This is a genomic window from Syntrophorhabdaceae bacterium (genome assembly GCA_035541755.1).
Classification (GTDB): domain Bacteria; phylum Desulfobacterota; class Syntrophorhabdia; order Syntrophorhabdales; family Syntrophorhabdaceae; genus PNOF01.
In genome coordinates this window covers 1-50,846 of the sequence record DATKMQ010000152.1, presented here as the reverse complement: position 1 = coordinate 50,846, position 50,846 = coordinate 1, and the positions used below count along the sequence as shown (strand labels likewise).

General features: G+C 50.3%; 50 protein-coding genes and 1 tRNA gene. 23 read left to right on the top strand and 28 right to left on the bottom strand.

Annotation, left to right across the window (positions count from 1 at the left end):
* Positions 1-128: 128 nt before the first annotated feature.
* From VMT62_14920 to VMT62_14875, 10 genes are all read left to right on the top strand, one after another.
* Positions 129-1,376, top strand: coding sequence for a uroporphyrinogen decarboxylase family protein (locus VMT62_14920; GenBank protein HVN97719.1), 1,248 nt, complete (start codon positions 129-131; stop codon positions 1,374-1,376).
* A gap of 97 nt (positions 1,377-1,473) precedes the next feature.
* Entirely contained in the window at positions 1,474-2,499 is a 1,026-nt protein-coding gene (gene dctP, locus VMT62_14915) for a TRAP transporter substrate-binding protein DctP (protein ID HVN97718.1), read from the top strand.
* Between the two features lie 109 nt (positions 2,500-2,608).
* Positions 2,609-3,859 carry a uroporphyrinogen decarboxylase family protein gene (locus VMT62_14910; GenBank protein HVN97717.1) on the top strand — a complete coding sequence of 417 codons (1,251 nt, stop codon included), beginning with the start codon at positions 2,609-2,611 and terminating at the stop codon, positions 3,857-3,859.
* Between the two features lie 78 nt (positions 3,860-3,937).
* Positions 3,938-4,978, top strand: coding sequence for a TRAP transporter substrate-binding protein DctP (dctP, locus tag VMT62_14905; GenBank protein HVN97716.1), 1,041 nt, complete (start codon positions 3,938-3,940; stop codon positions 4,976-4,978).
* A gap of 369 nt (positions 4,979-5,347) precedes the next feature.
* Complete coding sequence (locus VMT62_14900) at positions 5,348-8,506, top strand: sigma 54-interacting transcriptional regulator (protein HVN97715.1); 3,159 nt, start codon at positions 5,348-5,350, stop codon at positions 8,504-8,506.
* 318 nt (positions 8,507-8,824) lie between these two features.
* Positions 8,825-9,022, top strand: coding sequence for a hypothetical protein (locus tag VMT62_14895; protein HVN97714.1), 198 nt, complete (start codon positions 8,825-8,827; stop codon positions 9,020-9,022).
* Positions 9,023-9,055: 33 nt separating this feature from the next.
* Complete coding sequence (locus VMT62_14890) at positions 9,056-10,852, top strand: FAD-binding protein (GenBank protein HVN97713.1); 1,797 nt, start codon at positions 9,056-9,058, stop codon at positions 10,850-10,852.
* A gap of 27 nt (positions 10,853-10,879) precedes the next feature.
* Complete coding sequence (locus tag VMT62_14885; protein ID HVN97712.1) at positions 10,880-11,164, top strand: ferredoxin family protein; 285 nt, start codon at positions 10,880-10,882, stop codon at positions 11,162-11,164.
* Positions 11,165-11,245: 81 nt separating this feature from the next.
* Complete coding sequence (gene glmS, locus VMT62_14880) at positions 11,246-11,683, top strand: methylaspartate mutase subunit S (protein HVN97711.1); 438 nt, start codon at positions 11,246-11,248, stop codon at positions 11,681-11,683.
* Positions 11,683-13,125 (top strand): methylaspartate mutase subunit E, encoded by a 1,443-nt coding sequence (locus VMT62_14875; GenBank protein HVN97710.1) that lies wholly within the window; start codon positions 11,683-11,685, stop codon positions 13,123-13,125. The genes glmS (VMT62_14880) and VMT62_14875 overlap by 1 nt, the downstream gene beginning before the upstream one ends.
* Before the next feature lie 363 nt (positions 13,126-13,488).
* Here VMT62_14875 and VMT62_14870 read toward each other — a convergent pair.
* The 4 genes from VMT62_14870 to VMT62_14855 all read right to left on the bottom strand — a co-directional run bounded on the left by VMT62_14870 (position 13,489) and on the right by VMT62_14855 (position 16,056).
* Positions 13,489-13,565 (bottom strand) — tRNA-Met (locus VMT62_14870).
* Between the two features lie 181 nt (positions 13,566-13,746).
* Positions 13,747-14,886, bottom strand: a complete 1,140-nt coding sequence (locus VMT62_14865) for an anhydro-N-acetylmuramic acid kinase (protein ID HVN97709.1) — start codon at positions 14,884-14,886, stop codon at positions 13,747-13,749.
* Positions 14,879-15,340 (bottom strand): hypothetical protein, encoded by a 462-nt coding sequence (locus VMT62_14860; GenBank protein ID HVN97708.1) that lies wholly within the window; start codon positions 15,338-15,340, stop codon positions 14,879-14,881. The genes VMT62_14865 and VMT62_14860 overlap by 8 nt, the downstream gene beginning before the upstream one ends.
* A gap of 104 nt (positions 15,341-15,444) precedes the next feature.
* On the bottom strand, positions 15,445-16,056 hold the full coding sequence (locus VMT62_14855) for a site-2 protease family protein (GenBank protein HVN97707.1): 612 nt from the start codon (positions 16,054-16,056) through the stop codon (positions 15,445-15,447).
* Between the two features lie 181 nt (positions 16,057-16,237).
* Here VMT62_14855 and VMT62_14850 point away from each other — a divergent pair, with 181 nt between their 5' ends.
* Entirely contained in the window at positions 16,238-18,238 is a 2,001-nt protein-coding gene (locus VMT62_14850; protein HVN97706.1) for an HD domain-containing phosphohydrolase, read from the top strand.
* Between the two features lie 287 nt (positions 18,239-18,525).
* On the opposite strand, the gene VMT62_14845 is transcribed toward VMT62_14850, so the two are convergent.
* The 5 genes from VMT62_14845 to tatB form a co-directional block, all read right to left on the bottom strand.
* Positions 18,526-18,843: a cupin domain-containing protein gene (locus tag VMT62_14845; protein ID HVN97705.1), complete on the bottom strand. Its 318-nt coding sequence runs from the start codon at positions 18,841-18,843 to the stop codon at positions 18,526-18,528.
* Positions 18,844-18,999: 156 nt separating this feature from the next.
* The gene (gene glmS / locus VMT62_14840) at positions 19,000-20,820 is read right to left on the bottom strand and encodes a glutamine--fructose-6-phosphate transaminase (isomerizing) (protein HVN97704.1); all 1,821 of its coding nucleotides are present in this window, start codon (positions 20,818-20,820) and stop codon (positions 19,000-19,002) included.
* Complete coding sequence (glmU, locus tag VMT62_14835; protein ID HVN97703.1) at positions 20,808-22,169, bottom strand: bifunctional UDP-N-acetylglucosamine diphosphorylase/glucosamine-1-phosphate N-acetyltransferase GlmU; 1,362 nt, start codon at positions 22,167-22,169, stop codon at positions 20,808-20,810. The genes glmS (VMT62_14840) and glmU overlap by 13 nt, the downstream gene beginning before the upstream one ends.
* A complete protein-coding gene (gene tatC, locus VMT62_14830; GenBank protein HVN97702.1) occupies positions 22,156-22,908 on the bottom strand; it encodes a twin-arginine translocase subunit TatC in 753 nt (250 codons plus the stop codon). The genes glmU and tatC overlap by 14 nt, the downstream gene beginning before the upstream one ends.
* A 23-nt stretch (positions 22,909-22,931) precedes the next feature.
* Entirely contained in the window at positions 22,932-23,228 is a 297-nt protein-coding gene (tatB, locus tag VMT62_14825) for a Sec-independent protein translocase protein TatB (protein ID HVN97701.1), read from the bottom strand.
* Between the two features lie 185 nt (positions 23,229-23,413).
* On the opposite strand from tatB, the gene VMT62_14820 reads away from it, so the two are divergent.
* The 7 genes from VMT62_14820 (at position 23,414) to VMT62_14790 (ending at position 30,617) form a co-directional block, all read left to right on the top strand.
* A complete protein-coding gene (locus VMT62_14820) occupies positions 23,414-24,037 on the top strand; it encodes a methyltransferase domain-containing protein (GenBank protein ID HVN97700.1) in 624 nt (207 codons plus the stop codon).
* The gene (locus VMT62_14815) at positions 24,034-24,846 is read left to right on the top strand and encodes a nitrilase-related carbon-nitrogen hydrolase (GenBank protein ID HVN97699.1); all 813 of its coding nucleotides are present in this window, start codon (positions 24,034-24,036) and stop codon (positions 24,844-24,846) included. The genes VMT62_14820 and VMT62_14815 overlap by 4 nt, the downstream gene beginning before the upstream one ends.
* A 138-nt stretch (positions 24,847-24,984) precedes the next feature.
* Entirely contained in the window at positions 24,985-26,643 is a 1,659-nt protein-coding gene (gene argS, locus VMT62_14810) for an arginine--tRNA ligase (GenBank protein HVN97698.1), read from the top strand.
* A gap of 44 nt (positions 26,644-26,687) precedes the next feature.
* Complete coding sequence (lepB, locus tag VMT62_14805; protein ID HVN97697.1) at positions 26,688-27,311, top strand: signal peptidase I; 624 nt, start codon at positions 26,688-26,690, stop codon at positions 27,309-27,311.
* Between the two features lie 42 nt (positions 27,312-27,353).
* Positions 27,354-29,015, top strand: a complete 1,662-nt coding sequence (locus tag VMT62_14800) for a tetratricopeptide repeat protein (GenBank protein ID HVN97696.1) — start codon at positions 27,354-27,356, stop codon at positions 29,013-29,015.
* A 176-nt stretch (positions 29,016-29,191) separates the two neighbouring features.
* Complete coding sequence (locus tag VMT62_14795; GenBank protein HVN97695.1) at positions 29,192-29,575, top strand: hypothetical protein; 384 nt, start codon at positions 29,192-29,194, stop codon at positions 29,573-29,575.
* On the top strand, positions 29,547-30,617 hold the full coding sequence (locus tag VMT62_14790) for a DUF362 domain-containing protein (GenBank protein HVN97694.1): 1,071 nt from the start codon (positions 29,547-29,549) through the stop codon (positions 30,615-30,617). The genes VMT62_14795 and VMT62_14790 overlap by 29 nt, the downstream gene beginning before the upstream one ends.
* Positions 30,618-30,713: 96 nt before the next feature.
* Here the strand turns inward: VMT62_14790 and VMT62_14785 are convergent, their stop codons facing one another.
* The 10 genes from VMT62_14785 to VMT62_14740 form a co-directional block, all read right to left on the bottom strand.
* Complete coding sequence (locus VMT62_14785) at positions 30,714-31,211, bottom strand: Hsp20/alpha crystallin family protein (protein ID HVN97693.1); 498 nt, start codon at positions 31,209-31,211, stop codon at positions 30,714-30,716.
* Positions 31,212-31,240: 29 nt separating this feature from the next.
* Positions 31,241-31,645, bottom strand: a complete 405-nt coding sequence (locus VMT62_14780) for an Hsp20/alpha crystallin family protein (protein HVN97692.1) — start codon at positions 31,643-31,645, stop codon at positions 31,241-31,243.
* A gap of 17 nt (positions 31,646-31,662) precedes the next feature.
* Complete coding sequence (locus VMT62_14775) at positions 31,663-32,109, bottom strand: Hsp20/alpha crystallin family protein (protein ID HVN97691.1); 447 nt, start codon at positions 32,107-32,109, stop codon at positions 31,663-31,665.
* Between the two features lie 365 nt (positions 32,110-32,474).
* Complete coding sequence (locus tag VMT62_14770) at positions 32,475-32,726, bottom strand: DUF3343 domain-containing protein (GenBank protein HVN97690.1); 252 nt, start codon at positions 32,724-32,726, stop codon at positions 32,475-32,477.
* On the bottom strand, positions 32,713-33,852 hold the full coding sequence (locus tag VMT62_14765) for an aminotransferase class V-fold PLP-dependent enzyme (protein ID HVN97689.1): 1,140 nt from the start codon (positions 33,850-33,852) through the stop codon (positions 32,713-32,715). Before VMT62_14765 ends, VMT62_14770 begins: the two co-directional genes overlap by 14 nt.
* 29 nt (positions 33,853-33,881) lie before the next feature.
* A complete protein-coding gene (gene yedF, locus VMT62_14760; protein HVN97688.1) occupies positions 33,882-34,460 on the bottom strand; it encodes a sulfurtransferase-like selenium metabolism protein YedF in 579 nt (192 codons plus the stop codon).
* A gap of 244 nt (positions 34,461-34,704) precedes the next feature.
* Positions 34,705-35,691, bottom strand: coding sequence for an electron transfer flavoprotein subunit alpha/FixB family protein (locus VMT62_14755; GenBank protein HVN97687.1), 987 nt, complete (start codon positions 35,689-35,691; stop codon positions 34,705-34,707).
* Between the two features lie 15 nt (positions 35,692-35,706).
* Positions 35,707-36,504, bottom strand: coding sequence for an electron transfer flavoprotein subunit beta/FixA family protein (locus VMT62_14750; protein HVN97686.1), 798 nt, complete (start codon positions 36,502-36,504; stop codon positions 35,707-35,709).
* 20 nt (positions 36,505-36,524) lie between these two features.
* The gene (locus VMT62_14745; protein HVN97685.1) at positions 36,525-37,307 is read right to left on the bottom strand and encodes an enoyl-CoA hydratase-related protein; all 783 of its coding nucleotides are present in this window, start codon (positions 37,305-37,307) and stop codon (positions 36,525-36,527) included.
* A gap of 4 nt (positions 37,308-37,311) precedes the next feature.
* Positions 37,312-38,595, bottom strand: coding sequence for an acetyl-CoA C-acetyltransferase (locus tag VMT62_14740; protein ID HVN97684.1), 1,284 nt, complete (start codon positions 38,593-38,595; stop codon positions 37,312-37,314).
* Positions 38,596-38,850: 255 nt separating this feature from the next.
* Here VMT62_14740 and VMT62_14735 point away from each other — a divergent pair, with 255 nt between their 5' ends.
* Both VMT62_14735 and VMT62_14730 read left to right on the top strand, forming a co-directional pair.
* Entirely contained in the window at positions 38,851-39,966 is a 1,116-nt protein-coding gene (locus VMT62_14735; protein HVN97683.1) for a DegT/DnrJ/EryC1/StrS family aminotransferase, read from the top strand.
* A gap of 18 nt (positions 39,967-39,984) precedes the next feature.
* Entirely contained in the window at positions 39,985-41,355 is a 1,371-nt protein-coding gene (locus VMT62_14730; GenBank protein ID HVN97682.1) for an MATE family efflux transporter, read from the top strand.
* 140 nt (positions 41,356-41,495) lie between these two features.
* On the opposite strand, the gene VMT62_14725 is transcribed toward VMT62_14730, so the two are convergent.
* Entirely contained in the window at positions 41,496-42,428 is a 933-nt protein-coding gene (locus tag VMT62_14725; protein ID HVN97681.1) for a hypothetical protein, read from the bottom strand.
* Between VMT62_14725 and VMT62_14720 the strand changes: the two genes are divergently transcribed.
* Positions 42,427-42,675, top strand: a complete 249-nt coding sequence (locus VMT62_14720; protein ID HVN97680.1) for a hypothetical protein — start codon at positions 42,427-42,429, stop codon at positions 42,673-42,675. The two genes, VMT62_14725 and VMT62_14720, sit on opposite strands and share 2 nt — an antisense overlap.
* On the opposite strand, the gene VMT62_14715 is transcribed toward VMT62_14720, so the two are convergent.
* From VMT62_14715 to VMT62_14680, 8 genes are all read right to left on the bottom strand, one after another.
* Positions 42,648-42,983, bottom strand: coding sequence for a hypothetical protein (locus VMT62_14715; GenBank protein HVN97679.1), 336 nt, complete (start codon positions 42,981-42,983; stop codon positions 42,648-42,650). The two genes, VMT62_14720 and VMT62_14715, sit on opposite strands and share 28 nt — an antisense overlap.
* 34 nt (positions 42,984-43,017) lie before the next feature.
* Entirely contained in the window at positions 43,018-45,471 is a 2,454-nt protein-coding gene (locus VMT62_14710; GenBank protein ID HVN97678.1) for a pitrilysin family protein, read from the bottom strand.
* Between the two features lie 86 nt (positions 45,472-45,557).
* Positions 45,558-46,874 (bottom strand): M20/M25/M40 family metallo-hydrolase, encoded by a 1,317-nt coding sequence (locus tag VMT62_14705; GenBank protein ID HVN97677.1) that lies wholly within the window; start codon positions 46,872-46,874, stop codon positions 45,558-45,560.
* Entirely contained in the window at positions 46,864-48,273 is a 1,410-nt protein-coding gene (locus VMT62_14700; protein HVN97676.1) for a diguanylate cyclase, read from the bottom strand. Before VMT62_14700 ends, VMT62_14705 begins: the two co-directional genes overlap by 11 nt.
* A gap of 47 nt (positions 48,274-48,320) precedes the next feature.
* Entirely contained in the window at positions 48,321-48,539 is a 219-nt protein-coding gene (locus tag VMT62_14695) for a NifU family protein (protein HVN97675.1), read from the bottom strand.
* A 90-nt stretch (positions 48,540-48,629) separates the two neighbouring features.
* A complete protein-coding gene (locus tag VMT62_14690) occupies positions 48,630-49,079 on the bottom strand; it encodes an Hsp20/alpha crystallin family protein (GenBank protein ID HVN97674.1) in 450 nt (149 codons plus the stop codon).
* Between the two features lie 34 nt (positions 49,080-49,113).
* The gene (locus VMT62_14685; GenBank protein ID HVN97673.1) at positions 49,114-49,374 is read right to left on the bottom strand and encodes a hypothetical protein; all 261 of its coding nucleotides are present in this window, start codon (positions 49,372-49,374) and stop codon (positions 49,114-49,116) included.
* A gap of 197 nt (positions 49,375-49,571) precedes the next feature.
* Positions 49,572-49,853 carry a hypothetical protein gene (locus VMT62_14680; protein ID HVN97672.1) on the bottom strand — a complete coding sequence of 94 codons (282 nt, stop codon included), beginning with the start codon at positions 49,851-49,853 and terminating at the stop codon, positions 49,572-49,574.
* A gap of 163 nt (positions 49,854-50,016) precedes the next feature.
* Here VMT62_14680 and VMT62_14675 point away from each other — a divergent pair, with 163 nt between their 5' ends.
* Together VMT62_14675 and VMT62_14670 are read left to right on the top strand one after the other, a co-directional pair.
* Complete coding sequence (locus VMT62_14675) at positions 50,017-50,451, top strand: peptide chain release factor-like protein (GenBank protein ID HVN97671.1); 435 nt, start codon at positions 50,017-50,019, stop codon at positions 50,449-50,451.
* Positions 50,452-50,517: 66 nt separating this feature from the next.
* The coding region (locus VMT62_14670) for an adenylate/guanylate cyclase domain-containing protein (protein ID HVN97670.1) at positions 50,518-50,846 on the top strand (329 nt) is incomplete at its 3' end.

Below are 50,846 nucleotides of genomic sequence, written 5' to 3'. Positions count from 1 at the left end.
AAGATCAAGATCATGATCGGCGGCGGTCAGATCGATGAAGAGATCCGAAAGTATGTGAAGGCCGATGCCTATGGTAAGGATGCCATGGCCGCGGTAACGCTCTGTAACGGATGGATAGGAGGCTGACCGTGAAGGTACCAGATGCGCATTACGCGGAACGAGAGAAGCGGACGAATGACGCCATCGCCTTAAAGAAGCCTGATCGGGTTCCCATTATGGTTCTCTTCGGTTTCTTTCCGTGCAAGTATACCGGCATGACCATCGAAGAGGTCATGTATGACCCCGATAAGATGCTCAGTTCACAGCTTAAGACCCTTATGGATTTCGCGCCGGATATGGACATGAACCCGTACGGCACACGTTTTCTCGGACCGCTCCTCGATGCCCTCGATTTCAGGCAATTGAAATGGCCAGGCCACGGGGTGGAGAGTAACCTGTCGTATCAATTTGTTGAAGGCGAGTATATGTCAGCCGATGAGTACGACCACTTTCTTGTCGACCCCACCGATTTCATGTTCAGACGATACTGGCCCCGCATATGCGGCAGTCTAAAAGGATTTGAAAAACTGCCCCCTCTCCATAACATTATCTCTTACTATATGGGTCTTTCGACGGGCCTTTCGGCCTTCGTTTCTCCGGAAGTAGTCGAAGCCCTCGATGGATTGAAGAAAGCAGCGGAGAAATCACTGCAGGTCGCAACCTACGGTAGGGCGTACAACCAGAAGGCAAAGGACGCGGGATTCCCCATGCAGTTCGGTGGGTTGAGCCAGGCACCGTTTGATACCCTGGGTGACTTTTTTAGAGGTACAAAAGGACTCATGCTCGATATGTACAGAAGACCTGACAAAGTGATCGCAGCCTGCGAAAAGATCCTGATCTTCATGATCGAGATGGCTGTCAACGCTGCAAAGGCCTCCGGGAATCCAAGGATCTTCATCCCCATCCATAAAGGGCTTGACGGATTCATGTCGGAAGAGCAGTTCAAGAAGTTCTTCTGGCCGACCCTCAAGGAGTTGATGGTACGACTCATCAATGAGGGTTTAACGCCTTGTCCTCTCTGGGAGGGAGACTGCACTTCCCGTCTAAAGATCATCAAAGACATCCCCGAGGGAAAGACGTGCTACGCCTTCGAGGCGACGGACATCTTTAAAGCAAAAGAGGTGCTGGGTGATAGCATTTGTATTCGGGGTAACGTACCCCTCTCCATTCTCGCCACAGGCACACCTGAGGACGTAAAGAACCACTGCAAGAAGCTTATCGATATTGTGGGCCGGAACGGAGGATACATCATGGACTCTTCAACAGGTCTTGACGACGCGAAAGTCGAGAACGTAAGAGCTATGTTTGATTTTACGAAGGAATATGGTGCGTATTGAGGAGCGAACTCAGGCAAGTGCGAAGCGGCTTTAACCAATGCCTCTTCCGGACAGTCAAGACTTCACTGAGATTAATCACATAGGGAGGAGAAGAGTAATGAAAAAGATCAGCGTATTCATAATTGCTTTATCAATAATTGTTTTGATGACAACAGTTATGCCTTCCGGCGCTATAGCCCAGCAGAAAGTCATCGAGCTTACCTATGGCACGCCCTACGGTCCGGACCATATCTTCAGCAAAACAGATCAGAGATGGATGGCTAAGATAGAGAAGGAGACCAACGGACGGGTGAAGTTCAAACCATTCTGGGGTGGGGCCATCATTGGGGCTTCGGCAAATGCCATGGATGAGATGGTTAAAAACGTTGCTGACGTGGGGTTCATCTCTCCGGGTCAGGCAAAAACAGGGTACGACGTCTCCAAGGCACTGTTCCTTTTCTTTACAGGTGTAAACCCTGCGGATGAAAGGCGCATCTTCTTCGAGATGCTGAAGAGGTTCCCCGAGATTGAAGCCGAATATAAGGGGCTCAAGGTCATGGGATGGAGTTCGGGCACCCAGTATGATCTGTTGGCCCGCAAACCCGTGCGCAAGCTTGCCGACATGAAAGGCATGCGGGTCAAGACTCTCGGTGAAATCACCTCAGTACTCAAGGATCTGGGTGTAGAAGGAGTAAACTCGCCCATGACGGAAGTCTACGTGAGCATGCAGAAGGGCATCCTTGACGGGGCATTCGTCACCTACAATACACTCGACATTCTGCGATTAGCTGAAGTCGCCAAGTATTACACTATGCTCAATCTGGTAAGGCCCAGTACGGGCTCGCGCGTCATGAGCCTTGTTGCATGGAGCAAATTACCCCCTGACATCCAGAAGGTCTTTCAGAGCAACGTCGAATGGTTCTCTACAGAGTCGGACAACGACCAGATAAAGAGTGACATGGAGGGAAAGGAATTCGGCAAGAAGAACGGCGTAGAGTACATTACGCTCCCAAAGGAAGACATGGCAAAATTCTACAGCTTGATCCTGGACAAAGCCGCCAAAGAAGCAAAGAATCTCGATGCCAAGGGGCTTCCGGGTACAAAGATTCTCACCGAGGTGCAGAGACTCAGGGGAGGAAGGTAACGAGCCAGAAAGTTACTATTGCCTGAGACCACTGATTGAAGAATCAGCTACACTTTGTGCCTTGTAAACAGCGGGTGCGAAGAAAACAATAAGCGGGAGAAAAGACCATATGCACAAGACGCCTCAAGAGCTTTATGCCGAACGGGAAAAACGATACGCAGATGCTATCGCGCTCAGAACGCCTGACAGGGTGCCCATAGCTGTTTCCTTTGCATTCTTCCCCGCACGCTACTGCGGGTTTACCCATGCAGATATGATGTACGATCTTGACAAAGTTTGGGAAGCACAATTGAAGACGACCATCGATTTTGCGCCCGATATGGCTCAAAACCCATTCGGCTCCAGAGGTATCGGCCCTTTACTCGATATCCTCGATTTTCAACAGCTGAAGTGGCCGGGACGCCAGTTGCCTGCCGATGTTTCTTTCCAATTTGTGGAAGGTGAGTACATGAAGGCGGATGAGTACGATCATTTCCTTTCTGACACGAGTGATTTCATGGTGCGCAAGTACTGGCCCAGGCTCTGCGGAGAACTCAAGGCCTTCGAACAATTGCCGCCAATCCACACGATAATTAGCTATTATCTGGGCCTCGTGGGTTTTGGGGCATTCGGTATGCCGGAAGTTCAGAGCGCGCTTAAAACCCTCATGAAGGCGGGCGAGGAAATCATTAAGAGCCGTTCTTATGCTCAAAGATTCAATGAAAAGTTGAAAGAGGAAGGATTCCCATCCCTGGCAGGAGGAGGCACGCAAGCCCCCTTCGACACGCTGGGCGATTTCTTCCGTGGAACCAAGGGCCTTATGCTCGATATGTACAGGAGGCCTCAGTTGGTCGAGAAAGCCTGCGAAAAGTTATTGCCTTACATGCTGGAAATGGCCCTCGCTGGCGCGAAGAGATCTGGAAACACGAAGATTCTCATCCCTCTTCACAAAGGGCTTGACGGATTCATGTCTCTCGAACAATTCAAGCGTTTTTACTGGCCCACGTTCCGCGAACTCATGATCGGCATCATCAACGAGGGGCTCAATCCCTGCCCGTTCTGGGAGGGTGATTGTACCTCCCGGCTTGAGTTCATAAAAGATATTCCGCCAGCAAAGGCCTGCTACTCATTTGAGGCAACGGATATGACGAAGGCCAAAGATATCCTGGGAGATGGTATTTGCATAAAAGGCGGACTGCCCATCTCTGTCCTTGCTACAGGAACGCCTGAAGATGTGAAAGCCCACTGCAAGAAGCTTATCGATCATTGCGGAAGGGGAGGCGGTTTCATCATGGATGCTTCGACGGGCCTCGATGACGCTAAACCGGAGAACGTGAAGATGATGTTCGAATTTACAAAAGAATACAGTACTTACAGATAGAAAACATCCAATTTTGTGAGAACTCCGAAAGATTACGACGTCAACCGTCGTCGCGAAAAAAAGCAAAAGGAGAGTAAAATGAGAAAAGTTAGGAACACGATTGGGCTTCTTATGGCTGTCTGCCTCATAAGCGTTATTTTACCCTGCTTTGCGGCGGCCCAGCAGCAAAAGGTCATCGAACTAACCTACGGCACACCGTACGGTGTGGACCATCCTTTCAGTGTGGTGGACAGAAAATGGATGGCAAAGGTTGAAAAAGAGACCAATGGACGAGTGAAATTCAAACCCTATTGGGGCGGAGCGGTTATCGGCGGCAGGGATGCGGTTGAAGAGCTCACCCAGGGAGCCATTGACATGGCCTTTATCAACCCATCTACGTCCAAGAGCGGCTTTCAGATTCTTAGAGCAAGCTATCTCTTTTTCTATGGTGTGACAAACTTGGACGTGGGCGCCAAGATATGGAAAGAGATGCTCGCCAAATTTCCCGAGATTGAGCAAGAGTATAAAGACATGAAAGTGCTCTGTTGGGGTGGATCACTAAATCAGCTTATTACCAGAAAACCTGTCCGAAAGATAGACGACCTGAAGGGCATGAGGATCAAAGTCGTGGGGGACATTTCGAACGCGCTCAAGGAGCTGGGCGTAGAGGGTATTTCTATATCGAATGCCGAAATCTATGTGGGTTTGCAGAAGGGCATCTTTGACGGACTGATAGGTCCGACTGAAGGACTTGAGTCCTTGAAACTCGCCGATGTGGCAAAATATGTCACCATGATCAACTGGTACCGTACGCACGGAGGCATGAGGATGATGAATCTCAAGAAGTTCAACAGCCTGCCTCCCGACATCAGGAAAGTTTTCGAGAACAATATAGAGTACTATAGCCGGGAGACTGATGCGTATTTTACGTGGATGAACAGTCCACAGTCCATGGATGTAGCAAGAAAGCTCGGAGTTGAATTCATAACGCTCTCAAAGGAAGACATGGCTAAATTCTATGCGCCGATCAAGCCCATGGCCCTGAAAGAAGCCCAGGACCTTGACCTCAAAGGTCTTCCGGGCACTAAGATCTATAACGAAGCGCAGCGTCTCATAGCGCAATACAACGCTGCAAAATAGCGCAACCGTAAGCAACAACTTCTCTCAAAGAGAGGGGGAACTTACCTTTTCAGTCCCCCTCTCCCTCCACCTCAGAGCCTGCATCGAAATAGCGAAGACGGCATCCATCTGCACATTATTTGATTTGGTACAAACGGCAAGCCGTCTTGTCAATACTGTCATGCGCCACGTTTCTACTCCAATTTCCCTTTACTTCAATGGATCTCAACAGGTTGAGAACCTATTTTTTCGTCCCGAAGGCTTAAGCAAGGATACAGTGATATTTCACGGTAAATAACAATATTTCATTATTTACGCGATTTATTATGTTGACATGGCGCTGCTATTTTGATAACAAAGTGTGGTTACAGGACTCTTACGAGTACCCGCATGCAGAACGAACAGATTTCCTTGAGCCAGCAATCTCCCGAAGAAGACTTTTTGCTATCCATAGCTTCAATGTTTAAGGGTGAGTTCTCCTTGGACTGGATCGAAGAACTCACAGGGATGAAGGCGTCAAAGATACTCGATATGCTCGAGCGAGAGGTCCAGGGCGGACTGCTCGTCAGAATCAGGCCTGCCGTGTACGCTTTCAGAAACAGCGAAAGGCGTCTGGAACAATACAGCCGTCTCTCTACCGAAGAAAAAGAACGGTATCACCGTCAGATGGCAGCGATCTTCATCCGGGATCTTCACGACGACGACGCAAAAGCACTCGAGATTGCCGAACACCTTGCCTGTATTCCGAACGATGCGACCGAATGCCAGTGGATTATCAGAGCGGGAGAGATCTACGCTCAATCCCTTCGTTCGAATGAAGCTATGTCCTGTTTCACTCATGTGCTCGCACAGCTTGCCGACAAAGGGGGGGCAAACGAAGATTGGCTCTTTATCAAGGCCGCAATAGGGTATTCCAATGTGTATGGCGGCAGAACCAATATGGAACAATGCGTCGCCTTCCTGAAGGAAGCCAGGGAGCGGGTAAAATCGTTGGACAAACCGGCGTATGAAATACTTTTGGAGATGCACGTTGCAAAATATGAAAGGCTGACGTCCCACCTGAACGAAGCAGCCCAGCGTTTCGAACAAGCCATATCCCGGATCAAACATGCAGACGACCCGGAACTGGCAGCCCCTATCACCATGTTTCGCATCTATTTTCTTTTCTGGCAGGGCCAATTCCGGGAGGTCATCAAAGTTTATGAGAAATCCGTGCCCGACGTCGAAAAGTACCCGATAGGTCATTTCCCCATTGTCGCCGGCATGATGGTAGGCCACTGCTATGCCATGGTGGGCCAGACTACGCAGGGGCTCGGATTGCTCGACACGATTCGTGACCATTGCTTTCAGAAAGATAACCGTTATCTTGCAGCGCACGCCGACTCTTCCATTTCCATGGTGATGCTGCTCATAAACCGGGCTGAAGACGCCCTCCGATACATGAAGCTTGCCTTAAAAGAAGCGCAGGAGAGCGATAACACCTGGATTGAAAACCTCGTGACTCTTGAATTGGCGGTTGCTTATCGGCATATGGGTAACCACAGGGAATGCCTGCAGCATCTTCGAAAGTTCTTGAGGAACAGTTCGGTCCGGAAATCAAACCTTTTGCTCTACCCATATCTTATGGAGCTCGGCTGGGCTATGGAATGCGGGGAGCTGCCGAGAGTGCCCGGCGTATCGCTTGATCAGGAAATAGAACGGATGCTAAGCGTAAAGAATATATTTATGCGTGGCATCGCGTACCGGTATAAGGCGCTTCTCCAGAAATCCAAGGGATTAACGAGCCAGGAGATTGTCAATCTCTTTAATCAATCGGCCAAGTGCCTCCGCGAATCGGGCAACCAGATTGAACTGGCCAAAACATACTTTGAGTTGACCCGTTATTATTTGTCCATGGCAAACGACAAGAAGGCCAGGGCCGCCGTACAGCTCGCTTCAGAGATATTTTCCTCCACCAACGCCGATTGTATTCCCGATGATCTACGGGCGCTGGTACAGGGTCAAAATTACGAAAGGACTATTCTTACGGAGATCGTGAGCCTGACCCAAGAGGTCGGTGCGAGACACGGCGGAGGTAAGCTGCTCCAAAACATCGTTGCAACGGTAAACCGCATAACAGGGGCAGAGCGCGGTGCCCTGTTGCTTCTCGAGGAACAGAGGGAGGAACAGAAAAACGGCCCCATTTTGCGCCTTCGAGCCTCAAAAAACCTTACCATGGAACAGATATACGATCCAGCTTTTGCATCCTCAAGAAAGATGATTGAGAGGGTGATAACCTCAGGCACAGGTTCTATTTTTGAAACAGACGATGCTGATGGAGACCCCCTTTCCAAACAGTCAAACCCTCTTGTGCGGTCGAGTATCTGTGTGCCTCTCTTATTGGAAAAAAGGGTTATCGGAGTTCTTTATCATGAGAACCGGCTTCTCGGGAACGTCTTCAGAAACCAGGATCTAAATCTTCTCACCTTTTTCGCCGCCTTAGCGACCCTCTATCTTTACGGGGAAAGGGCCCATCAGGATCTGGACAAGATCCTGAGGAAAGAGAGACAGGAGAACTTTGCGGGACAAAAGGAATCGGTACTACCAGGCTACCACGAGAGTATTGTAGGAACAAGCCCTGCAATCCGGCATATTCTTGTGCAGGCGAACCACGTTGCAAAGAGTGACGCGGCGGTGCTGATACTGGGTGAAACAGGTGTGGGCAAGAATTTGCTTGCCGAAGCCGTTCATCGTCAGAGTTCCCGGGCCAATGGGCCTTTTGTTACTGTCCAATGCAGCGCGCTGACAGAGAGCCTTATTACGAGTGAACTTTTCGGCCACGAGAGAGGGGCTTTCACCGGAGCGACCAACCGGTATGTGGGGCGGATCGAAATGGCTGATAAGGGAACCCTGTTCATGGATGAGATCGGCGATCTATCGCTCGAAGTACAGGCACGGCTCCTCCGCGTCCTTCAAAGCAAAGAGTTCGAAAGAGTGGGAGGAGGAAAGGATGTACTTGTGTCCGACTTCAGACTCATCGCAGCAAGCAACCGGGACCTTCTTCAGGAGATCAAGGCAGGAAGGTTCCGCGAAGACCTTTATTACAGAATAAACGTATTCCCTCTCACCATACCGCCTTTACGGGAGAGAAGAGAAGATATTCCATTGCTTGTCCGTCATTTCCTCAAAGTCCATAACGCGAGCCTGGGCACGAATGTGCTCAATGTGAAGCAGGAAGTAATGGGGACCCTGATTCGCCATGACTGGCCGGGTAACGTGCGCGAACTGGAAAATGTCGTCCAGAGAGGTATCATATCGAGCACAGGATCCGATTTTCGGCTACCCCCCTTTGAGAACGCACCCACATTAGACGGGAAGAACGGCAACGCCAAAACCCTCAAAGAAAAGGAACGGGAGCATATCCTTGGTGCCCTTAGGGAAACCAGATGGAAGGTCTACGGACCCGGTGGAGCAGCTGAATTGCTCGACATAAACGCTTCAACATTGATATACCGCATGAAAAAACTCGACATCGTTAAGCCGGCAATATACAACAAACGTTCCGCCTAGATGGAGATAGGCCCTCGCCTAACAATCCGTAAGGCAATAAAGCCATAACCTACCATCAAATATGGTGATTAATTACGGTATTTAGGGATTTTCTACCAAAAGAACCTGGAACAAAACGCACCAAGAAGTCACTGGCCGCCCCACGTGAATCCCGCCTAAATCCTGAATCATAGAAGGTCTTGACCCCGAAACAACGGTTTTTCCGCATTATCTCAAGGCCACCGCTTGAGTGGTATCGTTTTTGCTTCTTTTAATAAAAAAGCAGCCTGAGAAAGAATGAGAAAGAAAAGGATTAACAAAAAAACCTGGAGGCAAACTATGGCAAAGAAAGAGAATTGCGAGTATTGCGGCAGGCCTATCAAGGGTGATCCGGAAATCAAAATCCTCAGAGGCAAAGAGCACGTTTATTGTTCGGATTTTTGTTTCAAATTGGATTTTTACGACGCGCCCAGACTCACCTACGAAAGGTTGCAAAACATGTACAACCTTCGATGCGTCAGCTTGAAACTCGATTGATCTCCATTAAAGAAAAAGGATAAGGAGGACACCATGGCGGCAACACTCGAACAATTATCAGACGGCGTCATCGAAACAGACTTCCTGATCATCGGTGGCGGCCTGGTAGGAAGCCTGGCTGCTATCCGGGCCAGGAAAAACAGCAAAGATTTGGATATTACCGTGATTGACAAAGCCACGATGGAATATAGCGGTGATGGAGTGGGACTCGATAATTTTAACCAGATTCCGCTTCATAAGGAGGATATGGGGAAAAAGGAAGCCAGCACAAATGATGTAAAGAAGGGAGCAATGGGGACCGAGCGGTACAAAGGTCTCAAGCAAGCCAAGCTGGCCGAGAAACAAGCGAAGAACACCTACGTGTCGGTGCCCCTCCTCGAAGAGATCGGCGTCAAGCTCCGCGAAGACGATGGTTCGCTTAAGGTGCTTCAGGGATACAGAAAAGGAACCGTATGGGGCCGCATCGAATATGACGAGCATGGAAAACCGTATGAACCTCTATTCGGGACTCTGTCGAGAGGCTCCGATCTTAAGATGAGACTGGGAACTGCGGTCCGCAAGGCGGGAGTGAGGATCCTCGATAGAACGATGGTGACGAGTATCGTAACGAACGACGGCAAAGCCATCGGAGCAACGGCTATCAACGTAAGAACCGGCAAGTTTCTCGTGTTCAAGGCCAAGACGCTCCTTCTGGCAACCGGAATGGCAGCAAGGCTCTATCCCTATCCATGGGCCCCCTACCCTAATAACCTCTTCTACACCCTGACGGCCCCAATGAACCACGGAGGAGGACATATATGTGCGTTAGACGCAGGTGCAAAACTCTGGAATATGGAGATCAATATCGTCTACAACGTATCCAAAGGAATAAACCACTCCAGCGGTGGCGGAGCCTGCAACTGGTATTTCAAGATGTACAACTCCAAAGGGGAGTATCTTGAGGATAAGTACCCCGACAGCAATGTCACCAAAATGGGCGGCATGATCCCCGGGGTAAATTTCCTCTTTTCACCCAACGTCCGGAACTCGGAGTATGCGAATGATGTTATTCTATCCGCAAAGAATGTAGCCACCGATGATGATGTAGCCGCGGTCTATTTTACGGCCGCAACAGAACCGACGAGGGCGCTCAAGTTCCACAAACTCGCCGGCGGTCTCACGAACGAACGGCCCGCCGAATGCGTGCCCGTACTGGTCGGTATAGGTATGCAGGCGAGCGGTGGTGTTTTCCGTGAAAACGAATACGCAGAGACCGGGGTAAAGAACCTGTTTGCAGGTGGAACCGTTTCTGGCGGCGGCTCGGCCGGTTCACACGGATTCACCTGGGCATGTCTGATCGCGGATCATGTCACGGAACTGGTGAAATGTGAAAAGCTGGAATCGTTTGGCCCGGAACAGTTACGGCAGGTGGAGTTGACGAGAAAGGCGGTCCTGTCCCCGCTGTCACAGCGATCTGAATACCGAGTGAATCCATTAGAGCTTGAAGACTATGTCAGAAATGTAAACTACAACTACGTGGGCATCAAAAGGGTTAAAGCAAAAATGGATCGCGCTATTGAATTGCTGAGATTCGCGTACCAGGGCGCAGTACCCTTGCTGTACGCGGGCAATCCGCACGAGCTAATGCGGGCTCTGGAGGTGAAAGACATCATACAAATATCAGAGCTGCATGCACAATTTGCTCTGAGGCGGACTGAAAGCCGTATGGTACCGGCCCATTACCGCGACGACTATCCGGAAATGGATCCCGCGTGGGACGACATGGTGGTCACGGCACAAAAGATAGCCGGTGAAATCAAGTACGATCGCGAAAGACTGAATAAAGAATAAAAGGGATGATCTGAAAGGAGGAAATACATGTACAAGACTGATGTCAATTATGGCCCAAGGATCGATTACGAACACTGCAACAGATGCGGTGTATGTTATCAACACTGTCCTATGGATATCTTCGGCTGGGATGAAGAAAAGCAATTGCCGGTCGTCGCCTATCCGGCTGAATGTTCCTTCTGCTGTTTTTGCGAGGTAATGTGCTCACAGGTAGCGATAGACGTACACCTCCCGCTTCACCATATGCTCGACTTCGGACTCGCCCCTACGGACCTGAAAAAGGAATACAAGGTGCTGGACGAGGACAGATGAGAGAGGCTTGGTCATATATCTGCCCGGCGGTGAAGTAGGGAAATCATTCCGGAGCCAGGGCCATTTGAAATCGAGGACCTCATGAACAATGACATTCAATCCAAAGGAACAATAGTGACAGGGGTGATAGGAGACGATGTCCATATCGTCGGCATAAGAATACTCGAGTATGCCCTGGGTAAAGCGGGATTCAAGGTCGTACCCCTGGGGTCTCAGGTATCGCAGACAGAGTTTGTTGAGGGTGCTATTGAAACAAATGCGGATGCAATCCTGATTTCTTCTCTCAGCGGCCACGCTGAAGCGCTTATACCCGGCCTGAGAGAGAAGTGCGTTGAGGCGGGACTCAACAAGGTCCTTCTGTATTTGGGCGGCTACCTACTCGTCGGCGAGGCGGCATGGACAGAGGCAGAAAAGAAGTTTGTGGATATGGGTATAGATCGAGTATATCCGCCCGGCACCATGCCTACAAAGGCCATCGCTGATCTTGAAGCGGATATTACAGCCAGAAGGAGCCGGTAATGGAAATCAGGAATAGAAAGCTGACCGATGAAGAATTCTTCAAAGAAAGAGAGGAGGTTCTCACACAGTGGCCCACGGGAAAAGATGTGGACCTTGATGAGGCGATCGCCTTTCACAGCAGTCTGCTTCCGGAGAAGAATTGGGTCTATAAAATGCGCTACGCCAGGGAGCATGGTGAGACGTACGCCATCACAGGCATGGGCAAGGCAACCATTGAGGAACAAATCGAACTCCTTACCTATGTGGAGCAGGAAGGACTTGCGGATATTCTCGGAACGTCGGTAGACAGTTTCTCGAGACAGCTGGATTTTACGGAAGCTGGTCGAAGGCTTGAAGAGAGCGTAAAGAGGGGAAAATCCGTCCTCAATGGTTTACCTCTCGTGAACCACGGGGTTTCGGGGTTCAGAAAAGTCGTTTCGGCAGTGAAATCGCCCCTATCGATGCGCTATGGGGCCGCAGATCCCAGACTCATAGATGAAATCGGTTTTGCAGGCGGCCACACCGCAGGTGCTGTGGATGCGTTGATGGATTTCTGGCATCATAATGCGAGAGTGGCCCTTGAAACATCCCTCCTGACACACCGTTACAGCCAGAGGCTGATAGGCTATTACGAGGAACACGGGGTGCCCATCTGCGCGTCCTGCCAGGGGCTATACGGCGCGGGCATTACTCCGAGCTTACAGATCTCTGCCATTCTGGTCCAGCTATTGATGATGGCTGAACAGGGCGTGAAGAACGTCCGATGTCACTTTGCCGCTCACGGCAATTTGGCGCAGGATGTGGCGACGGCCAGAACATTGCGGGAACTCTCTCGCGAATATCTGGATAAGTTCGGCTACAAAGGAATAGATGTCTTTGCTTCGGTGAGCTTTTCGCTTGTTCAGTATCCGTTGGAAGCCGGCTCTTCTTTTGCGGTCATATTTATGAACACCCTTATGGCTAAATTGTGCGAAGCGCAGGCAAACGACATCAGGACGGTTGCTGAGGCCAAAGGAATCCCAACAAAAGAAGACACCGCGTATTCTTTCCGCACGGCCAAGGCTATGGAGAATTTTCTCCAGAGTCAGAAGATAGAAGTAGACAGTGCCGCCCTTCGAATCGAAACTGAAGCGGTAAAGAGGGAGGCGAGATGTATCGTCGATAAAGTCCTTGAAATGGGAGAAGGAGACGTGATGATTGGTACGATAGCGGCGATAAAAAAGGGAATCCTTGACAATCCCTTCGCCACTAATTCCGCGAGCCCCTGCAAAGTCATGTCAATAAAGGACGCTCAGGGGGCGGTACGATACTTTGACACGGGAAATCTTCCCTTCACTCCGGAGATCATCAGGTTTCACAAGGAGAAGATTGCAGAAAGAGAAAGAATCAAGAACAAGAAGCTGGATTATGAAACGCTTGTCAATGACCTCATGGCGGTGAGCAAGGGTTTCCTGGTTGAGTGATCCTGCGCGATTATAGATCTACACCTCCATAAATTCTCCTGCACGGGCTCCTGATATTCGCAGGCGCCTGTCATTCGGTTGACAAGGGATTGATGATCAGAATGACTGTTGCGAGCTATGCGGCGTAAACGGTCATGCACGCTAAGGCGTACTCTCCTGGCGGAGTCTACGGTAAGGTCTATCCGGCCCCGCTCACGGATCGGCATTCTCAAGCATCACACCTAATTAATGCGCCGGGTCTTGCAGCATTCAAGAGATGTCACCTTCGCACGTCCACGCCGGTCAGCCCTTCGTGTCTAAGCTTGTATGTTCCGTGCAGTAAAAGAAAAGGACCTGCAAAATGCGCAGGTCCTTAATGTTGTTTGGTTGCGGGGACCGGATTTGAACCAGTGACCTTCGGGTTATGAGCCCGACGAGCTACCTGACTGCTCCACCCCGCTATTGGTTCGCATATCTTAAGGGAAACGGAGCGCAAAGTCAACATTAAATAAAGGGCGGGAAATCACTCGTGTGCGCAAACGTCATGAGGGAGATTGAGAATAGTATTTCAAAACCAAATTTATTCTCTTTCACTCACCGGATGGGGGAATGAGCTACCGTCAGAGGCGCCGTAGCGGAAGATCAAGGCAGCGTGATCTTTCCGAGAATAACGTTATGCGCCGCGCCGGTAGCGCGCGGAATGTTTCCCGGCCTGCGCTTAAGCGTTTCGTAACCGAGGATCGCAAAACTTACCGCCTCTTTTGCCTCTATGGGAATACCGTAATCAGCCACACTTCTCACGGAAACCCCGCGGAATAACTCTTCCAGAAGCATCATGAGAAATCGGTTCTTCACGCCGCCCCCGGTCACAATGATTTCATCCGGCGTAAAAGGTCTGATCGCGCGAAATATGCTGACGGCAGTCAAATGCGTGAGAGTACAGAGTATGTCTTTCGATTCTACGGTTCCATTTTTCTTCACAAGATCTCGCACGTACTCCGTTCCAAAAGTTTCTCTGCCGGTAGATTTGGGAGGAGCTTTCCGGAAGAAGGGGTGCGATAAGAGAGTCGCGAGAAGCTTCTTACTTAGCGTGCCGGACCTTGCAAAAGAGCCGTTTCTATCGTAGGGATATGTGCCCAGGCCAAAGAGTCTCACCGTCTCATCTATGAGGGCATTGCCGGGTCCGGTGTCGAAGGCAACGGTCTCGTCGCGTCCTTCGGACACGATGGTAACGTTAGCCATACCCCCGATATTCAACACGGCCCGTTTCCGTCCTTCCCTTCTAAAGAGCAGGTAGTCCGCGAGCGGCACGAGCGGTGCGCCCTGTCCGCCCGCTGCTATATCGCGTGCCCTGAAATCGGAAATAGTCAATATACCTGTTCGTTCTGCAATGACCGCCGCTTCACCGATTTGCAGGGTTGAACCGCCTCTTCGAGGGGCCGGCGGTATGTGGTATATGGTCTGTCCGTGGGAGGCGATCGCGTCAATCTCGCTTGAGGGCAGGCCCGCTTGCTTTAGGAGCGTCAGGGCCGCACGGGCAAAAACCTCTCCCAACACATAATTCAACCTGCATATACGTTCGGTATTGCCGTCAAATGCTTGCGCAATCTCCATTCTGAGATCTTTTCTATATGGGAGGTGAGTATGGCTTACAACGCGAATACGTAAATCGTGTGGGTCTGATCCCGTCTCAGGGTAAACTTCGACGAGCGCCGCGTCCGCACCATCATGAGACGTTCCGGACATGATCCCGATAATCTTGACTCTCTTTCTCTTACCCACCTGCGCCAAACCTGCTGGAAAGGCTGAAATTGTATGTCGGCAGGATCGATCCCTTGAAGAACAAGATAAAGAAAAGCAGGCCTATAACCGCTCCGAAAATCATGTGCCATTTCTTCAGGCGATCAAAATTGAGGATGAACTGGACTATTATCACGCCGCCGAAAGCGAGACAGAAATGGCAGAACGTCCAGTATCTCACCTGGAATCCGATGAGATAGAATTCGATACCGAGCGCCGCTGACGCAAGGAGCAACGCGGGCAGCGACCATCGGAAAAGATTGACAACCATGAAGGCTACCATGTACGAGGCGCCGATGTACTTGAGGTCTATGTTGAAGACCGATCCTCTCAAATATGAACAGGTACCGCTACAAAGATTGTAGAATATCACCACTCCGATGCCAATGAATGAAAGGGCTATGTTCAAGACTCGTTTAGTTGTGTCCTTCATCACGTAAGGCACGCCTCAAAAAAAGATTTGCCATAGTATACATCATGGCCCATTGCTCTTCAATGGGGGATTATGCGCGTGGGCGTCAGTGAAGCCGTTTAAGGGGCCTACGAAACGAGGAACCTTATGATATGAGCGAGAACGGTCTCAATCAAAATGATCGGCCTATTTAATGCGCCTATCAGGAGCAGGCCGATGAGGATAAACATGCCGTACGGTTCAATCTGCTGGAGCGTGTACTGGAACCGTCTCGTGGAAAAACCCATGAGGATTTTTGAGCCGTCAAGGGGTGGTATGGGAATGAGATTGAAAGAAGCAAGCATAATATTGATGCGCCCCATGTTGCTTAATCCTTCGAAGAGGTAGGGAGGTGCAAACTGCATGGCAAAGAAAGAGAAGAACGCCAGGATCAGGTTAGCCGTGATCCCTGCGGCCGAAACAAGGATAAGCCCCAACCTCTGCGGACGGAGATTGGCAAAGTTGACAGGCACCGGTTTAGCCCACCCGAAGCCGACAAGGAAGAGGGCCACGGTTCCTATGGGATCAAGATGCCGGCGCGGGTCAAGGCTCAATCGGCCAAGCCACTTTGCCGTGGGATCCCCCATTTTATAGGCAACCAAACCATGCGCCAGTTCATGGAAAATGATCGAGTAGAGAAGAGGGATAGCAAAGAGCACAAACGAGAGAGGGTCAGTGAAGAGTGATTGTATGAGGCCCATGAGGGATTCCGCTTAAATATCACACAAGTTTTGCTTAATTGCAATCTAAAACCACCGATAATCATCTATAAGTGCTATTTTTTGCTTTACAATATTACGATTGACAAAAACGTATGACCATGTTAAAAGGTAGAATTCATGAAGAAATCGAGTCTTTTCAGCGACGCAACGGTGATAGGACATGAGGCCTCCCAGTCCTGAAGAAGAAAATAGTGCGATACCCCCTCCAGAGGATCAGTGGCCCGATTTCAGGGTCGCGGAAGCCTTTGGCGTAGGAAGCGCGATTCGTTTTCGGAATTTTGTTATCCGGCACCTTGAGCTGGCTTTCGTACTGCTCATTGCTATTCTCGTTATAGCGGTTTTCTTTATACTTCCGTTCAAGTTTGCTTTTCTGAATCTCTTTTACCTCCCGGTGCTGCTTGCCGCGTACATCCTTGGAAAGCGAAAGGCCCTGTACGCATGTTTAAACATCATTCTCGTGGTGGTCGTCTCCGCTTTTATCAGGCCCGAATGGTTCGAGGTAGGCGGAAATGTTTTCAGCACCTTATTCATGATAATTATCTGGGGAGGATTTCTTGCACTCACGAGTGTCGGCATCGGATCGCTCCAGGAGAGACTCTCCAAAGGATTTGAGGAAACACGCCGCTTATATGAGGAGTTGAAAAGAAGCCGTGTTACCGAAGAGATGAAGGAGAAGGTCGAAAGAACCCTCTATGCCACCATGGATCCTGTTGTCGCAAAGCTCGCAACCGAAGGTAAACTCCGCATTGAGAAACGGGAGATCAGTATCATGTTCTGTGACCTCACGGAATTCACCACCTACTCCGACCAGAATCCTCCCGATATCGTACTCGACGAATTGAACAGATTCATCGGACACATCGAACCTGTAGTGGAATTGTTTCGTGGGCACATAGACAAGTATATGGGTGACGGGGTCATGGTCGAGTTCGGAGCGCCCATCGATTACGCTCAACACGCCCTGATGGCCGTTCTCGCAGGTCTGAAGATGCAGGAGAAGATGAAGGAGATAGGGCTCCCCTGGCGCTTAAGAATCGGTGTGGCAACGGGCTACACTATTGTGGGCATGATGGGGGTACACCGCCAGGCATACAGCGCAATAGGAGACCGCGTCAATGTAGCAAAACGTTTGGAAGAGATATGTCAACCCGAAAGGATCTATGTTGACGAGTTTACCTGCAAGCAAGTAGAACCTTTTGTTAATTTCGTGAAGTTGAGAAATATGGGTTATAGCCGGCAGGTTGATAAAACGTTGCTCGAACAACTGCGGGTGCTTGAAGCGAGGCTTGCCGAAGAAGGCGAGAGCGCAGATCTCCTGTACCAGACCGGTAAGATTCATTTTGGGTTACATGATGCCACGGCAGCTATTTCATGCTTTGAGCAGGCGCTCAATCTTGATCCGGAATCCACCGAGATACGCCTCGCCTACGCCGATGCTAACCTCAAACGGGACGAATTCGAGAAATTTCAACTTAAAGGTAAGCTCCATAAGATACCGGTCTTTGAAGTTAAGTCCATCAGAAGCCGGTGGCACGATTCGTCCGTTATACCGCCGTCAATATCAAGCCGGTACGCCGATATCGAAGCAAGTATTAAAGCTCCCTTTGATCTTGTTCTGTCTGTGGAGTCGCTCGACGGGTCCGTAGGCAGGGGACTTCTCGTGGGGATGCTCTCCTACGCGATAGCCGATCAGATGCAGCTCAATGAAGAGCTGAAGAATACGATACTGCAGGCGGGATTCTTGCAGGACATAGGCAAGGAGGCGATACCTCACCACATATTGAACCGCCCTGCAAGTCTCACGGAACAGGAGATAAAATATGTGGAGAAGTATGTTATAGAAAGTGTAGCGTCGCTTAAGCGTCTCGGCTACGTGAACGAATCGCTTCTCGAGATCGTCAAGCACCACCACGAAGCGTGGAATGGCAATGGATACCCCGATGGCTTGAGGGGCGAAGAAATACCCGTGGGCGCACGCATTACCGCTGTGGCCGAGGCGTACGGGGCCATGACCTCGTGGCGTCCCTATCGAGGTGCCTGGGACGTCAAGCTGGCGCTCAACGAAATTCGTAAAACATCTGACAAGGGGTACTACGATCCTCGCGTTGTCGATGCCGCTTTTCAGGTTCTCAGATTCCAAACACCTTCAACGGAATCGTAGACTGATAATAAAGTCATAGAACAGCAATCCATTCCATTTTTCTCTCACTTTGGCACGATAAGCTCTGCCGGCGCTTTTTTGTAAGACAAGCCATAAAAGTGCGCAAAGCACAGGTTTATGGTTATAAATGGTTAGTCCATCTTCTTGCTTCATTATTACGCGAGAAGGTGATTTCTTCTTACTGAAATCGCACGCCTGCTGTCTTCCGTCGATATGCGACTTCTGCCTGTGGATTGGGTCCATCGCGAAGAATCGAGGATAAAAGAAAGAGTAGAATTTCGTATAGACTACGCGCCAAGCGCCCTTGCCGTCCAGAGTCTCGTCTCGTAATCGTGCTCAAATGCCGGCGAATTGGCTGTCAGGTATTCCAGAACTTCGTTTCCGGTGTTTCTGATACCATGCCGCTTGTTAGATGGTATATAGACTGCGTTCCCTGCAGAGACTTCTCTCGTCTCTTCCTCTACGGTCATGAGACCCTTTCCCCTTATGATGTAATAGCATTGTTCGGGGGCGTGGACGTGCAGAGGTTGCTCCGAGCCAACAGGAATTTCGGAAACCTGCAAAGACAGATCCTGTGCCGTTGAGTTTAGGGGGCTAATTAGCATCCATGAAGTAAGAATTGGCAATTCGCCGGTATTCCTCGAATTGCTTCTATCAAAAACTTCCATTGATCCCCCAAGTTATCTGTTCTGAAACTGTGTTCTGTGTCTGTCTCCTTAAACCATAACGCCTAAGCTCACGTTGCGAGTAAACGCCCTGCCCTATTCAACGGTCACGCTTTTTGCCAGGTTACGCGGCTGATCCACGTCCGTACCCAGGAGATTAGCGATATAGTAGGCCAAAAGCTGGAGAGGCACCACGTTGAGAATAGGCTGTAACTCGTAAATCGTATCAGGCAGCACAAAGTAAGAGTCAACCCGTCTTTGCATCTCGTGCTCCTCTTTGTCTGTGAGGAGAACGATGCGCCCTCTCCTTGCAATGACTTCTTCCATGTTACTGCATGTCTTTTTGTACGTTTGGTCCACAGGAGAAACGAAGACCACGGGCATTTGCTCGTCTATTAAAGCAATGGGACCATGCTTCATTTCGCCGGCCGCATAGGCCTCGGCATGGATATAAGAGATTTCTTTGAGCTTGAGCGCGCCTTCGAGCACTGTGGGAAAGTGTATGCCCCTTCCCAGATAAAGAAAATCTTTACACGCCATGTATTTCCGGGCAGCTTCTTCAATCATAGGGGCCATTTCGAGAATCGTCTGCATTTTGTGGGGAATTCTCTTCATCTCGTGGATGTGATTTCTCATATCCTCAACGTCGAGGACCCCCAGCCTTTTTCCTATGTAAAGCATGAGCATGAAGATGACCGAGATCTGCGTGGTGAAAGCCTTGGTGGAGGCCACACCGATCTCGGGGCCCGCATGCGTGAAGATAACGCTGTCCGCGTCACGGGCAAGGGTGCTGCCGAGCACATTGCATATGGACAAGGTATAGGCGCCTTTCTTCTTGGCTTCTTTCATGGCCGCAATCGTATCCGCAGTCTCCCCCGATTGCGACACCACAATCATGAGATCGTTTGATGAAACGATAGGGTCTCTGTATCTGAATTCCGAGGCGATATCAGTCTCAACAGGTATCTTAAGATTCGACTCGAAAATGTGCTTTCCTATCATACAGGCATGGTACGACGTTCCGCACGCCACCATCCATATCTTACCGATCTTCTTCACATCCGGCAATTTGATCTCTTCGAAATCAATCTCGCCCTTCTCTTCCTTAATTCTTCCGAGCAGCGTTTCAGAAATGGCGCGAGGCTGCTCAAAAATCTCCTTGAGCATAAAGTGTTTGTATCCGCCTTTCTCGGCCATCGCATCAGACCATTGCACCTGATGGATCTTCCTTTCAACCTTCTCTCCGTCCGTATTCATCAATCGCAAAGAGTTGTCTTTGATGACGGCCATGTCGTTGTCTTCGAGAAAGATAAATCTGTTTGTCCTATTGATAATGGCAGGCGCATCACTGGCAATAAAGTACTCCCCCACTCCCACGCCTATAATGAGCGGGCTCTCTTTTTTCGCGGCCACGAGGATTCTTTCTTTTTCCTTTAAAATACCCAGAGCGTATGAGCCTTTGAGGTCTTTGAGCGCGGCGCACACAGCATCAAGGAAAGCTTTTCCCTGGTCCATATGATGGATGATGAGATGGGGGATGACTTCAGTGTCCGTATCCGACAAGAACTTGTGCCCTTCCCTCTTGAGCTCCTTTTTGAGCTCTATATAATTCTCGATGATGCCGTTATGTACTACTACCACATCACCCGCCTTGTGTGGATGTGCATTCTTTTCCGAGGGGGTTCCATGGGTGGCCCATCGCGTGTGCGCGAGGCCGAGCTTACCTCTGAACGTGCCATCGCATACGGTCTTTTTCAGCTCTTCAACTTTCCCCTTCTTGCGCTCTACCTTGATGTTTCCCTTGTCCCAGATCGCGATACCGGCAGAATCGTATCCTCTGTACTCGAGTCTTTTTAAAGCTTCAATGAGTATATCGCACGCTTCTTTGCCGCCCTCGTATCCGACTATTCCGCACATTTCTTCTTCCTCCCGTATCCCGCGATATGTTTCTGTTGAACCCGCGTGATTGCAAGTGCCCCCTCCGGGACATTTTTTGTAACGGTTGTGCCTGCACCGATGACGGCGCCCTTTCCTATGGTGACAGGGGCGACGAGTTCCGTATTGCTCCCTACGAAGACTTCATCTTCGATCACGGTCTTGTGTTTCTTTACGCCGTCATAGTTGCATGTTATGGTTCCTGCGCCGATATTAACTTTCTTTCCGATCGTCGAATCGCCAATATAGGTGAGATGACTCGCCTTTGATCCCTCGCCGATCACGGAATTTTTCACTTCCACGAAGTTCCCTATTTTGGCCCCTTTCTCTACAACTGACTTCGGTCTTAAGCGTGAAAAAGGACCCGCCTTGGCGCCGGCTTTGAGTTCAACGCCCTCCATTACCACAAATCCTTCTATCTCGACATCGTCATGAATGATCGAATCACGGATAATCACATTCGGTCCCACCGTCACCCGGTTGCCGATCGCAGTTTTTCCCGTGATATAACAATTGGGGAATATCATCACATCTCTCCCGATTTGAACATCATCCTCAATATAGACATTACTGTCCGCGAATGACACTCCGTTCTTGAGATGCCTTTCGAGAATTCGCATCCTCACCGTCATGTTGGCTTCCAAAAGCTCCTTGCGGGAATTCGTTCCGAGCACCTCAGAGGCGCTCAGATGGCGGTAGGCCCTGACCACTTCTCCTTTGCTGGCCGCGACCCCGCAAATGTCGGTCAGATAATGCTCGCCTTTCTTATTATCGGCGCCAATCTCGCGCACATAAGCCATGCACTTACCGGGGATCAGGCATATCCCGGTATTTATCTCCTTGATCTTTCGCTCCTCAGGCGATGCGTCGATCTCCTCTCTGATGTGGAGAATCCTGTCGCCATCAGAAATAATTCGTCCATAGCCGCTCGGGTCAGATACGAGTGTGGTCATGAAGGTAATCTGTTTATCCTTCTCATAGAATGACACGAACTCTTTGAGCGTTGACGGTTCCATGAGAGGAACATCACCGTAGAGCACAAGCACGTCATTGCCCGTGAGAAACTCTTCCGACGAAAGGAGCGCGTGCGCCGTTCCCCTTTGTTCTTTCTGCACGGCGCAAACAACAGGTTTGCCTGCGAGATGCGCTTCGACCTCTTCTCTGCCGTAACCCGTTACAACGATTATTGTTGCCGGTTCCAGTTTGGATGCCGTGTCAACCACGTAATCAATCATAGACCTTCCCATGATCTCGTGCATTACCTTCGGCTTGCTCGATACCATCCTCTCGCCTTTTCCGGCAGCCAGTATCACAACATCAAGAGCTTTCATTGAGAATCTCCTTCTTCCCGAAGAATCGAGCGATAAGAATGCTCACTTCGTAGAGACCCCAGAGGGGTAGCGCCACGAGCACGAGCCCGGCCGCATCGGAGGAAACCACTATGGCAGTGACAATGAATATGGCCAATATGGCGTATCTTCGTTTGGTCGTGAGCATTCGGTAATGAATGATGCCTGCCTTTGAAAGATAGTAGACCACAAGGGGCAGTTCGAATATTATCCCGAATACCGTAAGCATCTTCAGCGTGATAGCCATATATCCCTTGAGGTCCGGCATGGGAACAATGAACTCGGCGGAGTATCCGACGAAAAACTTGTACACAAAGGGCAGCACCAGAAAGTAGCAGAACGAAAGCCCGAGGAGGAAACAAAAACTGCCCCAGACAATAAAGGGATAGACGTACCGTTTCTCCTTCTCATAGAGTCCCGGTGAAACAAATTTCCAGAACTCGTAGAGCACAACGGGTAAAGCCAGAAAGACAGCACTCACGATGGCTATTTTGAAGTAGGTTATGAACGCCTCGGTGATGCCGGTAAATATAAAGAAGCTTTTCGGGGGCATCACTTTAACGAACGGCTCCATGAGAAACGCAAAAATCTTTTCCTTAAATCGGTAGGTGATTACAAATGCGATCCCCACGGCAATGACACAGACAAGTATCCTGTCTCTCAGCTCTTTCAGGTGAGATAGAAAAGGCTGTTTTTCATCCGCCTCGATCTGCTTCGTCATAGACCATCAACTCCGGGACGCCGTCAGGCTTTCCTGGGTTGCCCCGCTGACGCGTCATCGGTTTTCTCGGTTCTCCCGGAGGCCTTTTCGGTTTCCTGATCCGGCACTTTCTTATCCACTCCTTGCTCAGTCTCGTGCTCGGCCGAATCCGTCCTGGCCAACTCTTGATCGAGCGTCTCCTTCACGTCATCGGCCATCCGCTTGAACTCATTAAGCGCCTTCCCGAGTGAGCGCGCGAGTTCCGGCAGTCTGGAAGGGCCAACCACAAGCAACGCCACAATCAGAATAACGATGAGTTCGGGAAAACCTATGCCAAACATAACGCATAAAGTACCATAAAATAAGGATTTATAAAAGACAATTGTTGCTCTACGGGGCCTACACTATGATCCACTTCTGCATTACTGTCAAGGGTAAGGGCGCACACCAGGAACCCTTCGGATGAAGACGGGTTGGTTTTTCCTTGACATGCTTCGTTTTCATCTGGTAGGTTTGTCACATTCGCATGCAAAAAGAAGAAATAAAAAAGATTTATAGCAGATACTCTCCGGTCTACGACGTTATTTTTTCCAGGGCATTCTCTCCGCGAATAAAGTGTGGACTCGAAAAGATCGGCATTAAGAACGGTCAGAGAATTCTTGAAGTCGGTGTGGGAACCGGCCTCTCTCTGTCGTTGTATCCCAATTCGTGCAACGTGGTCGGCATAGATATAACACGGAAGATGCTCGAAAAGGCGCAACAGAAAAAAGAGAAAATGGGGCTTACACACGTGGACCTCATCGAAATGGATGCGGAGAACCTGACCTTCGAAGACGATAGCTTTGACCACGCGGTCATTCCTTTCGTGATCAGCGTGGTGCCGAGCCCCGAAAGGATGATGGCGGAGGTCAAAAGAGTAACAAAGACAAATGGGAAAATTATCATCGTTAACCACTTCAGCAGTGGCAATGCCTTTTTCTTCACGATAGAGAAGATGCTGGCCCCTCTCTTCATACGACTCGGATGGAAGTCAGGACTCACCCTGGATCTTCTCTCAAATCACTGCAACCTGTGTATCGAGGAGGTAACGAGGAAGCATTCTCTGGACCTCTGGTGGGTTGTTCACGTCACAAATAAGAAAGACACATGAAGATTTCCGGAATCCAATTCGCCTGTTCAGACGACAAAGAAAAGAATGTTGAAAAGGCATTGAAGATGTTGAGCGTCGCATTTTCCCAGGGCGCCAAGATCATCTGCTTTCAGGAATTGTTCAACCTCCCCTGGTTTCCGAAAGATCGTAACGCTCAAGTTTTTCAGATGGCTGAAGGTATCGACGGAGAGACGGTAACCATCTTCAGAAACAAAATCAAGGGGACCGATGCGGTACTTATCCTGCCCATGTTTGAAAAAGCAGATGGAAAGTATTTCAGCACCTCCGTGATCCTCCAGGCAGGGGAAGTGCTTGGGTGCTACAGAAAGATTCACGTAACGGACATTCCTCTCTGGGAAGAAAAATTTTATTTCTCTCCCGGGGACAGCGGCTTCCCTGTGTTTGAGACCCTGCACGGCAAGATCGGCATTCAGGCATCATGGGATAATTTCTATTTCGAAGGTACACGAATCTTGAGAATGAAAGGGGCCGACATCGTATTTGCGCCCACTTCCTGCGCGTTCAAATCACAACACATCTGGCAGACCGTGATTTCCGGCAATGCAATTTCGAACGGTGTGTACATCATGAGGGTGAACAGGGGCGGAAGCGAGGAACTCCAGGATTTCTACGGCATGAGCTTCTGTGTGGATGCGGAAGGCGAACTCATAGGAGGTCCCACCGGAAGAGCTGACAGCATTCTTCTTGCCGATATCAACTTTGAACAGTTGCATCGCGTCAGAAGAGAGTGGCCCATCCTAAAGGAAAGGAAACCTCAATTCTATAAGGAGATCCTGAGAGAAGACTGATGGTCCAGGAAAAGACCATATGCGTGGTATGCGCCTGGAGGCAGGACTGTCGCAAGAAGTTTCTCAGAGCCCAAGATGCCTCTCTGAAGTGCCCCGATTTCACAAAAGACGTTTCTATCAAAGAGGGAGTAGAACCTGATGTTGAGAAAGAAGATAGCACAGATCATCGTTGATGCCTGTGACGACTGCAGAAAACATGGTCTTGCGCTTGGACAGGACAGTATCGATCCTTTCGTCGAGATTCCGAGAGACTTGACGTTTGGCGACTATTCGACAAACATCGCATTCGTGCTGGCCCCTGTTCTCAAACAGAAACCTGAGCAGATCGCGCGCCTCCTTATCGATCACATAAAGCCCGGCTTGATCTGTGAGAAGGTGGAGATAGCAGGAAAGGGTTTTATCAATTTCTACGTCAAGGACCCTGTCTGGCTAGCGCTCTTAAAGGATATTTATGAGAAGGGGATAGCCGCGCTTTATCCTAACGTGGGCCACGGAAACAAAGTCCTCATTGAATTTGTGAGCGCCAATCCTACCGGACCACTTCATATCGGTCACGGACGCGGCGCCGTCGTCGGTGATGTCCTTGCCAATATATTGAGGACCGCGGGATATGATGTGGCCAAAGAGTACTACATAAACGATGCGGGAAAACAGATAAAGACGCTCGGGGAATCGACCTATCTGAGATGGCGCGAACTTGAGGGGGAAAGCGTATCCTATCCAAAGGAGTGCTATCAGGGAGACTACGTAAAAGACCTGGCTCGCGAATTGATCGAAACCAAGGCCCAGATACCGGCTGAAAAAGATAGAGCTGTTGAGTTCATGTCAAAGTTTTCGAGCGCAGAGATACTGACGGGGATCAAAAATGACCTCAAGGACTTCGGCGTTCTCTTCGATAATTACTACGAAGAAAGCACGCTCTTCGATAAAGGCATCGTCGATGACACGCTCAGTTACCTGAAAGATAAGGGCTACGCATACGAGAAAGACGGCGCCCTATGGTTTAAAACGAGCCTGTTTGAAAAAGATGAAGACAGGGTGCTCATCAAGTCGGACGGGGAGAAAACGTATTTTACATCCGACATAGCCTACCACCGCGACAAGCTCAACAGGTCTTTCGACATGCTTGTGGATATCTGGGGATCGGACCATCATGGATACATTCCCAGGCTTAAAGCTTCGATTGAGGCCTTAGGCAAAGACAAAGAAGCGCTCAAGGTGCTCCTTATCCAGTTCGTAACACTTTTGAAGGATGGGAAACCGGTAGGTATGTCAACACGATCCGGCGAATTCACCACGCTCGCCGAAGTGGTCAAGGATGTGGGCAAGGATGCCGCGAGGTTCTTCTTTCTGACGAGAAAATGCGACGCCCACCTCGAGTTTGATCTCGATCTTGCGAAAAAGACCACCAACGAAAATCCTGTCTACTATGTTCAGTACGCCCATGCACGCATCGAGAGCATTTTTCGGAATGCCGAGGATCAGGGCATCGGGAAAGACGCCCTGAGCAACGCCGATATAAGTCGTCTCACTTTAAGTGACGAAATAAACCTCGTGAAAGGCATACTCCATTTTCACAACGTGATAGATGGGAGTGCAAGAAGCCTGGAGCCCCATCGTGTTACCTTCTTTCTTATGGACCTTGTGGGTAAGTTCCATAGTTATTATAATAAGACGAGGGTCCTAGGCAACGCCGTCGAGATCACGGTGGCCAGACTGTGGTTGCTCTATATGCTGAAAGAGGTTATCCGGGAGGGCCTCACGATCCTCGGGGTATCGGCTCCGGAAAAGATGTAGTTCAGCCGCTTTCACGAAAAAGACCAAGAAGAAGAGGAACGGAAATGCAAAAGACAAAGAGCACGACGAGAGAATGGATCGAGTCGCTACTTATCGCGGCGCTGATTGCACTATTTGTAAGAAGCTTCATTATTCAGGCGTATAAGATCCCCTCGGGATCAATGGAGCCGACCCTTCTTGTGGGCGATCATTTGCTGGTAAACCGGTTAAGCTATGTGGTGAAGGTACCGTACTTCGATAACGTTTTGTTTACGCTCGGCCAGCCCAAACGCGGTGATGTGATCGTCTTCCGGTATCCCGAGAATACAAACATAGATTTCATCAAGAGGGTGATAGCAACGGAGGGCGAGACTGTAGAGGTGAGGGATAAGGTCGTATACATCAACGGACAGAAGATGTCTGACCCGTGGGGACATTTTCGCGATACTCCGCCTATTCCGCGGGAGTTCGCGCCGAAAGACAATTATGGTCCCTACAGGGTACCCAAGGATGCCTACTTTGCAATGGGCGACAACCGCGACAACAGCGCAGACAGCCGATTCTGGGGGCCCGTGAGAAAAGAGAACCTTGTCGGCAGGGCCCTTGTCATCTACTTTTCCTGGAATAGTGACACTAAGGATCCTTTTGAGTACATCCGCTGGTCGAGATTCGGGCGGTTGATCAGGTGACGGATGGATATTCAGGGCTGTTCCATGATAACATGTTCGCCGATGAGAAGAATCATTTTCTTATTGTTCATACTCATTGCGCCTCTGTCCCTCTATGGCAGCGATTATTCTGCGTCGATTACGGCCTACCTCGAGGGATATCGAAGCGAAGCAAAAGGGGATTTGGACGAGGCCCTGACGCATTACAAGGAGGCATTAAGGCTCAACCCGGAGTCCTCCGAGATTCGGACCGATATGGCCTTTCTCCATATAAAGAAGGGCGAACCGGATAAAGCAGAAGAGCTGCTTGAACAGGCACTTAAGCTTAATCCTTCTAATCGCAGCTCGCTCATGCTTCTCGCCGGGATCTATTCCTCGAAGGGCTTAACCTACAAAGCCAAGCCTCTTTATGAAAAATGCATCGAGCTCAACAAAGAAGATACGGAAGCATACATGTATCTCGGCGCCCTATACGCCTCAGAAAAAAAGTATGCCGATGCAGCGGGCATATATGAGAAGATACTTGCCTATGATGACGAGAATATCCTCGCGCTTTACTATGTGGGAAGGCTGAGCGCCGAATTGAAAGACAATGAGAAGGCCAAGAAGTACCTTCTCAAAGTGCTTGAGTTAAGACCAAATTTTGAGGCTGCCCTTCTTGATATGGGTGTGCTCTATGAAATCGAAGGCAATTATGACAAAGCCCTCGGGTACTACAGGAACCTTCTGGCTGTGGACCCGGCAAACAAGCAGGCCAGGTCACGGATTGCCGACATATTTATCAAACAGAAGGAGTACGATAAGGCGATTCACGCCTTTCAAGAACTCTCGGACATGGATCGGGAAAACGTGTCCATTCGCGTGAGGATCGGGCTTCTCTACCTGGAAGAAGAGCGATTCGATGACGCGATCAACGAGTTTTCTCTGATCCTTGCCGCGAAACCCGATAACAATCCCGTGCGCCTTTACCTGGCTATGTCCTGGAAGGAGAAAGGCGACCAAAAGAAGGCGCTCGAAGAATTCCTCAAAATTGACCCTAAATCGGAGGAATTTGTCACCGCTCTGAAGCAGGCAACCTTCATTTATATCAGATCGGGTTCGATAGACGAGGGCATCGCCACACTTCAGAGGTACTTGCCCGATTCCAGGCAAAAGAATGAAGTCTATATCCTTCTTTCCATGCTTTACGAAGAAAAGATGGATTATACCAAGGGTATAGAAGCACTGCAGGAAACTCTTAAAATGGATCCGAAGAACGTTGACGCCCTTTACCAGATGGGAATGCTCTACGAAAGAAAGGGCGACTCTGAAAAAGCGTTTGCCGTCATGGAAGACGTGCTAAAGACAGACTCGGAATACACGAATGCCCTCAATTTCATAGGCTACTCGTTGGCGGAGAAAGGGATCAAACTGGACGAAGCCGAGACCATGATCAAAAAGGCTTTGGCAAAAAGACCCGACGACGGGTATATACTGGACAGCCTCGGATGGGTGCATTACAAAAAGGGCAATTACCATGAGGCTCTCGGTGAGATTTTACGGGCCAATCAGCTCCTGCCGGACGATCCCACGATTGCCGAACATGTGGGCGACGTCTACAGAGCCATGAACGAATATAATCATGCCCTCACGTACTACAAGAAATCGGTAGACCTCGAAAAGGACGAAAACAAGAAAAAGCTCGTTCAGGAAAAGATAAAAGCGATCACCGAGATAAAACGGTGAAGCGGGCCCTAGCCTTCCGCCTTCTCCTTATTTTCCTTACTGTCTTTCTACACGGATGCGCCTTGTTTCAAAGCAGGACGGCACACATCCTCTGGCCTTCTACCATCGATTACATGGATGCAGTGTGCGAACTTACGGTCTCCTCCAGAGATTTTCGGTATTCAGGTGAAATGTCTTTGAAACTTGACTATCCCCAAACGTTTAAGGCGGAGGTTTACGGGCCCTTCGGGGACACCATCGTGTCCATCGCCAAACAGGATGGTCAGTTTTCCATGAAGACAGGCACTGAGGACGTGCAGGACGAAGAACGGTTTTGGGATATGTTTCACATATCTGTTGATGATTTTATTAATGATATTACCTTACGGGGGAACATGCAGCAAGACAGCACAGGGACATCGTTCATCCAGAGGACCTACTACAGGGTTCTCTACGAGCTTGACCGCCCGGAACCCACAATTCGTTGGATAAGCACTCAAGGTAATATCGTGATCAAGTTTTTGGAAGCCAACTTTGAGAAGGGGCGATCGGTTGGAAACCGTAGCAATAACCCCATGTGATTCTTACGATGATATAGAAGCGCTCAAGGGGATTCTAAACGCAAGTTTTCAAGAAATAGGATGGGATCCCCACGACGCTCGCGTACTTCTTAAACCAAATCTTTTGTCTGCCAAAACGCCGGAGAAAGCCGTTACCACCCATCCAGCGATTGTACGGGCAATCGCCGAATTGTTGAAAGATCATCTTTGCCATGTCTTTGTAGGCGACAGTCCCGGCTATGGATCGCAGGCTAAGGTGCTTGGTTCTTCAGGAGTTATGAATGTAATTAGATATCTTGGATTAGGTATTGCTGCATTCAACAATAATATTATTAAAGAATCATTAAATGGCATCTCTCCATATAGGAGGTTTCTGTTCGGCCAGGACCCTCAAGACTTTGACATGGTGGTCAACCTCCCTAAGCTTAAAACCCACACCATGATGGGGCTTACCCTGGGCGTGAAAAACACCTTCGGCTTCATCCATGCTTATGAGAAAGCCAAATGGCATCTCAGGGCAGGTCAGGACAGGGCTCTTTTTGCCTCAATCCTTATAGATATCCACCGACTAGTGAAACCTTCTATAACCGTTCTCGACGGCATTCTCGGTATGGACGGGGACGGTCCTTCGAGCGGCAGGCCGAGAAAGCTCGGAATGCTTGCTATGAGTAAAGACGCGTTTGCCCTGGACGAATCGATCGAGAACATACTCCCGCTTACTTATCCCACACCCACCACCTATCTCGCGAGGACCCACAATCTGATACCTGATTACCGGATTACCGGCCAGGCGCCTGCTTTGCGTGACTTTAAGATGCCGAAGACCATGAACACGGACTTTAACCTGCCCACACTCGCACGGCGGGTCTTAAAAGACATCTTCCTTAAGAAACCCAGGCTAGACAGTAAACTCTGCAAGGCCTGCATGATCTGTGTCCGGGTCTGTCCGGCCCATGCGCTCTTAACAAGGCCTGATGCAAAGGAACCGATCTTCGACTATCACCGGTGCATACGCTGCTACTGCTGTCAGGAAATGTGCCCCGAGGGCGCAGTTAAGGTATAAGAAACCGGCTGTTCGTGTGCCCGGCTTGTTTCGGGCTTGACTCAGAGACAGCCGGTTTGCCGACGTTACCGCCGGGGGCTCATACACCCCGCTTTCTTATAGTGCCTTGATGGGAATCCTCTTAGTCTCTTTAACCGCTTTGTCCGTCTTCGGGAGCACGATGGTCAGTACACCTTTGTTGTAGGTTGCTTCCACCTTGTCCGTATTTACCTCTATGGGCAAAGGTATGGTTCTGCTAAACGAACCGTAAGCCCGCTCCATCCTGTGATAGTCTTTGCCTTTTTCTTCTTTCTCCTCTTTCTTTTCGCCCCTAATAGTGAGAGAATCCTTGGTGAGAGAAAGGTCAATATCCTTTTCTTCAATGCCGGGAATCTCAGCTGAAACTCTGATCTCTTTGTCGGCGTCCACCACGTCGATCTTCGGTTGGAAGATACCGGAGAATCTCGCTATGGGCTCTGACTCCTCAACTCCTAAAAAGTTATCAAGAAGCTTATCCATCTCATTTCTCAATGCGAGAAACGGGTTCCAATCTTCCAAACGGGCCGGTACGGTCTTACCGGCTTTACCGCTTTGAGTAATAGCCCTTGCTGCCATGATAACACCTCCGTTGATCTTTGTTGTCCTTATGCAGCGGCTTTTACCGGGATTTTCTTTGTCTTTGCCGCTTCTGCCTTGGGCAGCGTGATTTTCAATACTCCGTTAGTCACCACGGCCTCTATCTTGCCTTTGTCAATATCACCGGAAAGCGTGAATGTTCTTTGGTAGTCACCGAGATTGTACTCCGCCCTGACCAGCCTCAAATCCCCGGGCACTTCCCAGTCTACCCTCCCATATATGCTTAAAACGTTGTTCTCAAGGGTAAGATCGATGGAACCTTCGTCTATTCCTGGCATGTCAGCAATGACTACGATGTCACTCTTTCGTTCTATGATGTCAACGTCCGGATTGAATACCCTCACCGCACGTGTCCGCTCGACCTTTTCTAACCCCTCGGATTCACTCTTTTGTACCTTGTCTTTCTCGGCCATATGCCACCTCCTCCGATTTACGCCGACTTTACATTGATCTTCTTGGGTTTTTCTGCCTCGGCCCTGGGGAGCCTGATTGTGAGCACGCCTTTGGAAAACCGCGCCTCGACTTTGTCGCCCTCAACAGTAAAGGGAAGTTCCAATGTTTTGGTGAACTGACCGTACCAGCGTTCCCTGCGATGATACGACTCGCCCTCTTTGGATTCCTCAGGTTCGCGTGACCCCCGTAAAGACAATGTCTTTCCCGTGACCGATATCTCCATGGTCTTTGCGTCAATACCGGGTATTTCCGTGGTCACGACGGCCAAGTCTTCCCCCGCCCAGATATTAACCGCCGGGAATTCACCGCTTGAAGGCGATGCGTATCTGGACAGGATCCGGTTCATCTCGTTTTCGATCCTTCGAAACTCAAACCACGGATCAAGACCTTGACCAAATGTTCCAAAACCTTCTGTCCACAACATAGCGTAACACCTCCTTTCCAACTATCTTTTCTTCAATCCTTACAAAAGAATATTTTCACTATGTGTCGTTTTGTCAAGCAGGAGACAGCTCTCACCCAACGGTTATAGGGGCATATCAACTGCCGGCACGAGTGGGGAGATACTCACGACGCCACCTCGCAGAGTACGTGTCAAAAGGAACATAAGCGTCGTTTACGGTTACGATCTTGTCGACCCATTTTCGGAGATCAAGTTCCTTGAGCAGGACGTGAACCGTCATACCTCGACGAGGTACAGCCTTTCAAGGAAGAACCGGCCGTCGCTAAGGCGAGGAAACCCTGAACGCGGCAAAAAGCCTTATCTCTACTTCCATGTCATCAGATTTGCTAAGATGGAGTGATGTCCACATAGGTGTTTCCATCAAAGAAGAAACACTTATGGATTTCAATACCTTTCATAGACTCCTTGACATCATTCACGTCACCGCCAAGCTGTATACACATGCCGCAGTCGGAACTCAAATTCCTCGGAACGGGCACGAGCTCATATGTCTTTCCTTGTTTTTTGAGAATCTTCTCCACCCTGAGCACGTCGTGGATTGTGTGGAATAAGAGGAAATATGTGTTACGCCCTACCAATGCGTCTTACTACCTCCAGAAAAAATTCGATCTCTTGATCAGACGTAAAATACCCGGGCGACACTCTTACGGTCCCGTGAGGGAAAGTGCCGATTGTCCTGTGCGTCATAGGCGCGCACTGGAGCCCGACCCGGGCAAAAATCTGCTCCTTATTCAGGATATAACCGATCTCTGATGGCAGATAATTGGCCACATTGAAGGAGACTGCGGGGGAAAAAGAGACCGAGGTAGCATCTTTTGGCCCGTAGAGGATAACCGATTCGATTTCAGAGAGTCCTTTTACGATCATTTCACGGAGATTGCTCTCCCTCTCAATAATCCTGCCAGGTCCGGTCTTCTCTATGAACGTGAGGCCTCCTAACAGTGAGGCTATGCCAGGCGTGTTGGGAGTGCCGCTCTCATATCGATCAGGCAGTACCAGGGGCTGCTCGATGGATTCGGATTTGCTGCCCGTCCCGCCGAACCTGAGCGGGGTCAGGTCAAACGGTCTTTTCATGTAGAGAGCGCCCATGCCCTGAATCGCAAAGAGCGACTTATGACAGGAAAAACAGAGTATATCGATGCCGTCTTTCTCCACATCGATGGGGTGGCAGCCGATAGTCTGACAGGCGTCGACGATAAGAGGCACGTCTCCTATTGCCGCCCTTACCTCTTGCACCGGCTGTACTGTCCCTACAACGTTTGATCCGTGAATGAGAATGACCGCCCTGGTGTTGCTCTTGATGAGCGATTTCATGTGATCCACGTCGAGAATGCCCTCTGGAGAACACCTGGCCATGGACACCTCCACCCGGCGTTCTTTTTCGAGGAAGCTAAGCGGTCGCATGACCGAGTTGTGCTCCATGGAGGTGGTAACCACGTGGTCGCCTTGCCTCAGAAGACCCAGGATGGCCAGGTTGAGCGACTCGGTGCCATTGTGTGTGAATATGAGTCGCTCTGAACTGTCCCCCCCGATGAAATGTGTCAGCTTTTCTCTTGCCTCAAAAATGATACGCGCCGCGTCGAGCGACAGTGCATGTCCGCTCCGCCCTGGGTTGCCCCCCACATGCTGTACGAAATTGTCAAGTGCAGTAATAGTCTCCTGGGGTTTGGGAAAAGACGTGGCAGCATTGTCAAGGTAAACCATTGAAAACTCCGTTTTGGGTGTCTAAACTCTTACGGTCTGATCACCTTTGTTGCTTCGGTGAACGAGGAAAGGATCTCAAACATATTGCTTATGCGCCCTACCGCAATTCTGTCTTTCAGTTTGAAAAAATCGAGACAGGTGCCGCACGAGAGGATTTCGGCACCCGCACATTCTATTTCCTTTAAGGTCTCTATATAATCCGATTCCTGCGATACCATTCTGACACCCGTATTGATGAAGATAATCCTCCAGGGCATATTTTTCAATTCCTTGATTGTCTTGAGAAATGCCCGCATAAGAATCCTGCCCAGTTCGTCGTTTCCTCTGCCCATAGTATCGCCGTCAACGTAAACAAGTAGTTTCTCTGCCTTCTCACCGGAAGCATCTTCAAGGGCTCGCTCCAACACACCCCTTATCCGGTACCTCTCGTTCTCTTGAGTGGTGGAAGTAGAATAACCCCTTGATATGAGAAATCGCTTCACGTTTTCACTGGAGGTCGTATTGTCGACGACTACTTCGATTTCCCGAGGAGCTTTGGTTTCCAGCGCCCTCTTGGTTTCGATAACAGGCATGGGGCAGACCATGCCGGTGAGATCCAAATATTCCATGTATCTATTTTAGAAAAAAATCTACTTGAGAGCAAATGAATTCTGTATATATGCCTTCTGCACTCATCGCGCCAGCCGGTGATGAATACGGAAGGGCTTTTCGTCCGGACCGTAAACTCAGCACGCACGGTTTTATCAAAACTCTGCCCGCATCTTAGGCCCGCGGCGTTCTACTCCCTCTTACAGGCAAACAAAACGGGGAGCGTACTCAACGCTCCCCGTCTAACCGTCCGCGTAATCGATGCTATCTGCTCAATTTTGTTTTGAAGACCTCAATGAGCCTGGGAACGAGTTGTTTGTAATCGCCCACAATGCCAAAGGAGGCGGCCTTGAAGATCGGCGCATCGGGATCCTTGTTGATGGCCACGATACAATCGGAGGTTCTCATGCCCGCCAGGTGCTGGATGGCGCCGGAAATGCCACAGGCTATATAAATTTTCGGCTTTACCGTCTTGCCGGTCTGTCCCACCTGGTGCTCATAGGGTATCCAGCCTGAGTCCACGGCCGCGCGCGAGGCGCCGAGGGCTCCGCCAAGTACATCGGCAAACTCTTTCAGGACCCTGAAACCTTCCTCACCGCCCGTGCCGCGACCACCGGATACTATGATGTCGGCCTCGACAAGGTTGACCGTGGTCAAAGCCTTGATGAATTCAGTGACCTTGGTGTTCAGATCAGCCTCTGCAAGCGAGAAGGATTCCTTGACCACTTCCCCACTCTTTGAGGCGTCCTTCTCCGGCATGGGGAAGGCTTTGGGTCTCACGGTAGCGATCTGAGGCTGTGCCTTCTCGTTCACCACCGTTATGGTGAAGTTGCCGCCGAACCCTGCCCTGGTCATCTTCAGTTTGCCACCGTCCGCCGCGAGATCGATGCTGTCCGTGCACAGGCCAAAACCGAGGTTCGCCGCGGTTGCCGCCGCCACATCCACTCCCTGGCTCGTGTTCCTGAACAGGGCTGCTTCCGGTTTATGTTTCCCGAGAAGGAACGTAGCTGCTTTCGCGTATGCTTCTCCTCTGAATCCCTTAAAGACTTCACCCTCGACCGCAAAGACTTTGGATGCACCATAGGCAAATGCCTCTTTTGCCAGATCATCTACTTTATCTCCGATAACGAAGGCGCAGACGTTGGAACCGAGACCATCCGCAAGCTTTTTGCCGATGCCGAGAAGTTCAAAGGCCATCGGTGATACGCCCCCGTCTTTATGTTCTATGTATACCCAAACATCGTTAGCCATTATTCTCCCTCCTCGCTATTTTATAACTTTCAAGTCTATAAGTTTGTCGGTAAGCGTATTGACAACTTCTTCCAGTTCGCCCTTCAGGATTTCTCCGGCGCCCCGAGGCGGCGGTACGGCGATCTCAACGACCTTTGTGGAAGAACCGGCAGCGCCCACCTTGGCCGCGTCTACTCCGAGATCACCACCGTTCCATTTCGGAATCTCGACCTTCGACGCCTTCCGGATGCCCATGAGGTTCGGGAGTCTCGGCTCGTTGATGCCCTTCACAACAGACACTACCGCTGGCAGCTTTGCTTCTACCACTTCGCTGCCCCCTTCAATGGCCCTCTCAACAATAATTTTCTTTGCCGCTGCATCAATCTGACGCACTTTCGAGACATAGGTTAGCTGGCTGAAACCCAGGATCGCCGCCAGTTCGGCGCCCACGACTCCCGTATTGCCGTCCGTGGACTGTTTTCCGCAGAAGACGAGATCCACATCGCCAACCTTCTTGAGTGCGGCGGCAAGCACGGACGCGGTGGCAAACGTATCAGATCCGGCAAAAGCGGGATCGGTCAGCTGATACACCGAATCCACCGTCAAGGCCAGGGCGTTCCTTAGCACATCGGCCGCTTTATCAGGGCCCATGGTTATCGCCACAATCTCTCCGTCATAGTTCTCTTTAGTAAGTAGCGCCTCTTCCAGAGCAAATTCATCAAACGGGTTCGTAATCGAATCCATACCTCCTCTGGCCAGCGCTCCCTGGGGAATATCCCATTTAACTTCCGCCTCAGTGTCAGGAACCTGCTTTAAACAAACCGCTATCTTCACAGCGTCCTCCTTGGACAGTATTACTCACCCGTAAAGGTGGCTTTTCTTTTTTCTACGAAGGCCGACATGCCTTCTTTTTGGTCCTTGCTGGCAAAGCACATGCCAAAATCTTCCGCTTCCAGTGCGAGTCCCTGCTTGCTCGAAAGCGATTGACTTTTGTTGATACATTCTTTAGCGAGCTTGATTCCGAAGGGGCCATTGTTTTTGATCTTCTCTGCGAGAGCCATGACTTCACTCATGAGCTGATCGTGAGGGAGAACCCGGTTAATGAGCCCTAACTCAAGAGCCTCTTGAGCCGTGATAGTCTTGCCGGTAAATATCAGTTCTTTGGCTCGGGCGAGTCCTACCACCTTGGCTGTCCTTTGCGTCCCGCCGAAACCGGGATGGATGCCGAGCGTGGTTTCCGGAAAACCGACCTTGGCCTTGTCGGATGCATAGATAAAGTCGCAGGCAAGGGCGAGTTCAAAACCACCGCCCAGGGCGAAACCGTTTACCGCCGCTATAACCGGTTTTTCCATATTCTCGAGGGTATTCATGGCCTCGTGGCCGCGTGCCGAAAAAGCCATGCCCTCAAGGGCCGTCATGTCCTTCATTTCTACGATGTCCGCCCCTGCAACAAAAGCCTTGTCCCCTTCCCCTGTGACGATAACCACCCTCACATCCTTATTTGCACCCAGGGCCTCCCCGGCATGTTTGATTTCAGTCAGTGTCTCTGAGTTGAGCGCGTTAAGCGCCTTTGGCCTGGCGATCTTCAGAATGCCTATGCCCTCTTTGACTTCAACGATAACGTTCTTGTACTCCATGATTCTATGCCTCTCTTTCGAGGACCGCTGCGAGTCCCATACCGCCCCCGATACACATGGACACGAGGCCGTAGCGCAAATTGAGTCTCTGCATCTGATACAGCGCAGTAGTAACAAGGCGGGCGCCTGTGCATCCGATCGGATGCCCGAGAGAAATGCCGCCGCCGAACATATTACATTTATCCGTATTTACGCCGAGCTCCTTTATGCACGCGAGTGACTGGGAAGCAAATGCTTCGTTGAGCTCGATAAGATCGATTTTATCAATGGTGAGATTGGCTTTGTTCAAGGCTTTCTTGATGGCCGGTATAGGGCCTAACCCCATAAAGGCCGGGTCCAGGCCGCCGTTAGCCCAGGAGATGATCTTGCCCATGGGTTTGATGCTGAGTTCCTTGGCCTTGTCTTTGGACATAAGGACCACGGCAGATGCCGCGTCGTTGAGACCGGAAGCGTTGCCGGCGGTAACGGTTCCGTCTTTCTTAAACGCAGTGGCAAGCGCCCCCATCTTTTCGAGGGTCGTATCCATCGGTCTTTCATCGGTATCGAAAACAACGGGATCGCCCTTCTTCTGCGGAATCTTCACCGGTACGATCTCAGCCTTAAACAGACCTTCCTTGATGGCCTTGCGCGCCCTCTGATGGCTCACAAGACCGAACGTATCCTGCTCCACCCGGGAAATCCCGTACTTCGCAGCGATATTCTCGGCCGTAAGGCCCATATGGTAGCCGTAAAAGATCTCCCAGATTCCATCGAGGACCATGAGGTCTATGGCCTTGGTATCGAACATCCTCGCACCGAATCTCAAAGACGGCAATGCAAACGGCGCCTGGCTCATGTTCTCCATACCGCCTGCCACGACCACGTCGTTATCGCCCACCATGATCGATTGCATGCCGCTGATTATGGCCCTCAGTCCCGAGGAGCAGACCTTGTTGATGGTGTACGCCGCAGTCTCCTTAGGGACGCCACCCTCAATGCTCGCCTGCCTGCCCGAGTTCTGGCCAAGACCCGCCTGGAGCACATTTCCCATGACTACTTCGTCAATAACCACCTCTTTCAAACTGCTGTCATAATCATAATGTTTTGCTTCGAGCTCCGTGTCGGTTTTGCCTTGAAAGACCGCAGGGGCAAACTCTTTGTCCTTGTTTTTCGAAGGCCGTATGCCTGCCCTCTTGATGGCCTCTTTAATGGCTATTCCGCCGAGCTTGACCACGGGCACATCCTTAAGAGACTGGCCGAATTGACCAATCGCCGTTCTTGCACATGACACGATGACTGCCTCTTTCATAAGGGATCTCCTTTCATTTGAAAAAACTTTCACAATCTTTTATCGTAATTGTGATTCTTTGTCAACGATTTTAGCATAATTCAAGACTTTTTGCACCCCCTTGCCCTGGCCGGTTCCAAGGTTTTTTATCCCGGTGATTTTTCGATGGATTCCGTCTCTTTTATTCCGAATGAACCCTTGAGATGTTGCGCCCAGATGTGCTAACATAGCCCTAAATTCCATCGGAACAGATCAAATCCCGGAAAGGAAATGGATATGATGAACATACCCCCTATCAACCTCAAGGCCCAATTCAAGGGTCTCAGGAAAGAAATCATGACCGGCATCAGGCAGATACTTGACGAGCAGCGCCTCATTCTCGGACCTTTCTGCGCCAAACTGGAACAACAGATCTCGACCTACGCGGGTGTGGCGCATGCGATTTCCTGCGCCAACGGCACGGATGCTCTCATCCTCGCACTCATGGCTCTTGATATCAAGGCGGGTGACGAGGTCATCACCACACCGTATACATTCTTTTCCACAGCAAGTTCCATCGCAATACTGGGCGGTACACCCGTATTCGTCGACATCGATGAGGCCACCATGAACATAGACCCAACCCGCATTGAAAAGGCCATCACTTCCCGCACAAAGACTATCACCGTAGTCCATCTCTTCGGTCAGGTCTGCGACATGCAGCGGATCGGTGAGATTGCTCGAAATCATGGACTCGCCCTTGTCGAGGATTGCGCCCAGTCCCTGGGTGCCAGAAAGAATGGTGTCATGTCAGGGGCTTTTGGCGATGTGGCCGCCTCGAGCTTCTACCCCACAAAGAACCTGGGCGGCATCGGTGAGGGGGGTGTGGTCTACACCAGGCGGGCAGACATCGGCGAAAAGGTAAGAAAACTCCGCGTCCACGGCATGGGAGATCAGTATTACCACGAGATGATTGGGCTCAACAGCCGTCTCGACGAGATCAAGGCATGCGCCCTCACGGTCAAATTCCCACACCTCGAGTCATGGAACACGAGGCGCAGGGCTAATGCGGCCTACTACAGCAAACAATTCAAGAAACTGCCGCTTTTGCTCCCGGTTAACGCCACCGATACAACCGATACGTCGCACATCTTTCATCACTACGTCATACGCACTCCAAAGCGCGACGAACTGCAAGTCTTCCTCAAAGAACGTGGCATCATATGCGGGGTCTATTATCCTCTTCCGCTCCACTTACAGCCATGTTTCTCCTACCTCGGATACAGAGAAGGTGATTTTCCCGTGGCCGAGCTGACCGCAAAGACCTCTCTCGCCCTGCCTGTGTATCCCGAATTGAAGAATAGTGAGCGGGCATATGTGGCTAAATGTGTCAGGGAGTTCTTCCGCTCCTGATCGTCTATCTGTGGCTTGATGCGCGATGCCACAGATATCTTTACGGGGAAATCCATGCATAACGTGTCGAAGCTTGTCGACAAGAGCGTGTCAAAAACAATCATCGGTATGGCTGTGCCCATGCTCGCCGGTACGTTTGCCCTGACTACGTACCAGCTTACCAATGCGTGGTTTGTCTCCAGGCTCGGTACCGAGGCGCTCGCCGCGATTTCCTTTACCTTCCCGGTGGTCATGCTCCTCGTGTTCCTCATCCGCGGATTAGGCAGCGGAGCCATGCCACTTGTGGCGCACGCGATAGGCGAAAGAGATCACAAGAAGGCCGCACAACTCACCACACAGACCTTGCTCCTCGGCGTGCCCTTTGCTGCGCTGATTACGGCGGTGGGCATTTTTACGATCGGGCCCGTCTTTTCGCGCCTCGGGGCCTCCGGAGAGGTGCTCAAGCTCGTGGCCCGGTACATGAAGATATGGTACTCAGGCACGATCATCACGGTGTTTCAGATGGTCATGGCCGACCTCATAGTGAGCACGGGCAATACAAAGGCCGTCAGTCTTCTCATGGTGAGCAGTACGGTGCTCAATGCGTTTCTGGACATGGTACTCATTTTCGGGATGTTCGGCATGCCGCGCATGGGTATAGCGGGCGCGGCGCTTGCCACGATACTCTCGCAGGCAACGGCCCTGATCATTGCGTGCTACATCCTGGCGAAGAAACTCAAGCTCGTGGACTGGAGCGCTTTAACGGGTCACGCGCTTTTCGCGTCCTGGGGAAAGATTCTCCGGTTCGGTATCCCCGGCGCCCTGGGTATGATAATGAGCCCCGTCTCGGCGACCGTAATGACCAAGCTCGCGGCCGGCTACGGCACTGCGGCCGTTGCGGCCATGGGGGTTGCGGGCAGAATCGAGATATTCGGCTACATGATACCGGCGACCGTGGGTATACCGCTCGTTCCGTTTATCGCCCAGAATTACGGGGCGCGCCGGATGGACAGAATTAAAAAGGCGAGAAAAGGAACAATGACATTCGCAATCCTTTACGGCATCTTCCTCGGCCTTGTGCTTATCATCTTCGCGAGACCCATAGCGGGGATCTTTTCAACCGATGCGGCCGTCATAGGGGCCATCTGTTCATACATTTACATTACGAGTTTGGGATACGGGATGACCGAGGTCCACCGTTACTCCGGGTTTACCATGACAGGTACTCACAAACCTTTGCGGGCCTCTGCCCTCAACATCATACGGGTTGTGGCCCTGCTCATACCCCTCACCATAGCAGGGAGCGTTCTCTTTGGGCTTAAGGGCGTTTTCTGGGGACGACTCGCGACCGACATATTGGCGGGGTTGATTGGCATATACTGGTCGGGCAAGATTCTATCGGCCACGTAACGGTCGCCCGCTACCCTCTCACGTCCTGCTCCACCCCTCTTTTGAGGGCGCCTTGTTATTGATACTTTACATAAGCCGCGAGACAGGCTTAACCGCCAGAAATGAGACTTTAGGATTGAATGCGGCTAAAATCATGTGTCTTAGCTCCTGTATGCCGCCATTCTCTTTCGCCCGGCGTAGTAACGAAGCGGAATAACGATGCCAAAAAAAGGGATCATGTACATCGCCGCAACCAGAGGCTCTACGGGACCGAAGAACTCCGATGAAAAGACAATCACGAGCACGTTGTTGAGGTTGCCGAGCATAACCGCTCCGGCCAACTGGTCTTCCACCGACCCATTACGAAAAAACAGGATACCAACCACACAGTAAATTGCGGCCAGTGCTGAGGCCACCACCGTTGCCATAACGATTACAGACGGTTCTCTTTTGAAGAAAGGCGCATACCGGTAAAAGACCCCGAGGTTGATCATGGCAAAAAGAATAAGCGAGACGGGAAACTGTATTCTCAGGATCGGCCCTATAATCTTGGGCGCCAGGTATCGGATGATTTCAACAACGGCGATGGGAACAAAGATCACCGTGGCCAGGGTGCGCAGCATGGATAAAAAGGAAATAGCCGCTTCTTTTGCCAGGATTATCTTAATGAGAGCCGGCAAGGTAAAAGGCGCGAGCGCCGACGTGATCACCACGACAAGCAGAACAAGCGCACTATTGCCCTCAACCATGTTTGAAATCATGGGGGCCACAACCCCGGCGGAAACACCCGTCAACAAGAGGGCCGAAAGGGCATAACTCGGGGCAACATAGTAGAAGAGTAAATAAAGGATCACCGGCAGTATGGTCAGTTTCACGAGTGCGATCGCGAGAATCCGTACGGCGTGGTTCTTAAGCATCCTCCAGACGGACTTAAGGTCGATCGACAGGTAGCTGAGAAAGAAATTTATCATCAGGGAATAAAAAGGAAGAGTACTGAACCGTAAGCCGAAATCGGGAAAAATGATACCCAGGGTCATAGAACACATGACCACGAGAACCAGTATAATATCGCGGAGACGAAGGGAGGATTGCATGGATATGAAATATCAGAGAACGGTCATCTTATCAACACGTTTCATGGTTTTGCGTACCGTTTTGGCTTCTTCATCAGACGTGCGGCAGAGCTCCTGGCGGCTTGTCAGCACGCTCTGTTCGTGTGCCAGGTGCCCCCTGCAGGTACTCGCTGAGAGAGGCGATGCGGCCGTCGATGAGCACCGTGGGTTCATTGTGGCCTGCTTCTACTTCTCTCTCGGTCAGAACGCCTCCCCGGTTATTCCCTGACTCTCTGCCAACAGAACGCCGCGTATCGCTAAGGCCGATAACCCCTCGATAACCTCGTCGCTTTCCATCCTCATACCGCACGCGCCGCCAACGAGAAGTACCTGCCGGTATACCCTGTTGTTCTCCGTATCCGTATAGAGAAATCCCTTGTGACCTCTTAAACCGAGAAACAGCCCATGGATGTTTGATCGAACGGTAATGAAGTATTCCCTGCGGTTCTCGGTGACCCGATAGGTATGTGTCCCATCGGACGGATCAACCCCTTCGGATACAAGGGGATTCTCTTGTCTGGTTATGCTGATATGCACGGATGCGACTCTCCTTGAGGCCAAGGCATACTCCTTATTTCTTACCCACGGTCACTTCAACTAACTTGTCTCGGGTAAGATACGTTCGGGCCACACGGTTCACATCGTCTTTAGTGACCTTCTCGATGCGTGAAGGATATCCCTTGAAGAAGCCCGGTTTCATACCGTACATCGTATCGAAGCACATATTCGTGGCCATAGCCCCGTTTGACTGCATTCTAATATAATGGTTACCGATGAGATAGCTCTTACCATCTTCGATTTCCTTGTCGCTAAACCCGTTCCGAATGATGTTTCCAATCTCTTCCTCCGAGAGACGCTCCACGTCTTTCACGTGATCCGGATCGGTGCCTATATAGATACCCATGGCCGATACTTCGTATGCCTGCTGGTTGAAGAAGGTTACGGCGTATGCGTAAGGATTTTCCTCGCGCAGTACCCTGTGGATACGCCCGCCCATGCCTGAGAGGGTTGCGTCGAGCACTTCCACGGCGTAGCGGTCCTCGTCGATCAAGCCCGGGCCGGGAAAACCGAGAACCACGTGGGTCTGCATGATCTGTCTTTGAAGGGCCGCCCTTTGAGCGGACGCGCTATGACGGAGCTCTACTATCGTATTCGTTTCTCCCTTCCAATCTGTGAAATACTCTTCAACAAACCGGAAGAGCTCTTTCTTATCGAGATCGCCCGATACGGCCATGACCGCGTGTGATGGCGTGACAAACCGTTTGTAGAAAATGTTCAGTTCCTCGATCGTGACCCCCTCAACGTCGTTTTCCGCGCCCATGGGATCTTTGCTGTATGGATGGCCTTTATAAAACGCTTCGTTAAAACGAGTAAACGTGTACGCCACCGGGTCGTCGTCTCTCTGGCGAATCTCCGATAACGCTTCTTCCTTAACTTTGGTCAGCTCTTCCTGCCTCAAAACTGTTTCCGTGAGGATTTCTTTCACGAGAAGCATGACTTTGTCCGCATCTTTACTCAGAAACTTACCCGAGAGCCCGAAGAGATTCCTCCCGTTGTAAGGGCTTATGTCCCCGGCGAGAAAATCGATCTCAGCCGCGATGGCCGAGGCGTCCTTTTTGGCGGTGTCTTTGAGAAGCATTCTGGAGAGCAGGTTAAATATGCCATTCTTACCCGGAGGCTCCTCCTTGAGCCCGCCGACGAAGCCGATCCGGAAAGAAAAGCTCGGCGCAGCCTCATTTCTATTAACCACGCATTTAAGGCCGTTTCTTAACTCGAGCGCATGAGGGTTGCCTTCCTGTTTGGGTTTGAGCAAAACGATGCTGCGGTTCTTCTGCAGGAGGTAGTTCTCAAAAACCTTTTTTACATCGGCCTGGCTCACTCGATCTATGCGGTTTAAGAACTTATCGAGAAAATGGGCGTCGCCTGTTACGGTTTGAAAATTGCCGATCTGTCTGGCCTTACCCTGGACCGTTTCCTCGGAATAGACATACGATGCTCTGAGCATATTTTTCGCCTTTTCAAGCTCCCAGTCGGTGACGTGACCGGTCTTAATCTTCTCCAGTTCGTTATCGATCTCCCGTACGATCGGATCGTACTCTCCATCCTTGAATGTGGCATAGATGACGAGCAGTCCGCTCTCCCTGGGGCTGAATATATAGGTCGCTGTATTGGTGAGGATGCCCTTTTCTCGCTTGAGCGACTTATTGAGGCGTGAACTCTCGCCATCTCCGAGTATGGTGCCCAGCACCTCTATGGCTGCTGTGTCTTCGTGGCTTATGGAGGGGATGCGATATGAAAGAGCAAGATAACGCTCTCTCACGTCTTTTTCGATCACGCTCACGCGCGCGCCCTCTTGCGCAATCATGGTCTCAGTGAGAGAGAACCCGTGAGAGGCCCTTCTCTCGGTCCTTCCCAGCGTCCTTCCGATGATGGCCCTGGCACTCTCTTCATTAAAATCACCGACCACAACCACGGTCATGTTATCCGGTGTATAATGTTTCTTATAGTAACGGAGAATGGTCGGCCTGGTTATGCCCTCTACAGTGCCGGTGAACCCGATAATCGGCCTGCCATAGGGATGGCCCTTATAACTGACGGAGAATAATTCGTTAAAGAGTTTTCTCTGTGGATCGTCCTCGCCCATCTTGATCTCTTCGAGCACAACATTTCTCTCTTTCTCGATCTCTTCCTGTGGGAAGGCAGGGTTCATTACGGATTCAATGAGAAGACCCACGCCGTCTTCAAAGGCTTTGGCCGGGACAGTGATGTGATAGACCGTGTTGTCATATGACGTGAAGGCGTTCACCGCCCCTCCGAGAGATTCGATGCGCGCGGCAAAGGCATTTCCCTTCAGTTTCTTCGTTCCCTTGAAGATAAGGTGCTCGATAAAGTGGGTGATACCGGCAATCTTCTGATCTTCATATTTGCTGCCTACCTTCACCCAAACCTGGGCCGCTACAACCCCCGTATTCCTGCGTCGCTCAAGAATCGTTTCTAATCCGTTGTCAAAAAAGTTGATATTCATTGCACTTTAGGTCCTCGTTGACAAAAATGTACCCAACCGGAATGCAACCGATGATGAAAAGAGGCGAGAAAAAAGAAGATGCATTCTTACGGGGCATCCTGCGAGCCCAGGAATTTGACTATTTCATAGACCCCGCTTAAGCCCCTGTGAATGTTTTCTACCGAAATTCTTTCGTTCTTTCCATGCATTCGAAGGATCTCATCATCTGAAAGAGTAACAGGGAAAAATCCGTAGGCCGTTATACCCAGATCCCTGAAGTATCTCAAATCTGTTGCCCCCGTGGTAATATAAGGCAAAACCGCCAGGTCGTATCTTTCCGTGGTTTTTATAACCGCGCTCATGCCTCTGAAATATCGGTTGTCGTAACCCGAAGGTGTGGGCTCGCTGATCGACTCGTCCTCACGAACCACTCGTACATCCCTTCCGGCTAGCTTTTCTATCTTCCTGAAGAAACTTTCACGCTTCTGTATTGGCAAGAGTCTCGCATCGAAGTGTGCGGAAGATTGCGTCGGTATGACGTTAATCCTCTCGCCCCCTTTAAGTATCGTGGGCGTAACGGTGTTCTTAAGCTGGGCGTTGTAAAGAGGGACCGCTTCGAGCGCCTCTCTGAACCTTTTGTTCTTCAACGCTTCTTCGATACTTTTGAAGGTATACCCTTTCTTTTTTTCGCCTTTAAAAATGCCATGGAGGTAAGCCGATGAAACAGCCGTGGGCCTGATGGGCCACTCGTAGGAAATGATCCGCGCACAAGCCTTGATAATCTTCTCGTTAGCGCTATCTTTGTGAGGGACCGAACCGTGTCCACCTGTGCCCGTTGCCTTTAGCGCGAACCGGCTGAGCTTCTTCTCGGCCACCGAAACCTGGGCATGGGAAAAGCCCTGGCTCTCTTTGATAAAACCGCCTTCGCTCAACACAAAAGAGGCATTTCTGAGTTGAGGTACCTTCTTTAGCATATACTCGACCCCGTATTTTCCTCCCACCTCTTCATCACAGGTTGCAAGGAAGATTATATCCCTTTGCGGGGTCACGCCGCATTTACCATACTCGATAAAAGCGAGCAACTGGCAGACGGCCTGCGTCTTCATATCGATGGCGCCCCGTCCATAGACAAAACCATCCACGAGTTCCCCTCCGAAAGGATCGTGCTCCCACTCGTCTAGGCTCGCAGGCACCACGTCTATATGGCTCAAGAGTATGACGGGCTTACCCTTTCTTTTTCCCTCGATCCTCGCCATAATGTTGGCCCTGCCTGAAGAGGGCGAAAAAACTGTCGAGCCGATACCTTCTTTCTTGAGAATCGCCTCAAGAAAGAGCACCGCCTCTTCTTCATTGCCCGGCGGATTGGTCGTGTTGATCCGCAGGAATTGTCGCGTCAGTTGCACGATGTCGTGGTCATGGTTCATAGCAGATTCTGTTTTTACCTCCCGCTTTGGCTTTGTAGAGATTATCGTCGGCCGTTTTAATAAGCTCGTGCGCGCTTTTTCCATCTTCATAGGCGGCAATCCCTAAACTCACCGTAAGCCGTACGTCGCTTCCGGATGAGGAGAACGTTTCGGCTTCTATTGCCTTTCTCAGCCTCTCGCCCGCTACCAGCGCCTTTTCCACGTCTGTTTCCGGCAGGATCACGATGAATTCCTCTCCCCCGTATCTTCCCACCACATCAATCGTTCGGAGATTCTTGGCTATGAGTTGTGAAATCCTTTTCAAAACGTGATCGCCCGCGAGGTGGCCGTAAGAATCATTGATCTGTTTGAAGTTGTCCACGTCCAGCAGGATCATAGAGAACGACCCGCTATACCTTTTGGCCCTGTCTATTTCGGATTCGAGTTTTCCCATGGCATAGGCATGATTGAAGACCCCGGTCAGCCCGTCCCGCACGGAAAGTACCCTGATCTCTCTGAATAGACGAATCTTTTCGAGAGTCAGCGCGATGTGGGAACAGAACCTCTCGAAGATGAGTTCTTCCTGGACGTCGAAGGGCGTATCCCTGAATAACCCGGCGTATCCATATACATCCTTTGCGGTAGAGAGCTTTGTCACCACAGTGAACTGGTCTCCCGCTTGAGCATCGGGTGGTCTTTCCGTCTCATTCCTGGAACGGGATCTACGGTCATGAAGCCCTTGAGCTTCAGGGAACTCTCTCTGCAGAACCGAGGTGATGAAGCGGAGTTTTTCCCTGTATTCATTGGGATGAGGATACACCTGTATATCGAATGCACCGTCTTCAGCCAGAAGCACGCCAAAATATTCGAACTGCAAAAACGATTTTAGCAGGGATGAGACGTTTCGAAGCATATAAGAAGGGTCTTCCGTCTCCCCTATCATGTGTTGAAGGGTTTTTAGGAAATCGAGTTCCAGCAGGTTCGTCTTCTCTCTCTTGTACCTTTCCTCCACCTCGATGCTCAACTGCCTGGTTTTGATCGATTCCAGGTAATGGTCCATGGCGTTATTGACCGTATAATAGAGTTCTTCGAGGCTGGCAAACGGTTTGGTGAGCAGCGCATACGCACCGCCTCGTAACGAGTCAATCCTTTTCGATTCATCGGCGTACCCCGTCATCATAATAACGGGGATTCGTTGATCAATCTTCTTTATGCTTTTGAGCACCTCGTTGCCGGGAACACGGGGCATGAATATGTCGAGGAGGATGGCGTGAGGCTCTTTCTCCTTCAACATCTTTTCCAGGTCGGGCACGTGTTCGTATGCAAAGACCGTGAGCCCTGCCTGATTCAGATACTCTGACAGAACATTTCTCAGTGATTCATCGTCATCTATAACAATGAGCCGTTTTTCGCTATTCATTTTAGAGATCTAAGATATAGGTCCGTCTCGTCGCCCCGATGCCCGCCTTATACGGCAACGACTTCCTTGATATCCGGAATTTCTTGTTTCAGCTGTCTTTCCACGCCCATTTTCAGCGTCATCGCGCTCATGGGACAGCTTCCACAGGCGCCTTGCAGTTTGACCTTTACTATCCCATCAACTACATCAACAAGTTGGATATCCCCGCCATCTCTCTGCAGGAGTGGTCGAATCTTCTCGATAGCGGCCTGCACTTTTTCTTTCATGATCATCCTCCATACGGTTTTTTGAGCTCTTGCAAAAAATTGCGGTAGTTATGCATCTTCTTTGTTCGACGCCCGCACCACTCAGTTGCTTCACTTGACTTCTATCTTCACCTCTTTGGGCATGGTCTTCTGCGACTTAGGTACGGTTATTTCCAGGACCCCGTTCTTATACGTGGCCTTTGCTTTGTCCCCTATAACTTCCGTCGGGAGCTGTACTGTCCTCTGGAAGGTGCCTTGCACACGCTCTTTTCTGAAAAAATCCTCTTCCCTGACTTCCGTTTCTGCCTTGCGCTCGCCCTTGACGGTCAATCTGTCTTCCGTAATGGTAACGGAAAGGTCATTCGGATCCATGGCCGGGATGTCGAGCATCACGATGACGTCCTTTTTTGTTTCGCGGACATCAACAGGCGGTACGAAAGCGCCCTCTTTGAGCGATGGGAACCCGGTCCTTCCAAAAAAGTCCTCAAAAACCTTGTCCATTTCTGCCCTGAGCGTGGGAAAATTTGTCTCCCACAGGGTTTTCCATGGGGTAAGCGGCATAGATGCACCTCCGTTTACTTGATGAGACTATGCTTTAGGGTTTATCCAATACCCTCTTCCAAAAACTGACTATGCCCGATTGGTGAAATACGAGCTGAACAAGTTCCCATCGTTCTGCGCCCATTTCATTAAGCGCTTCCGACAGGTTATCGAGTTGTTCCAGCGTAACGTTGTGAACCTCGCAGGCCCCATCCGGCCTGCAGGCATAGACGACACTGTCCTGAGAATCGACTTCAATACCTCTCTCTTTCAAGTTCTGTGTAGTAAATATCTTTATCTTATATTCAAATTTCATGGACCTCGCCTTACACTGTTTTTGCCATCACTCATTCCGGTACAACAAATAGTAATGCACGAATGAAAGTTTTTAAACCCCTTCTATCAGACTTGTCAGGTCATATTAGACCTTCTTCGTCGTTTACAGCGAGAAATCTGCACTGCGGCATAGTCAGTGTAACCATGCAGAATTGGTGCAGATACACGTTAGGCATCTCATCTCGGAGGTGCGTTATCGAGCTTTCTTGCCAGCGTTTCATTGGCCTTAAGAATCTCTTGCGGATCCTTGCCGCTTATCTCCCAACTGTAACCTTTAGCGTCCTTCCTGAGCTTTATTTTCGTATCGCCCTTTATGGTCTTCTTAATCTCCTCAAGCTCTTTCTTGTATTGCGTTTCTGCCACGTCCGCTTCCGCCTTCTCACGCACGGGTGTAGTGAGTCCTTTATTGCAGGAAATGAAAGCAATGCATACGACCGCGCAGATAAAGAGGTTTTTCATATGGTCATATTATACCGCTAAGCTCGACCTTTTCAAGTCAATTCTTAGAAGATCGGAGAGGCTTTGCAATGGCCGCGTGAGCCTCATAGCTCAAACCCTCCCGATTAGTACTTTTGAAAATGTGTCGAATGCGTTATGCTAATGCAGAAGTCAAGGGCAACCCATGAAGACGCTTAAATCAGGCATCACTCCCGAGAAAGAAAAAGCTTTGTACGAAAGAATGGCCGCCCTCGGAATAAACGAATCGGACATCTTCGAACAATTTGTCCGCTCAAGCGGTCACGGCGGCCAGAAGGTCAACAAGACCTCCACGTGCGTTTACCTTAAGCACCTGCCCACCGGTATCGAAGTCAAATGCCAGGAAGAACGGTCTCAGGCGTTAAATCGTTTTCTCGCCCGAAGAATTCTCGTAAAAAAGATCGAAAACATGGTCCTCGGCAAGCTCTCTGAGGAACGCCAGCGAGTCGAAAAACTCAAGAGGCAAAAGAGAAAAAGGTCTAAGAGAGCCAAGGAAAAGATGCTCAGGCTTAAACATATCCACTCCGAGAAGAAAAAGAACCGTGTTCTTGGCGTCGATTCATGCGATTATCAGGATTAATTCTGATAATAATCGGACGCACCCCTAAAGCAATCTCACTTTTGGGCGATAATACGTCTATCAGCTATGAGCCTGCAAGAATCTTCGCGCGCAAAACCGTTTAAGAACTTCTTCACCTCTCTCATTGAGGCCCACCCTGACGCGTCCATGCACAGTATTGCCGTGCTTTTTACCGACGTGGTGGGTTCCACCAAATACTTCAAGACTCACGGTGATATCAGAGGGCGCGAGATGCTGCGAAAGCATCACACAATTGCCACTTCTATCGTCGAAGAATATGGAGGATCGCTCATCAAGGAAGTCGGCGACTCTGTTATGGTCTACTTTCCCGAGACGGGCAACGCCCTGAAGGCAGCCATCAAAATGCAGCATTCTTTCGGCGCATACAACAAGGA

Coding starts and splice junctions, on each gene's coding strand:
- VMT62_14850 (HVN97706.1), top strand. CDS start 16,238: ATGAGGCCTCCCAGTCCTGAAGAAGAAAATAGTGCGATACCCCCTCCA.
- VMT62_14705 (HVN97677.1), bottom strand. CDS start 46,874: ATGAACCATGACCACGACATCGTGCAACTGACGCGACAATTCCTGCGG.
- VMT62_14690 (HVN97674.1), bottom strand. CDS start 49,079: ATGCCGCTTACCCCATGGAAAACCCTGTGGGAGACAAATTTTCCCACG.
- VMT62_14785 (HVN97693.1), bottom strand. CDS start 31,211: ATGGCAGCAAGGGCTATTACTCAAAGCGGTAAAGCCGGTAAGACCGTA.
- VMT62_14885 (HVN97712.1), top strand. CDS start 10,880: ATGTACAAGACTGATGTCAATTATGGCCCAAGGATCGATTACGAACAC.
- VMT62_14900 (HVN97715.1), top strand. CDS start 5,348: ATGCAGAACGAACAGATTTCCTTGAGCCAGCAATCTCCCGAAGAAGAC.
- VMT62_14775 (HVN97691.1), bottom strand. CDS start 32,109: ATGTTGTGGACAGAAGGTTTTGGAACATTTGGTCAAGGTCTTGATCCG.
- VMT62_14875 (HVN97710.1), top strand. CDS start 11,683: ATGGAAATCAGGAATAGAAAGCTGACCGATGAAGAATTCTTCAAAGAA.
- VMT62_14730 (HVN97682.1), top strand. CDS start 39,985: ATGCGCGATGCCACAGATATCTTTACGGGGAAATCCATGCATAACGTG.
- VMT62_14780 (HVN97692.1), bottom strand. CDS start 31,645: ATGGCCGAGAAAGACAAGGTACAAAAGAGTGAATCCGAGGGGTTAGAA.
- VMT62_14740 (HVN97684.1), bottom strand. CDS start 38,595: ATGAAAGAGGCAGTCATCGTGTCATGTGCAAGAACGGCGATTGGTCAA.
- VMT62_14910 (HVN97717.1), top strand. CDS start 2,609: ATGCACAAGACGCCTCAAGAGCTTTATGCCGAACGGGAAAAACGATAC.
- VMT62_14680 (HVN97672.1), bottom strand. CDS start 49,853: ATGAAAAACCTCTTTATCTGCGCGGTCGTATGCATTGCTTTCATTTCC.
- dctP (HVN97716.1), top strand. CDS start 3,938: ATGAGAAAAGTTAGGAACACGATTGGGCTTCTTATGGCTGTCTGCCTC.
- VMT62_14720 (HVN97680.1), top strand. CDS start 42,427: ATGGATATGAAATATCAGAGAACGGTCATCTTATCAACACGTTTCATG.
- VMT62_14820 (HVN97700.1), top strand. CDS start 23,414: ATGCAAAAAGAAGAAATAAAAAAGATTTATAGCAGATACTCTCCGGTC.
- VMT62_14675 (HVN97671.1), top strand. CDS start 50,017: ATGAAGACGCTTAAATCAGGCATCACTCCCGAGAAAGAAAAAGCTTTG.
- tatB (HVN97701.1), bottom strand. CDS start 23,228: ATGTTTGGCATAGGTTTTCCCGAACTCATCGTTATTCTGATTGTGGCG.
- dctP (HVN97718.1), top strand. CDS start 1,474: ATGAAAAAGATCAGCGTATTCATAATTGCTTTATCAATAATTGTTTTG.
- glmS (HVN97711.1), top strand. CDS start 11,246: ATGAACAATGACATTCAATCCAAAGGAACAATAGTGACAGGGGTGATA.
- VMT62_14710 (HVN97678.1), bottom strand. CDS start 45,471: ATGAATATCAACTTTTTTGACAACGGATTAGAAACGATTCTTGAGCGA.
- VMT62_14800 (HVN97696.1), top strand. CDS start 27,354: ATGAGAAGAATCATTTTCTTATTGTTCATACTCATTGCGCCTCTGTCC.
- lepB (HVN97697.1), top strand. CDS start 26,688: ATGCAAAAGACAAAGAGCACGACGAGAGAATGGATCGAGTCGCTACTT.
- VMT62_14890 (HVN97713.1), top strand. CDS start 9,056: ATGGCGGCAACACTCGAACAATTATCAGACGGCGTCATCGAAACAGAC.
- VMT62_14845 (HVN97705.1), bottom strand. CDS start 18,843: ATGCTAATTAGCCCCCTAAACTCAACGGCACAGGATCTGTCTTTGCAG.
- yedF (HVN97688.1), bottom strand. CDS start 34,460: ATGGAATATTTGGATCTCACCGGCATGGTCTGCCCCATGCCTGTTATC.
- VMT62_14735 (HVN97683.1), top strand. CDS start 38,851: ATGATGAACATACCCCCTATCAACCTCAAGGCCCAATTCAAGGGTCTC.
- VMT62_14765 (HVN97689.1), bottom strand. CDS start 33,852: ATGGTTTACCTTGACAATGCTGCCACGTCTTTTCCCAAACCCCAGGAG.
- argS (HVN97698.1), top strand. CDS start 24,985: ATGTTGAGAAAGAAGATAGCACAGATCATCGTTGATGCCTGTGACGAC.
- VMT62_14685 (HVN97673.1), bottom strand. CDS start 49,374: ATGAAATTTGAATATAAGATAAAGATATTTACTACACAGAACTTGAAA.
- VMT62_14895 (HVN97714.1), top strand. CDS start 8,825: ATGGCAAAGAAAGAGAATTGCGAGTATTGCGGCAGGCCTATCAAGGGT.
- VMT62_14745 (HVN97685.1), bottom strand. CDS start 37,307: ATGGAGTACAAGAACGTTATCGTTGAAGTCAAAGAGGGCATAGGCATT.
- glmS (HVN97704.1), bottom strand. CDS start 20,820: ATGTGCGGAATAGTCGGATACGAGGGCGGCAAAGAAGCGTGCGATATA.
- VMT62_14755 (HVN97687.1), bottom strand. CDS start 35,691: ATGGCTAACGATGTTTGGGTATACATAGAACATAAAGACGGGGGCGTA.
- glmU (HVN97703.1), bottom strand. CDS start 22,169: ATGAAAGCTCTTGATGTTGTGATACTGGCTGCCGGAAAAGGCGAGAGG.
- VMT62_14725 (HVN97681.1), bottom strand. CDS start 42,428: ATGCAATCCTCCCTTCGTCTCCGCGATATTATACTGGTTCTCGTGGTC.
- tatC (HVN97702.1), bottom strand. CDS start 22,908: ATGACGAAGCAGATCGAGGCGGATGAAAAACAGCCTTTTCTATCTCAC.
- VMT62_14855 (HVN97707.1), bottom strand. CDS start 16,056: ATGGGCCTCATACAATCACTCTTCACTGACCCTCTCTCGTTTGTGCTC.
- VMT62_14700 (HVN97676.1), bottom strand. CDS start 48,273: ATGAATAGCGAAAAACGGCTCATTGTTATAGATGACGATGAATCACTG.
- VMT62_14815 (HVN97699.1), top strand. CDS start 24,034: ATGAAGATTTCCGGAATCCAATTCGCCTGTTCAGACGACAAAGAAAAG.
- VMT62_14695 (HVN97675.1), bottom strand. CDS start 48,539: ATGAAAGAAAAAGTGCAGGCCGCTATCGAGAAGATTCGACCACTCCTG.